This is a genomic window from Hyalangium gracile, assembly GCF_020103725.1.
Classification (GTDB): Bacteria; Myxococcota; Myxococcia; order Myxococcales; family Myxococcaceae; genus Hyalangium; species Hyalangium gracile.
The window spans coordinates 1-55,859 of the sequence record NZ_JAHXBG010000006.1 but is presented as its reverse complement, the minus strand read 5'-3'; the positions used below and the strand labels follow the sequence as shown (position 1 = coordinate 55,859).

Below are 55,859 nucleotides of genomic sequence, written 5' to 3'. Positions count from 1 at the left end.
CCGGAGTCACGACGGGGGAGATAGACGCGTGGGTGCGAGAGGACACGGCCCGGCGCGGCGGCACGCCCAGCCAGCTGGGCTACAAAGGCTTCCCCGCGTCGGTGTGTACCAGCCGCAACCACGTGGTCTGCCATGGAATACCCCGTGCGGACGAGCGGCTCGCGCCGGGGGACATCATCAACGTGGACGTGACGACGTGCCTGAACGGGTACCACGGAGACACCTCGGCCACGTTCTTCATCGGCGAGGTGTCCGCGGACGCGCGACACGTGGTGGACGTGGCGCGGCGATGCCGGGATGTGGGGGTGTCCGTCGTGCGCCACGGCGCGAAGCTGGGGGACATCGGGGCGGCCATCGATGAGCTGGCGCGGGCGGAGGGCTGCAGCGTGGTGCAGGAGTTCGGAGGGCACGGCATTGGCCGCCAGATGCATGCCCCGCCCCACGTGCCGCACGTGGGCAAGCGCGGCACGGGCATCACGCTGCGCTCGGGGATGGTGCTCACCATCGAGCCCATGGTGAACCTGGGGCGCCCGGGCATCCGGATGCTGCCGGATGGGTGGACGGTGGTGACGGAGGACGGCAGCCTCTCGGCCCAGTTCGAGCACACCGTCCTGGTGACACGCGAGGGCTGCGAGGTGCTCACCCGGCTACCATCGGCTGTTGCTTCCATGCACCTGGCGCCTGAGCAGACGCTCGGAGCCTAGTTGACCTCATGGGTCCTCACTGGGGATGCACGGCCGCAGGAGGAGTCTGAGAGGAGCCCGCAGTCGCCACACGCTGGAGCTCGGCACGCAGCCAGTCCCTGAAGAAGTAGGTGCTCGTGAAGGAGAGTTCCTTTTCTGTGCCGACACCTGCGATTCCCACCAGCCACCTCTGGCCCGCGTCTTCCCGGAAGCAGGGCCCGCCAGCGTATCCGTTGTAGACGAAGGCCCCCTGCTGCTCGTAACGGATCCTTCCGTCCACGCTCCCAGGGACCTTGGTAACCTTGTTGCTCCTGTAATAGCGGAGCTCTGGCTGGTCGCGAAAGCGCGGGTCATCGCCATAGCCTGCCATCACGAGCATTTCATTCTCCCGGACTTCCGTCTCGGGAAACGGGATGCGCTCGACAGGTTCCTCCTCCGGTGAGTCGAGGACGATGATGGCGAGGTCGGCCCGAGTCGACAGGACGGCGCCTTGCTCATTGAGTTCAGTCCGGAATGCGGGATGAACGCGGACCGTGCCCTTGAGGTGTCGTATCGTGGCTGACGCTGGCTGCTCGGTGGATTTCCAACCCTCCCTGGTGCCGTAGCGAACCCTCCTCATGAACGCGCTCTCGGCACAGGCGGACGGGCCAATGAGGCCCTTCTCAGGCCGCCCCTGCGAGGTGACGTACCGCGGAGGGCACACACAACTGGCTGCGGTCAGGGCCACTCGAGGGCTCAGGAGAATCCCGCTGCAGTTCGCCCAGACAATCTCGTCATCCGCCGCGAGCATGATGGTGGACGCATACCGGTTGCTGACGTCCACCTTCCCTGCTGCTGGGCCACCTCTGAATCTTGAGGCAATGGCGGGTTCCCAGCCGTCTGGGAGGAGGATTGAACCCGCATCATCCAAAGAACTCGAGGGCGGTGCCGACTGAGAGAGAGGCACCGCCCCATCGCCTCCTGATCCCCCTCTGGCGGGTGGAGCATCCGTGCTGCGCTGCTTGCATCCCTCCGCGAAGGACACTCCGACGACGCATGCGAGGAACACTCCAATGGGTGGCAACGGAAGGCGCACCTCAGCCTCTCAGGGATGGAACCACTTGGAGCCAGGATACTTCGTTCCCGTGGCTCACCGCAGCATTGCCCACCCGGTACTGTAACTCTCTGCTCTGACTGGGTCCCCGGATGGCCCTGGGATTGATTCGGCATTGGTGACGACAGGTCCGGTTCGGACACACCCTCCTGGTGACACGCGAGGGCTGCGAGGTGCTCACCCTGCTACCCTCCTCTGGTTCTCCCGGACTCCAAGAACTTGAACGGATTCTCGGAGTCCGAAAGACAGCCTCATCTTTTACTTATGAACGTTCATAAGTGAAAGACAGCTTCATCTTTCCGTCACACCCACAGATTCTCCAAGCGGAGTCTCGCAGCGCGGACGGTCAGTCCAGGAGCGTGGACTCATTCCGCAACTGTTTGCCCTTGCTCACTCGGGACGGCCCGCTGGCACATGGGCTGCACAAGCCAATGTCAGCTGTTGGTCGACATGACTGAGAGCAATCCAAGGAGAAGCAAGCATGAACAATATGTTGCACGCTGCATTTACGTTGTCGATGAGCCTTCAGCAGAACCTCGAGGTGCTTCGCAATCTCGCGGCTCAGCAGAACCTCAACCACTTCCGGATCGGCCAGATCTACAACCACATCGTGGACAACAAGCTGGCCGAGAAGGAGGCCAAGAAGAGTTCTCAGCAGTGGTTCAGTGAGAACGTCAAGACGCTGTCGCAGGCGGTTCTCAGCACCTGCGGCGCCGTGGCGCGCGCCTTCACCGAGACGACCTGCGAGCGCTACGGCGTGAACAACCTGTCCTCGCTGCTGGCTTACGCCAAGGCCTGCAACTTCAAGCCCTCGGCGGACGAGCCGGGCCCCACCCCCATCGCCGTGCCGCAGAAGGATGGCTCGGTGGTGGAGAAGCCCTTCTCCGAGTGCACCGTGGAGGAGCTGAAGCTGGCCACGAAGAGCAAGCGCACCCCGCTGCCCGTGCCTCCGTCGGAGCTGGAGCAGATCCGCATCCAGACCCTGCGTGAGAGCGTGGCCAAGTACTTCTCCGAGGCTTCGTCCCGCACGCGCGTCAACTCGCGAGTCTACATGGGCACCGCCTATGTCACCCTGCAGGACGTGCCGGTGCTGGAGCTGGAGAAGCTGGCCGAGGCTCTGATGGACGGCCTGGTCGCCGCCATCACCACCCAGGCACGCCCGCCTGCGGCGACCATCTCGGAGGCACATGCCGCGCAGTGAGTCGTCGAAGAGCGTGACGGCTCACGAACCCCAGGCCTTCTCTTCGGAGCAGCTCACACGGCTTCCGAAGAGAGGGCCATTTCCTCGATTCCCGTTTTTCGCGAGCCTTGCGGTGCTAGACTGGCCATCACTTCGAGGCCATGTCCAGTTCGTTCCTCAGCGCCGATAACGAGATGCCCGTGCGGCTCGCCGCCTTCCAGCGGCTTGAGGCGCTGACACGGCTTCACGGACCCGAGCTGGATTGGGAACTCCTGCGGCCCGGATTCGTCTTTCGCGGGGAGACCTATCTCTTCGCCACTCGCGCCAAAGGCATCTTCCGCCCACGCCAGATGCGCGGCAGCGCCTTGTCCATCAAGACGATTGTGCCCCGGGGCAACCGAGAGGTGCCGTACGACGATGCCGCCGAGGACTCCTACAAGGGGATCTTCACATACCGTCTCGAGGGCCAGGATCCGCGGAACCACGCCAACCAGCTCCTGGAACAGGCGTATCGCCAGCAGACGCCCCTCATCTACTTCCTCGGCACCCGCCCGGGGCGGTACAAGCCCCTCTGGCCCATGTACATCGCCGACTTCAATCCCCAGGACCTCAAGTGCAAGGTCGTCAAGCTGGGGACGGACGACCTCTCATGGATGGCAGCCTCTGGGCCGGCGCTCCATGACGCCGAGGCAGGAGCTGACTTCATTCGCCGTCAGTACGTGACGGTCCAAACCAAGAAGCGGCTCCACCAGGCGCTGTTTCGGGCACGCGTCCTTCACGCCTACGAGAGACGCTGCGCGGTATGCCTCCTGCCTCACGAGCCCCTTCTCCACGCAGCTCATATCCGCCCGGACAGTGACGAGCTTGGGGAGGCCACCGTGCAGAATGGGCTGGCGCTCTGCTTGCTCCACCACGGGGCCTTCGACGCGGACCTGATGGGCATCCAGCCTGATGGGCACATCGAACTATCTCCCACTCTGAGAGAAGCGCGGGGCACGCCCATGAACGAGTGCGCATTCCAAGCCTTTGCCGGGAAGCGCATCTACATCCCCAACCGCCAGGAGCATCAGCCGAGCGCCCAGTTCCTGGAGGAGCGCTATCACCGCTTCCTTCAGCAGGCCGCTTGAGGCTCGCCCAACCTCATCGGAAAGCATCCACGATGGCGATCACCGCGTAGACGTCCTCGATCACCGCGACGCCCGGGCGCGAGCCCTCTTGCTTCGTCAATCCACCCTGCGACTCACGAGCCACCGCGCAGATGGGAACACGCTCCCCACCCTGGTAGCGCGCCTCGTAGTAGCGAATGACGACATCGGGTCCCCCCGTCCAAACATGCCCATACAACAAGGTCCGTTCCGGAAAAGGGCCCAACTGCGAGCTGAGGCGCCCTTCCACGGGCCCATCGGTGAGGGTGATGGACTCGAGCCTTTCCTTGTTGGCATCCAAGACGACGAACGCCGTGTCTCCCGGGTGCAGATTCAACAGCTTCATCACCTCCAGGGCTTTATCGGGGCAAGCCTCTGGCCCAGGACTCCCGTCCGCGCGGACCGAGATACCCGAGCACCCCAGGCTCCAGCACACCACAGACAGGACACCTACCTGCATGGGCTTCCAGAACATCACCACTCTTCCCTTTCCGCCCAGCGGGCGACCACCTGGTCTCACAACATGAGCTTGTCCACGGCAATATGCCTCACGCCATCCTCCCTGAAGATCTCCAAGAGGTACGGCTGAGCGGCATCCTTGGGTGAGGCGTCGGTCACCAGCGCGATGCGCCCGGTATCTCCCGGCGGCAAGGACGCGCGCTGCACCCGGAGAGAGAACCCCTTGGGCTTCTGGGTGACGCTATGCGTGAGCCGGATCTCACTCACGCTCCATGAGAACCGTGGATCGTGATTCGTCACCGTGAGCAGGACCGCGACTTTCCCCATTCCCTGCATGGCCACCACGGTTCCCGTGAGGCCCGTTTCACGGATGGACCACTTGCGGGAGCCCTCCTGAAGCCGTGTCAGCCTCTCGGCCCCCATCACCAGCAAAGTGGCCAAGGCATGCTCGACGGATAGCTCCTCCTTCACGCGACGCTGGAGGTCCGCGTGCTGCCGCTGTCTCTCCTCCTGGATTTCCCGCCAGTGCTGGCGGAGCGCCTCGCAGGAGGCGGGATCCGGGAAGACATCCACCTGCCCATCCACCCGCTCCCGATCGGAGCGCAACGTGAACGGGAGCAGTTCTCCCCCCGCGAGCCCCACGGTCAGCCGGAAACGGTCCTCGGGTGCCAGCTCGTGCAGGGGATACAGGGAGATGGAGCGGTCGCCGATGAGCAGCGGCTCGAAGCGCGCCTCAGCGCCTTCCAGCTTCGTCCGCCGAGCATCCACCGGCGCCTCGAAGCGCAGCGTGGTGACCGTGCGCGCCCAGACGAGGATGTCCGGTACCTCTTCCCCCGGCTCCCCCGACAGGTAGAGGCTGCGCTGGCGCAAGCGCCGTGGAGCAGGAGGTGCGCCCCCCGCTGCCAGCCCCGCGAACAGCGGCAGCAGGAACACCCGCCGTGTCACCACGGGCCCCAGTCTCCCATAGACCTCTCGATGTTCGTCCATCGTGACGGGAGGCTACTCAAAACGTCGCCTGCCCACCACCCTACCTGCGAAGTCCCTCCCGTCCGGTCCAGCCCCAAGGCCGTGCCCGAAGCAGGCTCAGCGCTTCTTCACCGAGTCCAGGAAGCGCACTTCCGTCACGACGGTGCCGTCCTCGGCCAGCAGCTTCACGGGCACCCACGCCTCGGCCTTGTCCCCCTTCTGCTGCAGCGCCTCCTCCATCGAGGCGAACACCTCCGGGGGCGGCTCGCACACCGCGTACACCGTCCCCTTCCCCTGGGCGCGGAAGTCCGCCTCCACCCGCTTCACCAGCGAGCGGTACGCATCGGGCGGAAAGCGCCTCAAGAGCAACAACCCCGCGGTCAGCTCCGCCAGCGTCATCTGCACGCCGAAGTAGAGCCCTCCCACGTGATTGCTCGTGCGCCGCTTGAGCGGCACGGACAGCCGCGCACGTGTCTCCGTCACCTCGTCCACCCGAATGCCCAGCCCGCTGGCCGAGGGGATGATCCGCGGCAGCGCCGCGCTCAGCAGGAGGTTCGCCGCGCCCGGAGACACCTGGCGCAACCGCTCGATGAGGTCCATGGGTCGCACAGCCCTCGTCCTAGGAGGCCCGACCCCGCCCCGTCAACCCGACAACCCGTCTACAGTGCGCGCCCACGGAGGGCACATGGCGCGGCAGGACGCGGACGTCATCATCATCGGCGCGGGCGTGGCGGGGCTCACCGCCGCGCGCGCACTCACCCGGGCCGGAGCCTCCGTCCGGGTGCTCGAAGCCCGGGAGCGCGTGGGGGGACGCACCTTGAGCCAGCCCGTGGGCGGCGACACGGTGGACCTCGGCGGCCAGTGGGTGGGGCCCCACCAGCGCCACGCCCTGCGCCTGGTGGAGGAGCTGGGCCTGAAGCGCTTCGCCCAGTTCCACCATGGCACCAAGGTGCTGCACGTCCGCGGCGAGCGCCGCACGTACCGCGGCAAGGTGCCGGCGCTGCCGCTGCTGAGCCTGCTGGACTTGCAGCGCAACATCTGGCGCCTGGACGGGCTCGCCCGCCGTGTGCCGCTCGAGCACCCCCATGCCGCGCCCAGAGCCGCCGAGTGGGACGCGCTCACCCTGGAGTCCTGGAAGCAGCGGCACGTGCCCAGCTGGGGCGCACGGGCCGCGCTGGACATCGCCACCCGCGCCATCTCCGGCGCCGAGCCGAGCGAGCTGTCCTTCCTCCACTTCCTCTTCTACGTCCACTCCAATGGCGGGCTCATGCCGCTGGCCGAGATTGAGAACGGCGCGCAGGCCGAGCGGATTGAAGGCGGTGCCCAGAGCATCGCGCTGCGGCTGGCCGAGCCGCTCGGAGAGCGCGTGGTGCTCTCAGCGCCCGTGCGCGCGGTGCTCCAGGATGCCCAGGGCGTGGTGGTGCACGGCGAGGGGCGCAGCTGGCGTGGCCGGCACGCGGTGGTGGCGGTGCCCCCGGTGCTCGCCGAGCGGATGGACTTTGGAACGGAGCTGCCAGGCGCGCGCCGCCGCGCCCATGCGGAGCTGCCCATGGGCAGCGTCATCAAGGTGGTGGCCACCTACGCGCGGCCCTTCTGGCGCGAGGCCGGCTTCTCGGGCGAGGCCGTGAGCGACAAGGGGCCCGTGCGGCTGTGCTTCGATGACTCGGGGCCCAACGGACACCACCCGGCCCTGGTGGGCTTCTTCCTGGGAGACACGGCGCGAGCCTGGACGGGGCGGCCCGCCGAGGAGCGCCGACGCGCGGCGCTCGAGTGCCTGGCGCGCTTCTTCGGCCCTCAGGCCCTCGAGCCCACCGCCTACGCGGACCTGGACTGGCTCTCCGAGCCGTGGAGCACCGGCTGCTACGTGGGCCTGCCACGCCCCGGCACCCTGACGGCGATTGGCGACGCGCTGCGCGCCCCGTGCGGACGGGTGCACTGGGCGGGCACGGAGACGGCGGTAGTGGGCTGTGGATACATCGACGGGGCGGTGGAGTCCGGAGAGCGCGCCGCGGCGGAGATTTCCGCTATACAGGGCCACCCCGCAGCGCCTGGAGTCAGATCATGATCGACCTGTACACGTTCACGACGCCCAACGGCCGGAAGATCTCCATTGCCCTGGAGGAGCTGGGCCTGCCGTACACCCCGCACGTGGTGGACATCACCAAGGGCGAGCAGTTCAAGCCCGAGTTCCTGGCCATCAGCCCCAACAACAAGATTCCGGCCATCGTGGACCACGACGTGCCGGGAGGACTGAAGGTGTTCGAGTCCGGCGCCATCCTGGTCTACCTGGCGGAGAAGACGGGCAAGCTGATGCCCACGGACGCGGCCGGACGGGCCGAGGTGATGCAGTGGCTGATGTTCCAGATGAGCGGGTTCGGCCCGATGTTCGGCCAGCTCAACTACTTCTCGCGCACGGCCTCCGAGAAGGTGCCGCTGGCCATCGACCGCTTCCGGAACGAGTGCGCGCGCCTGACGGGCGTGCTGGACCGGCACCTGAGCAGCCGCGACTACGTGGCGCGCGAGTACTCCATCGCGGATATCGCCCTGTATCCCTGGGCCGCCGGGGTTCGGCAGCTGGTCCCGGAGCTCTTCAGCTCCGCCTCGGGCATCCTCCAGTGGCTGGAGCGGGTGGGCCAGCGGCCCGCCGTGCAGCGCGGCATGAAGGTGCCGGAGCTGCAGCGCTAGGGCAGCACTGGCTCCGGCGAAGTGGCCTGTCTGGGCGGGACTCAGCTCTCGCCCAGCACCACGGCCACCCTCAGTCCGAACCTTCCCGTTCCACGTTCGCGATCTGTCGGCGAAGCCACCCCAGGTAGAAATACGTGCTCGTGTACTCCGAGAACCGGACCAACTCCTGCCCCCCATAGTGCGTCTTGGCAATCCCCACCAACTCCAAGGTGCCATTGCGTTCACGCAGGCAGGGGCCCCCACTGTCACCCGCGAGGCTATACGAGGCATCCTCCCTCACCATGAGCACCTCCTTGGGCTTGTAGGGCCTCCGGATCTGGATGGGCTTACCCACCATGAAGGTGGCGCCATCCTCTGCAATGGTCGCCACCTCGTTGGAACCAAAACGGCGTCCCTGTGCCAGTCGCTCCTCGAGTTGGCTCCTGCCGAAGCCCACCAGCGTGACGGGCTGCGCGTACCGGACCTGCTCCGTCGCCAGACGCACGGGTTTGACGCCTCGGGGTGAAGAGCCCAGGACGACCAGCGCGAGATCCGCGCTGCTCGACAGCTCCTTGTTCGCGCTGTTGTAGACAATCCTCAACTGCTCATGAGGAGCGACGACGCCCGTGTAGTCATCGTTTCGAGGCTCCCCTTCAGCCTGATAGGTCAGCACCCTGACAGAGGCGGTCCGCGCACAGGTGCTCTTGTCGATGAGGGTCTGGGTGGAGAGAGTGTCGGGATTCGCCTTGTGTTGCGCGCAGACACAATGGCCGGCCGTCAGGACGACACGTGGGGCAATCAGGACACCGCTGCAAGTTCCCCTGCCGCCATCCACCAGGACCGTCGCCAGGTAGCGATTGCTCACATCGAGCTGGCTCCTCGAGATGATCGACTCGCCCAGGTCAGGCTGTATTTCGGCCGGCACATACTCGGGAGGGCGCTGCCGGGCCACCGACACCGGAGCATTTGCTCCACATGCCGTGGCAAGAAGGACGACCACCCACTCCAGGCATCGCCACACATGCAGCGCTGGCCGCTGGAAGGTGGCAGGCACCGCGGCCCTCCAGGGTGTTGATGCGCCTTCCCCCTTACTTTGGACTGGGGTCCGCTGCTTCAGCATGCCGGAGTTCCTCCCTCAGCCAGCCTTGATAGCCTTGGATGCTCGTGAAGGCCGCGCCGTCACCCAGCCAGCGGCTCGAGATCCCCACCAGCTCGGGCCCCGTGGTTGTCTGGCGAAGACAGGGCCCCCCGCTGTCCTGCCTGTAGCGGTGCCCTCCCGGCTGCTCGATCAGGACTCTCTCGTCCTCTGCCGTAGCGAGCCTCTGGACCTTGTTCCTCGTGAAGCGGCGCTCAGAGCCAGACACCCTTTCGACCTCGTCATAGCCGTATCCCACGATGGTGACGACGTCACCCACCCGCACTTCATGGTCGGCCAGAGGCATGCCCGAGAACTCCAGCGGCTTGCTCAAGCGGATGAGGGCGAAGTCCGCACGGGTCGATAGGACTCGCCCCTGCTCGTCGAGCACGATCTTCAAGGCGGGATGCGGTCGCACCGTTCCATGGCGGAGCGTCGTCCGCGAGCCCGCGCTCTGGATCCCTTGCTCGACCGTCTGAAGATATGCGAGCGCCCCAACCTTCGCGGTCTCGAAACACGCCAGCGTATCGATGAGGCTTCGTCCTCCGCTCTCCGCTTCGCCTGCCAGCCTCCGCGGGCACACGCAATGGCCGGAGGTCAGCACCAGATGGCGGCTGAGGGCGACACCGCTGCACCACGTCTTCTCCTGCTCGCCCGCGATCGCTGAGATCATGACTGCAGACAGGTAGCGGTTTCCTGTGTCGACCTCCCCCGCAAGCTCGATCAGCCGTGGATCCAGCCGCAGGAACTCCGGCTCCGCGGAGGGGTCTATCGCCATCGCTTCCAGCCCTGGCTTGCCCGGCTCGGCCGCTGAGCGCTCCCCGCCGCGAGCCTCGCACCTGCCGCAGCTCAGGACCGCCATCGCTCCCCACGCTACGAGAAAGAGCCATGCCCGCTGGCGGTTCATCCGAATGGCTCCTCCCTGTGCCTCGCCATGGCACCCCAGGCTCCCTTGCCTCGCGGACGCGGCAGGCGTGACGGGCGGCGGACGCAGTATAGCCAGTCCCTCGTGCAGGTGTCCTTGAGCGCCCACCGAGCGGGCAGGCGGAACGCGCCTGCTCCTCCCCGGGAAGTGCATGGCCTCACGTCACGAGAGTGTCCACCTCTGCCTCGGAGGCTCTCGTGAGCGAAATCACCCTTGTCCCCGAGTCCCGCTTCTCGCTGCGCGCCCTTGGCCCCGGCCTCGTCGGCGCGCTCTCCGTCACCCTCATCCACGAGGGCGCACGGCGGGTGCTGGACCATCCTCCCCGGATGGATGTGCTCGGCAAGCGCTCGCTGAAGAAGGGGGCCCGGTGGCTGGGCCTCCGCCCGAGCCATGGAAAGCGGCTCCACCGGCAGGCCCTGGTGGGAGACATCGTCAGCAACTCGCTCTACTACGCGCTCGTGGCGCTGGGCCGCCCGCGCCGCCCGTACCTGCGTGGAGCGCTCCTCGGAGGCCTCGCGGGCCTTGGCGCGGTGCTGCTGCCGCCCGTCCTGGGCCTTGGCCGTCGTCCCAGCCAGGCGCGTACCTCCACCGCGCTGCTCACCGTGGCGTGGTACCTGCTGGGAGGCCTGAGCGCGGCACGCGCCACCCGCTCGCTCACCGCGGCATAGCGCGCCCCCCGAGCTGAATGGCAGGTGACACCTCCGCCCTCCCCAGGCGTCGTCGAGGTGAAACTCGGTACCCCGTGTGCTTGCGGGCCCCGAGAGCCGCGCCAACCTTGTCGGGATATGGCCTCGGACCTCACTCGGCTGCCCCTGCGCAACGCCAAGGGCGCCTTCCACGTCGTCGTCGAGTCCCCTCGCGGCTCCACGGTGAAGCTGAAATACGAGCCGGAGCTGGGCGCCTTCGTCGTCGGCCGGCCCCTGACACGGGGCTTCCGCTACCCCTTCGACTGGGGCTTCATCCCCAGCACCCAGGGGCCCGACGGCGATCCGCTGGATGCCATGGTGTACTGGGACGTCGTGACGTGGCCCGGGGTGGTGCTGCCCTGCCGCGCGCTCGGCGTGCTCGAGGTGGACCAGAAGAAGAAGAAGGGCGGGGGCCGCGAGCGCAATGACCGCATCCTCGTGGTACCCGTGAACGCGGCGCGCTCCGAGCACCTGCGCAACCATGAGGACCTCTCCCGCCGCGAGCGGGAGGAGCTGGAGCACTTCTTCCTCACCGTGGTGGCCTTCGCGAACAAGGACGCCCGCGTCCTGGGCTGGAAGGGCCCCGCCGCCGCGGAGAAGCTCATCCAGGAGCACACGCTGGGCTAGCGCGGGCAGTCAGCGCCACCTCGCCCGGGCCGCGCCGACTGCCGCACGGAGTCCTCACGCGCTCAGTCCGGCTGGAACGCGGGCTCCTGCGCGCCGGGAGCGGACTCGCCGCTCTCGGGTGCCGCGGGGGCGGGGTTCTGCACGGAGCTCGTCACCTCGATGCGCGTCGCGGTCGGCTCGCCGCCCTGATCACGGTACGAGGCGCGCACCTGGCTGCCCTCCTCGATGTCCACGGCCCGCGCCTGGCGCCCGTCCACGGTGATCTGCGTGCCCGGCTGCACCTGGAGCCGGACCTGTGGCTCGCCCCGGATGCTCACCAGCACCTCGCGATCGTTCACCGTCAGCACCTCTCCGATGATGAGCTGCTCACCCTGAGCCTGCGCGCCGACGGCCGGAGCCTGTGCCACCGGCTGCTGCGTCGGCGGAGGAGCCTGCTGCGCCTGCTGCTGCGTGAGGTCCGCCTGCTGCTGGGCCTGCTCCGCCTGCTGCTGGCTCTGCTGGGCCAGCTCGCTCTGCTGCTGGCGCTGGGCCTCCAGGGCGCTGGCCTGGGCCTGGGCCACCGTCTGCTGCGCCTGCTGCGTCTGCTGCTGGGCCTGCTGCTGGGCCTGCTCCGCCTGCTGCGCCTCCGTCCGAGCCCGGGCCTGCGCCTCCGCCAGCTCCTGCTGGGTGTCCTGCAGCTCTCGCTGCGCCTGGGCCGCGTCCTGCTGCTCGTTGGTAGCCTTCTCCTGGGCCTGCTCCGCCTGGTCGAACGCCTTCTCCGACTGCTCCTGGGCCTGCTCGGCCGTCCGGGCCGCCGAGGCCTGCTCGCCCTGCTGCTCCGTGCTCACGGAGCGCCCTTCCTTGCACCCCGTGGTGAGGAGCAACGCGGCCACTCCGGCCGATAACCATCCCGCGCCGAATCTCATGATCTCTCCTGTCATCAGGTGGACAGGTCAAAGATGGCGCGGGTGCTCCAGACGCCTACCCCGAGCCAGACAGGCGCCCAGGGCCCGCTCTCCCGCCCGTTCGGCGAGAAGGCGCTACCGCCGCAGCCGGTTCAGCGGTATGGGCGCTGGAGTCATGCGCGTCTGCGGCCTCGACTTCGGAACCAGCAACACGGCGGCGGCCCTGCCGGACGGCCGGGTATTGCCCATCGCCACGGGGACGCGGGAGCCCCGCCTCTTCCGCTCGGTGCTCTTCTTCCCGGAGGACGAGCGCACCACCTACGCCGGCGAGGAGGCCATCACCCGCTACCTGGAGGACAACGCCGGGCGCTTCATCCAGTCGGTGAAGTCCTTCCTGCACAGCCGCTCCTTCCGCGCCACGCAGGTGCACGGCCGCACGTGGACCATCGAGGAGCTGGTGGCGGTGCTGCTGCGCCGCGTGCGCGAGGCGGCGGGGGCGCAGCTGGGCAGCCCTCCCGAGGCCGTCATGCTGGGCCGCCCCGCCCTCTTCACCCCCGAGCCCGAGGCGGACGCGCTGGCCGAGCAGCGGCTGCGCAAGGCGGCGGAGCTGGCCGGCTTCACGCACATCCAGTTCCTCATCGAGCCCATCGCCGCGGCGCTCGCCTACGAGGCGCAGCTCTCGCGGGACGAGCTGGTGCTGGTGGCGGACTTCGGCGCCGGCACCACGGACCTGACGCTCATGCGGCTGGGGCCCTCGCGCCGGGGAAAGCTGGATCGCAAGCCGGACGTGGTGGGCTCCACGGGCGTGCGCATCGGCGGAGACAGGTTCGACGCGGAGATCATGCGCCACAAGCTGCTGCCCTGCTTCGGCGCGGGCACCACCTATAGAGTCCGAGGCTTCTCGGACAAGCGGCTGCCGGTGCCCCAGCACGTGATGGCCAAGCTGCTCTCCTGGCACGAGATGTCGTTCATCCGCGAGAAGTCCACGCAGGAGCTGCTGGAGCTGATGCTGGAGTCCAGCGACAAGCCGGAGACGGCGCAGGCGCTGTACGACCTGGTGATGGAGAACCTGGGCTACCGGCTCTTCCGGGCCATCGAGCAGGCCAAGGTGCGGCTGTCGGACGCGGACGAGGCGACGGTGGACTTCGAGGAGGCGCGCATCGTGGTGCACGAGCGCATCACCCGCGCCGAGTTCGACGCCTTCTGCCAGCCGCTGCTCACCGAGCTGGACCAGGTGACGCAGGGCCTGCTGGAGCGGTGCTCGGGGGCGGGGGAGATAGACGCGGTGTTCCTCACCGGCGGCTCCTCGCAGATTCCGGCGGTGCGCCAGCTCTACGTGAAGCGCTTCGGCGAGGAGCGGGTGCGCACGGCGGACGCCTTCACCTCGGTGGCCGAGGGCCTCGGGCGGGCCTCCGCCGCGCTCGAGGCGTCCGGCCCACAGCCGGCCTGAGCTACGGCCCCACGTCCACCGTGCGCGACAGCCAGTCCACGCCGCCGCGCCCGTCCCGGGCCACCACGTAGAAGGTGATGCGCTGGGGAGTGCTGGGCGTCTGGTACTTGGTGGTGGGCTCACCCGGCCTGCCGTCCACCGGCTCCAGGGAGCGCAGCGCCTTCACCTCGCCATCCCCCGTGGCGAACCAGCTGTAGAAGACCTGCTCGGTGCGCGGCCCGTCGGGCGTGTCGTACGTCTCCAGGCTGCCCTCGGCGAGCCGGGGCCGCAGCACCAGCTCCGTGTCCAGGGGCAGCGGGCCCGCCAGCGGCGCGTCATCCAGGAGGATGTCCTCCATGCGCGGGTTCTGGTTGGGCGTCTGCGTCAGCCGCAGCGTCAGCCGCCGCACGCCCTCCTCCAGGCCCTCGGGCGTGTCGCTGCCGTCGCGGGCCTCGTAGCCCACGAAGAGCGGCACCCCCTGCTCGAGGACGGCGCGCGTCTGCGGATCATTGAAGTCCAGGGGCTCGCCGCCGCTGCCCGTCTGCGCCGTCTCCTGGAGGATCTGCTGCACGTTCGGATCCGTCAGCGACAGCTGCCCCTGCGGCAGGCTCGCGCCGTCCTGGCCCGGGCAGTCCAGCTCGTCGCCGAAGGCGTTGCCCGGCCGGCACAGCGCCAGCTCCACGCTCACCGGGCGCTCCTCCGGCGCCACGGCCAGCGCGGTGAACAGGATGGGCGGCGGCATCGCCGGAGCGTCCGGGTTGAACGTCAGCTCCGCGGGCTCGGCCTTGAGGGCCAGCACCCGGACGCGGCGAATCTCACTCTGCAGCTCGAACTCCGGGCCGCACGCGGCCACCGCCAACGCCAGACAGAGAAGGACGGGCGCGCGCATGTCAGAAGGTCCCCTTGGCGCCGAAGATCGGCAGGAGAGGCAGGCCCTCCAGGAACGCCGACTCGGAGTAGTTGTAGTTGTAGAGGATGCCTTCCTTCGCCGGGTTGTTGTAGGCGTTGGTCAGGTCCACGTACACGTTCAGGCTCCACGTATCGAAGATGAAGTTCTTGTCCACGCGGATGTCCAGCTGGTGGAAGTTGGGCAGCCGGTCCGAGTTCACCGAGCCGAACACGGGGATGAACACATCCGTGAGGTCATCCCTCCGCGCGCCGACGATGGGCGTGAGCGGGTTGCCGGAGGAGAAGCGGAAGCGCGCGCCCACCTCCCAGCCCGCCGGCAGCTTGTAGCTGCCAATCACCGTCAGCACGTGCGTCTGGTCGTTGTCGAACAGGCGCAGCGCCCCGTCCGGCCTGTCCCGCCGCTGGCTGCGGCTGAAGGTGTACGCCACCCACCCGAAGAAGCGCTCGGTGAGGGCGCGCCGCGCCAACAGCTCGAAGCCGTAGATGCGGCCGGAGCCCTCGTTGCTCAGCCGCTGGGGCACCAGCTGCCCGTCCCGCTCCACCAGCGTGTCCGAGCTGACGATGAGCCGGTGCAGGTCATTGTAGAAGAGCTCGCCGCTGATGAAGTACTCGGGCCGGGGCTGCCACTCGGTGCCCACGCTGTACTGGTAGGAGCGCTTGGCCCGCAGGTCCGGGTTGCCGAAGGAGAGGCTGGGCTCCTCGTTGATGGGCGGACCGTGGTAGAGGCCCGCGCCGCCCTTGAGCGTCACCTGCTCCGTGAGCGCGTAGCGCACCGCCAGCCGCGGATCCAGCGTGCGCTTGTTCACGCGCTGCTGCTTGAAGAGGTAGCTGCTGCTGCGCACGCCCGGCACCACCAGCAGGCCCGGCAGCGGCTTCCAGCGCGCCTCGGCCCACAGGGCGGGGAAGTACTGGTAGTAGGAGTCATCCGCGGTGAGGATCTCCTCGGTCACCTGGGGCCCGAACGGCTCGCCCTCGCGAGGCGGTGCCTGGACGCGGGCCCTCACGTCGGCGCGCGCGTACTGGATGTCCATGCCGCCCGCCAGGGTGAGCGACTCGGCCAGCGTGTACTCGGCGGTGGAGCGCAGGTCCAGGTCCAACGAGGAGATGCGCAGAAACCGGTCCCCCAGGGTGAACTCGATGAGGGTGTTGCCCACCAGGCCCTGGCTCTCCACCGTGAGCGCCGCGCCCTTGTACTGGTGGCCCAGCCGCAGCTGGTTGAAGCCCGTGGTGATGTTGAAGTCGCCGTTGACGCTCGGGTCGTCGTCCGCGGGCCGGTCGAACACCAGCCCCAGCACGTCATTGGAGGTGAGCCCCTGCAGGGTGAAGGTGTGCCGCTTGCTCGGCGTCCAGTGCAGCTTGAGCTGGGCGTCGTAGTAGCGCGGCGCCACCTGGATGGAGGGCCCGTCCTCGTTCTCGGGCACCGCCTTGAGCACCAGGTCGATGTACGAGCGCCGGCCGCCCACGGCGATGCCCAGGTTCTCGGTGATGGGGCCCTCCAGCACGGCGTTGGACTCGATGAGGCTCACCCCCACGGTGCCGTGGAAGCGGTCCATCTTCGGCGCGCGGCTGCGCACGTTGATGACGCCGCCGGTGATGTTGCCGTAGTAGGCGGAGAAGTTGCCGGGCAGGTAGTCCAGCGCCTCCAGCAGCTCCGAGTTGTACACGGAGGTGAGCCCGCCGAAGTGGTACAGCAGCGGAATGCGCTGCCCGTCCAGGAAGACGCCCGAGTCGTTCGGGCTGGTGCCGCGGATGACGAGCTGGCCGCCGTTGAAGGAGGGCCGCGCCACGCCCGGCAGGTTCTGCACCACCTTCAGCGTGTCGCCCTGGGTGCCGGGCACCTTCTGGATCTCCGCCACCTGGAGCGTGGTGCGGGTGACTTCCTTGCGCTCGCGCTCGCTGCGCACCACCGTCTCGTACTGGCTGAAGATGCGCTTCTGCACGTAGTACGTGGCCTGCGTCTCCTCGCCCTCGGTGATGGTCTCCCGGGTGCGGAAGCGGTCATACCCGCTGAGCACCACCAGCACCTCGTGCGAGCCCACCGGCACGCCCCGGAACGAGAAGCGCCCGTCCTCGTCCGTGCTGGTGGTCAGCTGCAGCTCGGGCAGGGCCACCTCGGCGCCGGCCAGGGGACGGCGGGTGCCTCGCTCCACCGCGCGCCCGCTGAAGTTCACCGGGGGCTCGGGGGCCTGGCTCGGGTCGGTTCCCTCGGGGGGCGGCGGCGCGCGCCAGACGAACTGGTAGGCGTACTCGATGCGCACCGGGGCGGGGACGTTGTCCACCTCGGCGGGCTCGAACTCGAACTGGCGCACCGCGGCCACCGCCGCCTCGTCGAAGCCGTGGCCCGCAGGCTGCGTCACCTGGACATCCGAGACAGTCCCCGTCTCGGAGATGTCGATGTTCATCACCACCGTGCCCTCGAGCTGCTGGGCGAGGGCCTCGGGTGGGTACTGCGCCTCCACCTGGCGCTTGAGGACGGGGGCCTTGGTGAGCACCCCGGTGGGAGCCCCCGCGTCGGCGGGAGGCGTGCCGGCGTCCGGGGCCTGGGCCTGGGCCACAGCCCCGGTCGCAACCAGGAGACACAGCAGAAAGGCAGGCGTTTTCATGAGAGGGCGCGATTGGCGCCCTCCCTCTAACGTCCTCCCGACTTGGGCGCGAGCACGATTTCGATGCGCCTGTTCAAGCTGCGATTCTTGTCGCTATCGTTGGGGGCGATGGGCTGATACTGCCCGTAGCCGGCGGCCGAAAGGACAGTAGGGTCCACACCTGCATCCTGGAGCGCTCGCACCACGGCCATGGCGCGCGCCAGGCTGAGCTCCCAGTTGGAGGGGAACGGGCCGTCCTTCGGGGTCGGCACGTCGTCGGTGTGGCCCTCCACGCGGATGATGCGGCCCTGCACCGTCTTCAGCGCGTCGGCGATCTTCACCAGCGCGTCCTGGCCCTCCTTGTTGACGCGGGTGGAGCCGGAGGCGAAGAGAATCTTGTCCTTGAGCTGCACCGTCATGCGGCCCTGGAGCTCGGACAGCTGGATCTTCCCCTCGGAGATCTCCTGCTTGAGGCTCTGGGCGAGGTTCTCGTACTCGGCGCTCTTCTTCTCCAGGGCCTCCTTGGCCTCGGCGAGCTTGCGAGTGGACTTGGCCAGCTCGTCGTTGAGGGCGGTGAGCTCGATGTTCTTCTGCTCGAGGGCGTAGCGCTCGGCGGCGGAGGCGGTGAGGCGGGACTCGGCGGTGGTGAGGCGGGAGGTGAGGGCCTCCTTGTCCCGCTCGAGCGCGGCCAGCTTCTCCTCGAGCTCCTTCACCTTGGCCTCGAGCGCCTGGCGGGCGTCCTTCTCCTCCTTGAGGCGCGAGTCCAGGTTCTCGTTCTCCGAGGCCAGCTCGTTGTACTTGCTCTGCGAGACGCAGCCCGTGGCGAGCGTCGCGAGGGTGGCCAGGGCCAGCATGGAACGCATGGTTGGGAGTCCTCCTGTAAGCCGGTAGGTGTGGGGCCGGGGAGACTACCTCCCAGGAAGGCTCCCGTCAGGAAGGATTTCAGCCCGCCAGCGCCCCCGGGGCACGCCTTGACGGGTGCCCAGCCGCGAGGCCTGGCGAGTCCTCAGCGCTCGAAGACGGGGTTCTTCTGCAGCCACGCGGTGAAGAGCGCGTCGGCGAAGCCCTTGCCGGGGATGAGGATGCCGCCGGAGGCCTCGCCGGACACGTGCAGGCCGGCGTCCGGCAGGTAGGTGAGGACGAGGTTGTCCCCCTTGCCCACGTCCTTGAAGGTCTGCAGCAACTTCTCCATCTCCTGCTGCATGGGCGACGAGCGCAGCGCGGCGTTGCTGGAGAGCCCCTGGCGGAAGGCGCCCACGAGCTGATCGCGGCGGATCTTCCGCAGGAAGCGGAAGTGCAGCCGCTTGACGGAGTTGGCGGCGATGGCGTCGGCCTCCAGGCGGGGGATCTGCTCCATGTAGAGCCCCCAGACATAGATGTCGAAGAAGAGCTTCTCCTTGAGGGCCATGTGCGCCAGCGCCAGCTGCCGACCCTGCAGGTCCAGCCTGTCCGGCATCTTCACGCCGCCGACCTCACGGGCCTCCGCCAGCCCCGCGGCCAGCATGCCCGCCAGCACCAGCCACCGCAGCCCCGCCATCCAGTCGCCGTATCCCATCCGCCTGCCCCTCCCTCCGTCCACGGATGGGGCCCCCCTGCTCTCGCTCCTGGAGAGAGCCAGAGAGAGGGCGCTGGTTCCAAGCTTCGTCGCCACCGTGGTACCGAGTGCCTGCGACGATGGGCATACGCCTACGGGAGAACCAGCGCCCCCACCCGCCAGGTGACAGGAATCGGACACGTTCGGGCTGACGAAACGCTTCCGCATGAACAGGAGCGTACCGCCGACCCCTGACATCGGACCGCCCGACAGCACAGGCCCGGCGCGGCCCCTGCCCGGCTGCCTGCTGGGCGTGCATGGCTGGGCAGTGCCAGCGGATCTGTCCACCTTTCCTACATGCCGCCTTTCTTCGACGACGAGAGTCCGGACATCTCCTCCGCGCTGCTGGACGGGGTGCGCTCGGCGGCCGTGCCGCTGACGGGCTCGCCCACGGATCTGGACGCGCTGCTGGAGAGCATCGGTGACGCGCGCTTCGTCCTGCTGGGCGAGGCGACGCACGGCACCCACGAGTTCTACGCGGTGAGGGCCGCGATCACCCGGCGGCTCATCTCCGAGCACGGCTTCACGGCGGTGGCGGTGGAGGCGGACTGGCCGGACGCGCTCCGGGTGAACGCCTTCGTCCAGGGCGAGGGCGGCGACGCGGACGCGGACGGAGCGCTGGGCAACTTCGAGCGCTTCCCGCGGTGGATGTGGCGCAACCAGGACGCGGCGGAGCTGGTGCGGTGGGTGCGGGCGCACAACGCGGCGCAGCCCGCGGAGGAGCGGGCGGGCTTCTATGGGTTGGACCTCTACAGCCTGCACGCCTCCATGCGCGCGGTGGTGGCCTACCTGGAGCAGGTGGACCCGGAGGCGGCGCGGCGGGCGCGCGAGCGGTATGCGTGCTTCGAGCACTTTGGTGAGGATCCGCAGAGCTACGGGCACGCCGCGGCGTACGGGTACTCGGACACGTGCGAGGGCGCGGTGATCGACCAGCTCCTGGAGCTGCAGCGGCGCCGCTCCCGGGACGCGAAGGACGAGGACGCGCTCTTCTTCGCGAAACAGAACGCGCGGCTGGCCCGGGACGCGGAGGCGTACTACCGGACGATGTACGCGGGCCGGAACGAGAGCTGGAACCTGCGGGACACGCACATGGCGGACGCGGCGGACGCGCTGGCGGAGCACCTGGGGCGCAAGACGGGGCGACCGGCGCGGATGGTGGTGTGGGCGCACAACTCGCACCTGGGCGACGCGCGCGCCACGCAGCTGGGAGACCAGGGCGAGCTGAACCTGGGGCAGCTGTTGCGCGAGCGGCACGGCAAGGCCGTCTACAGCGTGGGCTTCACCACGTACACGGGGACGGTGATCGCCGCGAAGGAGTGGGATGGCGCGGGGCTGCGCCGGCACATCCGCCCGGCGCTCGCGGGCAGCTACGAGCACCTGTTCCACGAGGTGGGGGTGCCGCGCTTCCTGCTGCGGACGGAGGACCTGGGCGAGGCGGCCTCGGGCCTGCGCGAGCGGCGGCTGGAGCGGGCCATCGGCGTGGTGTACGCGCCGCGCATGGAGCGCTGGAGCCACTACTTCCTGGCGGACCTGCCGGCGCAGTTCGACGCGGTGGTGCACATCGACGAGACGTGGGCGCTGCGCCCGCTGGATGCGGACGCCGGGCACGAGGAGGAGGACGCGCCGGACACCTACCCCTTCGGCTTGTAGCCGGGGGCGGGCGGGGCCTGGGTGGGCGGAGGGGTGGGCTGCTTGAGCCAGGCCTCGATGCGGCCCTTGAACTCGGGCATGAGCGCGTTGGGGATGGGGACGGAGAGGTTGTACTGGGCGATCTTCCAGCCACCGGCCTCCTTCACCAGGACGCCCGAGCCCCGGCAGGGCCCCATGTTCGGGGTGTCGAGCGCCTCGTCGAACCAGGCCACGGTGCCGTCCCTGGACAGGGCGATGTTGCGAGACACGGAGCGGAAGCTCCACGCCTTGCCGCGAGCGAAGAAGGGCCTGGCCCAGGCGCGGAACGCGTCGCGCGTCCACCGCTCGGTGGCATCGGTGCCCAGGAAGACGCCGTCGGCGGTGAAGTGGCCGAAGTAGCGGGCCTCATCCGCCTCGGCGGCGGCCTTGTGCCAGTCATCCAGGACGGCGGCGATGGCGGGGCGGGGATCGGCCGCGTTCCCCGCGGCGGGGGAAGCGGCGAGCACGAGACAGAGCAGGGCGGCGGTGGACAAGGAAGGGCTCCGAGGGCAAGGCGTTCGCGGTATGAAGCGCGACGGCCCGTGCTCCGGTCAAGCGCGAGGCCCGGAAAGGAACGCGCGTGGTTCTCGAGAGCTTCCAGGTGGGCGAGGGCGAGGTGCCCACGGTGCTGCTGCACGGCTTCCTCGGCTCGGGGCGCAACCTGCGCTCGCTGGCCGTGGCGTGGAACGAGGCGGAGCCCCGGCGCCGCTTCCTGCTGCCGGACCTGACGGGCCATGGGGCCTCGGCGCCTCCGCCGCCGGGAGCGAACCTGGACACGCTCGCGAGGGATGTGCTGGAGACGGCGCGGGCCCGGGGCTTCACCGGGCCGCTGGAGCTGGTGGGGCACTCCCTGGGAGGCCGGGTGTCCCTGGCGGCGAGCCTGCTCTCGCCCTCGGATGTGGCCAGCGTGAGGCTGCTGGACATCGCGCCCGGTCCGGTGCCGGTGGACCTCTCGGAGAGCGGCATGGTGCTGAACGTGCTGCTCCAGGCGCCGGACACCGCCTCGAGCCGCCGGGAGATGCGGGCGGGGCTGGTGGGCCAGGGCCTCTCGGAGGGGCTGGCGGACTGGCTGGTGATGAACCTCGTCTCCACGCCCGACGGCGGCGTGCGCTGGCGCTTCGACCGGCGGGCGCTCTCGGAGCTGCACCTCCAGGTGAACGGGACGGACCTCTGGGCGGCGGTGGAGCGCCCCGGCGCGAACGTGCGCTGCGTTCGCGGAGGGCGCTCGCGCTATGTGACGGACGCGGATGTGAAGCGCCTGGAGGCCGCTGGCTGTCCCGTGGAGACGCTCCCCGGCGCGGGGCACTTCGTCCACGTGGATGCGGCCCAGGCGCTGCTTCAGTGGCTGCTGGAGCGCTGAGCACGTTTGGTGCGCCAGCGCCCCGACAGCCACAGCATCAGCCCCGCCATCGCCAGGGGAGCCCCAGGCCCCGCGGCACAGCCACCCTCTCGGGAGGACGTTCCCGTCTCGGACTCCGGCTGCCGCTGCGACTGCTTGAAGCGCATCAGCGCCTCGACGAAGTAGTAGTCCCCGTAGATGAGGCTCTTGTCGATGGCATCCCCCTTGGGCTTGATGTGGTTCCGGTTGAAGCCCACGCCGTGCAGCAGGATGCCGGGGCTGTTGGAGCCCTCCGCCAGGTAGGCCGGCGACGTGAGGCTGTCGAGCGTGGCCATGGCCGCGGCCTGATAGCGCTCCGCGAGGGCGGGATCCGTGACGAAGGTGCTCAGTTCCTGGAGCGCCGAGGCGACGGCCGCGGCGGCCGACGAGTCCTTCTCCCGCTGCTCCGGCGGCGCATCGAAGTCCCAGTAGGGAACGAAGTCCGGGGGCAGCCGGTCCAGGTAGTAGTTGGTGACCTTCTGGGCGGCCTCGAGCATGCGCGGATCGCGCGTGTACCGGTACGCCATCGTGAAGCCGTAGATGGCCCAGGCCTGCCCGCGTGACCAGGTGGAGCTGTCGACATAGCCCTGGAACGTCTCCTTCGAGCGGACGTTGCCCGCGGCGTCGTAGTCCACCACGTGGAAGGTGCCTCCATCCGGGCGGACCATGTCCGTCAGGGTCTTCATCGCGTGGCTGAGCGCCATGTCGCGCCAGGCTGGATCTCCGCCGTTCTCCGCGCCCCAGAAGAGCAGCTCCAGGTTCATCATCGTGTCGACGACGAGGGGCACCTCCCAGTCGGGAGCGTTCCAGTCACAGCAGTTGATGATTCCCACGGTGGGATCGAAGCGCCTGGCCAGCGAGCCGGCGGCCGTGAGCAGCACATCGCGGTAGTACGGGTCTCCCGTCAGCTGGTACGCCCTCCCATAGCTGGGGAAGATCTTGAAGCCCACGTCGTGGGAGTCGGAGAACGTCTTCTGGACCTCCAGGCTGCGAGTCCACGCATCCGCCTTTTCCTTCCAGGCCTCATCCCCCTCGAACTCGTACATGAGCCAGAGCAAGCCGGGGAAGAACCCCTGGGTCCAGGCCACCGCATCGTCGTTGCGGACCAGGGTCCAGCCGCCAGCATCGGTGCTGATCTTGGGGGTGCGGTGGGTCGGTATATCCGGCATCTCGGATGTCTTGCGCACCTGCTCCCGAGCGAACTGGAGCGCGCGATCCGCTGCTGCCTCATCGAATGCGTGTGCGCTTCCCCCGAGCGCGCAGAGTCCTCCCACCAGAAGCCTCACCCAGGATGATGCCCTCGGTTTCGTCATGGTGACCCCCTTGTGTGCCTACCTTGGGAATATGCGCTCCACTCAGCGTGCGGCCAGGGGATGGCGACAAGTTGTACGACTGTCCCAGAGCGTCTCCGGCTGCCTGCTACCTCCTCGGGGCACCCGCCGCTTCTCCTCGGGGAGCCGCCTCCTTTGGCCGAACTCGAGCGACAGCTGAAGGAGACGCCCGTCGAGAGCTGGAGGACGTACCTCAAGTGGCATGTCCTCAGCTCGGCGGCTCAGCGCACCGTCCACTGCGAGGGAGGCACGTAGGAGACGAGCTCCGGCTGGGCCTCGGGGAACAGACTGGAGGCGCCACCTTGCAGCGTCCCCGCCAGCGTGGGCACCACGCGGAAGCTGGCCTGGAACGGCTCACCCGCGCCTCGCGGCGGCAGCGAGAGCGTCAGCGCCCCGTCCTCCACCTCATAGGAGGACACCTTCTGCTCCACCACGAGCCGGGTGAGGCTCGGGGTGTCCACCTGGACGCCCGCCGGCAGCGCATAGCGCAGCTTGAGCGGCATGCCCGCCGGAGACGCCGCCTGCACCGTCACGTCCACCGGCATCCCCACCTTCGCCTCGGTGGGAGCCTTCACCGCGAGCTCCAGCCCCGCGCCCTTCTCGGCCTTCCACGGCACGTACGCGCCCAGCGTCAGCGAGTAGCCCAGCCCCGGCACCGCCGGCTCGGCACGCACCGTCCACGTGTGGGCCCCCGCCGAACCGGACGCCGCCGCCTCCATGGCCAGCACGTCCCGCAGGGCCTTGGCGTCGAAGGTGCCCTCCGTCACCGTCCTTCCATCGCGCTCCAGCACCACCCGCACCTGCGAGGGCAGCGGCTGCGAGAAGAGCGCCATCGCCGCCTGGAGGCACAGGAGGTTGGCGCGGCCATCCCCCCAGCCCCACCCGGGGCGGTAGCCCGCGAGCAGCGACGTGCCCAGGTCCGCCATCGGCGCCTTCGCGTCCCCGGCGAGCGCGAGCACCGCCAGCGCCGTGGACTCCTCCTCGCCCGGCCGCGTCCCGTCCGCGCGCACCACTCCCAGCTCCACGGGCAGGTACACCGAGCCATCCTCGCGCGTCTTCAGCGCCTCACGCACCTGGGCGCGCAGCGCCTCCTGCAGCGAGCCCGTCACCCCGCCGCTGGCCAGGATGGCCGCCGCGGTGTACCCGTCCTGCACTCGCGAGAGGTTGCGCTCGAAGGCGCCCATGGCTCGCACGGCGAACACCGAGGCGCGCTGCTTGCTGGCCGTCGACACGGCGGCACCGGCCCGCACCGCCTGGGCGCAGTCCGCCGTGGCTACGAGCAGCCGCTGCAGCGTCCACCCGTCGCCGCCCTGGCAGGTGCCATCCGGGCGCTGGGCATTGGCCACCTGCGCGGACAGGCGCTCTCCCAGCCGCGCCAGCACCGGGTTGTCCGGGTGCGTGAGCGCCGCCTGCGCCAGCAGCACCGCGGTGGGTACATCCGGCGCGCGAGCCGCCCGCATCACCCGCTGGCCGGCCACGGCGGACATGGCCTTGAGGGCCTCGCCATCCGCCGTCTCGCCCAGCGTCTTCAGCAGCGAGGGCGCACGCCCCGCCAGCAGCAGCGTGTACGCATCCTCCGCCAGCCCGCCACGCGCGGAGGCCGCGGACAGCTCCGCGCGCAGCACGCCCAGGGCGCCGGGAAATACGAGCAGCCGCACCCGCTCGCTGCCCGCCTCCACCTCCGCGGGCCCCTCGAGGGAGAGCGTGCGCGGCGCCGCCAGCGAGCCCCCGCGCGTCTGGCTCACCGGCCGTCCGGTGGGCATCACGTCGAAGCCGCGCACCACCGCGTCCGTCGAGCCGAGCGAGGCCCGCACGGAGACGGGGCCCGGTTGGGTGGCCTTCACCGTCACGTACTCCACCACGCTGCCCTGGGCCGGCACCTTCACGGTGCGCGAGCCGCCGCCCTCCACCACCGCGCCCGCGGCCTCCAGCTTCAGCGCCTGCTCCACCGCGGCGCCCGTGGTGTTCACCACCTGCACGGGCAGGCGCACGGTGTCTCCGGAGCGCAGGAAGGCGGGCACCACCGGATCCACGTAGGTGGGCAGCGTGCCCGCGAAGCTCGTCACGGCCCCGGCCTGCGCGCCCGAGCGCGAGTGCGCCAGCGCCAGCACCCGCCACCGCGTCAGCCGGTCCGGCACCTTCACCGGCACCGTGGCCTGTCCGGCTCCGTCCGTCACCACCAGGGGCTCGAAGAGGAACGTCTCGGGGAACCAGGCGCGGCTCGGAGCCGCCTCCGTACCCGAGGTGTCTCCGCCTTTCTTCGCATCATCGGCATCGAGCACCGCCTCCTCTTCCGCCATCTCGGCGACCGCGCTCGGGGCGGCGTCCCTGTAGGCCATCAATGGCTTCGGCTTCTTGGCCACGCCCCCCCGCGTGCGGGCGCCATAGCCACCCCCGCCGGGAGCCGCCTCGATCGGAGCGACCAGGGGCTCGGGCGCGGGAGCCATGGGTGGCGCGGAGGCCACCGCCATCTCCTGCTTCATCATCATTGGAGCCGCGCTCCCGGCGAGGCTCGTCACGAGCACGCCCAGCAGCATGCCGACGAGCAGGACTCCCACAATGAGCAGTGCGCGCTTCATGGCGCCTCCCGGGCGACCCACGCGCCCCAGTTCTCGACGTCCTCGGACAGCCGCGTCCCGCCCACCACCACCATGCGTGGATCCGTGAGGGCGAGCAGCTCCGACGGCAGCCGTGACAGCTTCAGGCGGCGCCCGTACGCATCCGTCACGGGCTCGCCGCGCTTCTCGCAGGCCGCCAGCGCCTGCTCCCACATCCGAGCCATGCCCTCGGGGCTGAGCGTCTCGCCCTCGGGGGCCTTCTCCTCCCAGGCGCGCACCTGCGCGGTGAGCTCGGCGAGCACCCGGTAGAAAGGCTCCGTCAGCTCCACGTCCGGCTCGAAGGTGCCCTGGGCGCTGAGCGCCAGGGACGGCTCGGCGTCCTCCACGGTGGGCACCGAGCTGACGCGCAGCAGGGCGGCCGCCGCGGCGTTGGCGCCACGGATGCGCCCCATGGCGAGCGCCTGTCCATCCAGCACCCCGAAGGCAGGGCTGTCCAGGGTCGGCGCGGGCCGCAGGCTCGCGAGCGCCGCGGGCCCTGGCAGGGGTGCGAGCTGCGCCAGGCCTTCATCCACGCCGAAGAGGCCCACGGCGGCGGGCCCTTCCTTCCCATCCACGCGCGTGCGCAGCAGCAGCCGGGCCACCTCTCCCGGCGCGTAGGCGGGCTTCTCCGGGCTCACCTCCAGGGCGAGCTGCGCGCGGGGCGCCACGTAGACGCGGGCGATGGCCGAGTCCCACCGTACCTGCGCCCATCCCTCGAAGTCGGCGGGCAGGCGGAAGCTGGCCACGCGGGCCTTCACATCCACCTTGGACTCCACCCGCGCCGTGCCGGCCTCCAGCCAGAGCTTCTCTGGCAGCGAGCCGCTGAAGCCGGGGCCACGCAAGAGCTCCACGCGCACCTCCTCTCCGGCGCGAGCCAGCACCGGCGTGGCCCGCAGCCGCTGGGTGGGAAGCTGCGTGGGCGGCAGGAAGAGCTTCGTCGAGCCGCTGTCCTTGCCCTCCACCCGAGCGCTCACCCGCAGCTCATAGCCGAGCCGGGTGGTGTCCTGCGCCAGCGCCGCTCCGTCCTCACCCGCGGCGGGCTCCGCGCTGAAGCGCGCCACGCCCATCGCCTCCTGTGGGCGGAGCGCCTCTCCACCCTCCTCCATCTCCTCGTCCGAGCTCCGCAGCGACAGGCGCGCGAAGCGGGCCTGGATGCAGGGAAGCACCGACGAGGGGAGCATGGCCTCGCCCTGCTCCTCTTTGCGTGCGGGCACCCAGCCCACCTCCACGTCCTTCCGTCCCGCGCGGATCCGCCAGCGCAGGGTGGCCGGCAGCGCCGACGACTCCGAGAGCTTCGCGGGCAGACACGAGCGCGCATCGAGCGCCGCCTCCTGAAGCGCCTCCTGCAGCCCCACCGGCTCACCGGAGGCGGCTTCCGCGGAGACCTCCAGCATGGGGAGCTGAGGATCGACGAGCTCGAAGTTCAGGCGCAGCATGCGCTCGCGACCGGGCAAGAGCGCGCGGCTCCGTGCCACCTCGGCCAGACAGGCCGAGAGCCGCCGCGAATCGGCCACCACATCCGCCACCGCGCCGTTGGAGCCCACCCGCACCGCGAGCTGGACCTCGGAGCCGCTGGTCTCGGGCGTGACGAAGCGAGCACACGGGACGAAGGCGGGCAGCCACCGCTCCAGGGCCACCTGATCCTCCAGCGCGGTCTCCTGTTCGCCGGAGAGCAGGTCGACCGAGCTGGTGAGCTGCACCGGGGCTGGGAGCGGCTTGCGGCGCACCGGCATCGCCGGGACGACCACGTTGACGGCCACACCGGGGTCGAGCTGCAGGGCGGCCACGCCATCCTCGTCGGCGATGGCCTTCACGCCTGGATCCTTCGGATCCCACGCGCGCTTCACGGTGAGCTCTGCGCCGGGGAGCACCTCGCCCGCCGCGGTGGTGACGCGCAGGTACACGCGGTTGCTGTAGTTCTCCACCAGGCCACCAGCCACCTCCGTCACGGCGGAGACGTCGAGCGCGTCCTCGGAGAGCAGCAGGGACACATCGCCGCGCACCGCATCGCCCGCCGGATCCGTGGCGGTCACCACGGCGGAGAGCGTCACCTTGCCCCGCAGGTCCTCGGGCACGCGCGGCAGGCTGACGCGGAAGCGCCCCGCCGCATCCGTCTTCACCTTGGAGGGCAGGCCACCGCCGTCGAACCACTCCGAGGGAGGCGGCCACTCACCGGAGTGGTCCCACGTGAACGCCACCTCCGCGCTCGCGACGGGAGCCCCGGAGCTGTAGAGCACCTGCCCCTCCACCGCCGGCTGCTCTCCGGCGCGCCAGAAGGGGCGCGGACTGGAGGCCTCCACGCGGAAGCGCGGCAGGGTGAAGGGCTCCACCTGGAAGGAGGCCTCGCCGCTGTCGGAGCCGCTCACCCAGCGCACCCGCCAGGCACCGGTCGGAGCACCGCGATCCAGGGGAACGGCGCCGGACACCACGCCCCAGGGGCCGGCGGGGACGCGCTCCTCCAGCACCACCTCTCCCTGGGGATCCACCACCATCCACGTACCCGGACGCCCGTCCAGGGGACTCAGGTCCTGGGTGCGCAGGGCCACGGCGCGGAACCGCACGCGGTGGCCGGGCTCATAGAGGGGCCGGTCCGTCAGGACGTGGATCCGCGCGGGGGCGTACAGCGGCAGCGCGGCCTCCACCGAGTCGGTGCCCAGCGGTGTCGTCACGCGAGCGCGCAGCCGGTAGTCGCCGTCCGGCAGCGCGGGCAGCTTCACCGGGGCGAAGAGCTGGCCGTCATCGTCGAACGGCTCCCAGGCCTTCTCGGGCTTCAGCGGCGTCTCCTTGCCCGCGGCGTCCAGCAGGAGCAGCTGGACCTCGACACGGTGGACGCGCGCCATGAGCGGCTCGTTGCGAGCCTTGCCCACGCCATGGGCCATGGCCCAGACGCGCACGGTGCCGGAGCGCTCACGCGCCAGCCCATCCGCCTGCAGGCCCGCGGTCTGCCGGAGGCGCCCGTCCGGGCACTGCGGAACGTTCACCCCCTGGAAGAGCCACGCGCTCAGGCACAGCCGCGAGCTGATGATGGCCAGCGTTGCGCCGACGAGTGCCAAGCCAATGCCGCCAGCAATGAGCCAGCGGCGGGACCGGACGGTCATGTCTGCCTCCCCGAGCCCACTCTATGCCGGGTCGGGGTCGGCGCGCCTGCCCGCCTGCCTCGCTACTCCATGTCGTTGCTCAGGTGCTGCGGCTCACCGTCCTGATCGATGACCCAGACATCCCACGTGTCATCCGAGTCCAGGTTGGCGTAGGCGCAGATGGAGAAGCCATCTCGAGGCCCCTGGCCCACGGAGGTGAGCCCCTGGCATGGCGAGGGCGGCGGAGACACCTTGCAGCCCGGCGCGTCACACGGCAGGCACTGCTTTCCCATGCAGTAGGTGTAGCGCCGACCCGGCTCCGGCGCGAAGCCGAGCTCCTCGAAGGTGCGGCCCCACCTGTCCTTCTCCTGGAAGTAGGCGCGCTGGTAGGTGAAGGCGGACTTGAGGTTCGTCGTCACCTCGGTCTGCCTGGCGCGGCTCTGGAAGCGCATGAAGTTGGGGATGGCCACCGCGCCCAGGATGCCCATCACGGCCACGGGCGCGCCGCCGGCGGCGATGGCCTCCGAGAGCTCCTTCACCGCGCCGGAGGGCACGGTGAGGGACACGGAGAAGCGGTCCTGCGCGGAGCTCAGCTGGAGCGACTGGCGCGTCTGGGCCCAGTAGCCCTGCTCGTCCACCACCCGCTGCGCGGTGAGGGCGCTGGCGGCCTGCTTCAGCGAGGCGGGGGCATTGGCATCCTGGGCGATGGAGCGCTGCACCTCGGCCAGCCCGGCGGCGATGCGCTGGAGCACCTCCGACTGGTGCGTGTCGTAGTCCGAGAGGGCCTTCTTCGTCACGGCCTCGAGCGTGCCCACGTCCCGGGGCGCCACGCCTTCCAGGTTCAGCGCCAGCTGCACCGCGTCCCGGCCCGTGAGGGCCAGCCGACCGCGCCCCTTGGCGCCGAGCTCCAGCCGGAAGCCCATCAGCAGCGGCGCCTGGCCGGGAGCGGCGGCGGGGGCGGCGACGGGAGGCAGCGCCTCGAAGGCGGTGAGCGCGGTAGGAGAGCCGAACAGCAGCAGCCCACGCCGAGGCCGGATGCACAGGGGCATGTCCAGCTCTGCGCCCTCCACGCACAGGTCCTGCCCGCGAAGGGAGACGCTCACCTCGGCGCCCTCGCGCGAGAGCTCCTCGGCCACGGAGCGCACGAGCGCCACCAGGCCGGCGAGCAGCTGCGCGTTGTCCGGCGAGCCCTCATCCACGGCGAGCGCGCCCACGGCCGTCTGGGCGAGCGCCGGCGGCCCCTCCTCGAGGAAGCGATCCGAGGGCACGACGAAGCCCACGCGGCGCAGGCTGGGCAGCTTCGCCCACTCGCGCAGCAGGGCGCTCACGACGGCGCCCCGGGCGAACAGCCGCGCGTCCGAGTCCTCACCGGTGGAGAGCTGGGCCATGGCGAAGGTGGCCACGTTCGCGAGCTGGCGCAGCGTGGGGCCCTTGGCCACCAGGCCCAGCTCCTCCAGCGCGTCCAGGTTCACCACCAGCGCGGCGCCAGGGCCCGGCGCTTCGGCGCGAGCGAACACGGCGGCGGCCTCGGGAGACAGCGGGGGCGGTGGAGGCGGCGCCGGAGGCGTCGGAGGCGTGGTGGAGCAACCCACCCAGAGGGCGGCGAGGACGGCGGTCAGACACAGGCGCATGCAGGCTCCCGAGGAGGACGGCGACCCGTGTCTAGCCCCGCTGTCGCGCATGGATCGAGGGGATTTCACGGATCTGCGCTAGCGTCTCTCCAGACACGCATTTCATACAAGGTCCCAGAGACCCCATGCCCGCAGTGAAGACCCGAACTCCTCAGGAAGCCCTGCCCGAGCGCCTCCAGGCGCTGCTCGAATCGCTGACGGACCGCCACCTGGCCGAGCGGCTGGAGCGTGTCTACCGGGCGGCGGCGGTAGCCATCGATCAGCTGAGCCACCTGAACATCGTCAAGTACGAGCCCACCACGGCCGAGCAGGCGGACGGAGCGGACCTCTCGCTGTGGGAGACGATGGCGCCGGCCCTGCGGGACACGCTGGTGGACGTCAACCACCTCATCGCGGTGATCCGCGAGCAGTTCCCGGTGCCCGAGCGCTCGGCGGGAGCCGACAGCGGGTGGAGGCCACCGCCGGCGAGCGCGGACGAGCGGCTCTCGCAGGAGGTGGAGATCGTCTTCCAGAAGAGCGCCGAGCAGCTGGCGCGGCGCGTGGCGGAGCTGGGCGAGCGGGTGCGGCGCCCGGAGGTGGTGACGGACCGCTGGGAGCTGATGACGGAGCTGCAGTCCTCGCGTCTGGACTTCCGCTCGAGGATTGGAGACCTGGTGTACCTGACGGCGGCGGCCTTCGAGGACGTGAGCCGCGAGGCAGTGGTGCCAGGCTACGGGCTGCAGACGGCGGCGGCGGCGGCGCTGCGGGGCGCGCTGGTGGATCTGCGCCGCTCGCTGCAGGGCAAGCTCGAGCGCGTGGCCCGCACGCCCCCCGAGGGCCTGCCCGCGCTGGCGCGCCAGGTGGCGGAGAGCCTGGGGTCCTTCGTGACGATGCCGGCCTCGCTGACGCTGCGCACGCGGGACAAGCGCCAGCTCCTGGAGCTGCGCGAGCAGCTGCAGCAGGTGTCGGGCTCGGCGCGGCTGGAGCCGGAGGAGCTGCCGCGGCGGGTGCAGCCCTTCCTCTCGGAGCTGGAGCGCATCACCGAGGAGCTCACCACGCAGGTGCTCACGGCGCACGATCGCGCGGTGTGGGGCTCGTGCGGGGCGCAGCTCGAGCAGATCTCCATGCACCTGCAGCTGGGCTCGACGGGAGCCGAGCGGGTGCTACAGGAGGCACTGGAGCGAGCAGGCGCCCTCTACGGGCGCTCCGCCACCTTCGATGCCTTCGTGCGCAAGAGCCGCCGGGCCTCCAGCGAAGGGCTGGAGGAGAAGGCGCTGCGCGAGACGGTGGATCAGTTCCGGGAGCAGCTCGCGGCGCTGCCGTTCCACTGAGGAGCGCCGCGCCGGGGGCCTACGGCTTCTTGTCGCCCTCGGGGAGCGCGGGAGTGGCGCGGGTGGCGGGCAGCACGCGCAGGCTCTGGTAGCGCGTGGCCAGCGTCTCCGGCGTCATCTCCTCCTGCCACTGCTTGGGGTTGGTGCGCCAGGTGAAGTCCGCGGGCACCTTGCCGCCCCCCTGGCTCTTGTAGCCGATCATGTCCGGGAATTTGTCGGACCAGCGGCCGGCCGGATCGGGCTCCGAGGTGATCTGCTCACGGTGGGGAGGAAGGAGGAAGGGCTTGGAAGGATCGCTCATGGTCATCTCCGAACATGCGCAGCCTCTCCGAAACCCGCCCGCATGGGTAGAGGAAAGCCGCCGACGGGCGGCCCTCCTGTCAACCGGGCCCGGCCGCTCCCACCGGGAGTGCGGCCGCCAGGTGGCGCTTCCGCCTGCGAGCGCTCGGGCGCGCCGTGGGAGGCAGCACCCGCGGCCCCAGCTCGAACACGGCGGCGAAGAAGCGCGCCTGGGCCTCGCTGCCATAGCGGTAGCGCCGTGAGCCTCCCTGTCGCAAGACCACCTTCACGCTCCACCCGCGTCGATCGTGAAGGAGCACCACGTGCTCGATGTCCGCCATCACCCTGCCCCCTGTGGAGAAAGGTCCTTGAAAGACGCGTGCCAGGCCGCGCCTGACATTTCGGGGGGTTGCAGTGTACGGAGGCCACCATTAGGAGCAGGACGGTAAGGAATTCAGGCTGGCTCGCCTGGCTGGCTGCTCGCATGCGGCCTTGGACGAAACGCCAGCTTGTGATGCGCGAATTCTGCGTTACGTCAAAGACATGATGATTCCAGAGATCAACGGCGACCGGTTCGCTGAGTTCACCCTCCCCGAGGGGTGTCTGCTGTGCGGAGGTGAGGTGACCATCCGTGCGACCTCCGCGGGGGCACACAGCTACTGCCCGAAGTGCCACTGGCTGTCGAAGCCGCGAATGAAGGTGAAGGGCAACGGCCTGGAGCTGTCGTACTCGGCCACGGCCAACGCGTAGTGCCCCACCTCCGCTCTCCGCGTGAGAGGGCGGAGAAGGGGCAGGGGCATCGAGTCCCCTGCTCCCCGCTGAACCCGCTGCTCCATCCGGCTGCCTGTGCGAGAGTCATGGAGTGCTCCTGCTTCCCCCGGACTCCGGCCTGACGGCGCGTCGCATCGACGAGAACGACACAGCGGCATTGCAGGCGCTGTGCGAGGCGTGCACCGACTACCACGAGCTCATCTACGGCCAGCCCGCCGCTCCGGACGAGGCGAGTCAGCTGCTGCGGATGCTGCCCCCGGGCAAGACACTGGCGGACAAGCTCATCTTCGGCCTCTTCACGCCGCGCCCTCGGCTGTGCGGGGTGCTGGATGTGGCGCGGGACTACCGTGAGCCGGGCGAGTGGTACCTGGGGCTGCTGCTCCTGGAGCCGGCGGTGCGAGGCCACGGCCAGGGCGAGCGCGTGCTCCGAGCCTTGGAGGACTGGGCGCGCTCACAGGGAGCGCGTCGGATGCGGCTGGCCTGCGCGGAGCAGAACGAGGCGGGGCGGCGCTTCTGGGAGCGCCAGGGCTACCGCGTCGATCGTCGCTTCCCGCCCAGGCGTATGGGCGTACGCGACACGGTGCTGCTGGAGTTCCTGCGCGAGCTGACTCAGGGCCACGCCGAGAGCCGGTCGAAGTCCTCGGCGGAGTAGCGGGCGGTGTCGAGCCCGTTGGTGACCCAGGCCCCCTGCAGCCCGAAGGCCTCGCGCATGCTGCGGTAGGCCTGCACATCGGTGAGGCTGGGAGCGAGCGCTCCGGCCACATCCTCGCGCGTCTCCTCGGTGGCCCAGGTGCGATCTCCGGGCTTGCGATCGAACATGAACGGATGGTTGTGGAGGTGGGCCACGGGGGCGAAGCCCTTGGCGACCTCCTCGGCGACGCGGCTGCTCACCTCGCGGCGCAGCTTGCCACCGACGCGGTCGGCTCCCGAGAGGTACACGCGGATGCGCCCATGGCCTCGCAGGACATAGGCGCCCATCTCTGTGGGCCGCTCGAGCATGGGGAAGCGCCGGGCCTGACGCTGGAAGAGGCGCCACTCCAGGCATGAGGCGGGAGCGATGGTACCGGCCCGGCCTTCGAGGACGGCACCGGTGTTCTCGGCCTCGCGGCCCCCATCGCCCGAGAGCCTCACATGGATGGCGTGCTGCCGCTCGATGATGGCGCGAGGCAGCACGGCCTGCTCGCTGCCGAGCCGAGCCACGAGGGCGGCGCGGTACCGGGTGCGCTCCTCGTCCATGGGGGCGGGGGCCCACCACTCGGGCGAGTCCGGCAGCTCGAAGGCCTCGTTCAGCTCGCCCTCGATGGGCTCCGGCACCGGGATGAGCTCAGGTTCGGCATCGAGCACACACACCTGCGGCTTCTCCGCGGGCGCGCCCTTCACACCCGGCGCGGCGCACGCCACAACCAGGGGCACGATCAGAAGACAGGAGCTGGCTCTCACAGGCCGGAAGCATACTGCTCCCACTCTCGGGAGTCCCCGGCCCTGCTTCGCTCCCGGACATGGAAGCATCGGCCTCTCCGCTGCCATCAGGCCCTGGTTCCAACGGTAAAGAAGGAGGCAGCGCGGCGTGAAGGGCTGCCGGGGAGTCCGGCTGGCCGGGAGGAGGCGCGCTCACATCGCCAGAAGAGACCGAGGTGGAATCGCATCCAGGGTTGCTGGATGAACCGTGACCCTTGCACGGAGAGAGCGGGTCGGTCGCGTCCACAGGACAGAGCGGCCCTGAACCCATGTCCGCGTGAGCTGGCGCCCCATCGGCGTGGAGCTCCCCTGGGGCGAGCGCCTGGACCGAACCTGTCTGACAAGTAGACAGGTTCGGACAGTCCGCGCCCGACCCGGGCTCCTCAACGGACGAGGCAGGGGTTGAAGGCTCGGGTGGGGTGGGCTCCTCGCGAATCGGCACAAGGCTGTCGAGCAGCCCTTCATCCGCAGCTCGGAGCAGTGCCGGCAGCTGGTGTCGCAGCGACTGGGCATCCCTCTCACCCAACGCGTACATGGCGCACCTGGCCCACGCGTCGATGGCCCCGGGCTGCAGATGGGGCAGGACCCACTCCGCGATGCCCCAGAACGAGCGCTCCAGCGACTGGATGAGCAGCATGTGCCCAGGACGGTCGGCGGCGCGGGCGGCCCGCCTCAGCAGCTCGAACTCCCGCTGCACCCAGGCTCGGCGCTCCTCGTTCCAGCGTGTCTCGTCCGCCAGCGCGAAGCAGCCATCCTCCAGCGCTGTCAGCTCTCGTGCACGTCCGTGCTCGCAGCAGGCGGCCAGCAGCTCCACCGTGACTTCGCGCTTGAGGGCGAAGAACCCTTCCAGCAGCCGCCTTCTGCCCTCGGCCTCGGGGCCCTCCGCCGGCAGCACCAGCCTCAGACTCTCCAACGTCAGTGCCTCGTCCAGCGTCGCCGCGCGACTTCTACGGCCAGGGTGCCGCACCACCAGGCCTCGGGCTGCCAGGTCCTGGAGCGCTCCGCGAATGGTGGCTCGCGAGACGCCGTAGCGCTTCGCCAGCGTCTGCTCCGAGGGGAGCTGGCCTCCCTTCGGGAGCTGGCCCCGCGCAATGATTCGCTCCAACTGCTCGGACACTCTCGAGACGAGTCCCTTGTGTTCCATCTCCGCCAACCTCCTCCTTCCAAGCTTGCCCAACCTATCAGGTGGGTCTGACATGGAGGGGAGATGGCGGACTCATGCCGCGAGATGTGACACTCCGTGATGCGCCCGTTGCCGAGTCACGCCATGTGGGGTGCCAGCCACAGCCACAGCGGCACGGTGAGGAAGCTCAGGGGAATGCCAAAGCCCACCATGAGCGCGGCCAGGTCCGGATCCAGCTCATGCTCCGCGGCGAGGATGGCGCCGCTCACCATGGGCGCCATGGCGTTCTGGAGCAGCATGGCCTCACGGACGATGGGAGCCACCGGCACCGCCCACAGCCCGAGCAGCACCAGGGCAGGCGCGAGCACCAGCTTGTAGCCGAGCCCGAGCGTCAGCGCCCCGGCCCGTGAGCGGAGCCCGGCGAGCTGGAGCTGGAAGCCCACCGAGAAGAGCGTGAGGGGCGTCAGCGTCGAGCCCAGCCGCTCCAGCAGCGTCTCCAACCATCCTGGGAAGCTCCACGGGTGCAGCGCCAGCGCGGTGACGAGCGCCATGAAGGGCGGGAACAACACCACCTTTCGAAGGAGCGTCGCCCGGCTGAGCGCCTCGTCCCCCGCGGCGGCCCGCGCGGCGAAGATGGTGGCCAGCGTCGCGAACACCAGGAACGTCCCGAGCTGATCCACCACCACCGCCACGGAGAGCCCTTCGCGCCCCAGCAGCGCCTCCGCCATGGGCAGGCCGACGAACGCCGTGTTGCTCAGCCCACCGGTGAGCACGAGCGCGGCCACGGAGGCCCGTCCCAGCCCCAGGCGGGGCCCCAGCCATCGGAAGAGCCCCACCGCTCCCAGGAAGATGACCCACGGCGACGCGGCGGCCACCACCAGCTCGGGGCGGAACTCCAGCCGGTGCACCACGCGCAGCACGAGCGCTGGCAGGGCCACATTGATGACGAAGGTGTTGAGCACCTGGGCCGTCTGAGGCGGAAAGCGGCCACTGCGCCGGGCGAGCCCTCCCAGCACCAGACACACTCCCAGCAGGCCGATGACGGAGCTCATCCGGACCGGGCCCTCGACCTGCAAGACGTTCCCGGAGTCCGAGCCGGGGCAGCGGGCTCGGGAGGGGGCGCGGACAGCCCTTCCCCGGAGATGAGCGGGCGCTCGCGTTGGAGTTGGATGAGCTCGGCCAGGAAGTGGAGCACGGCACGCACACGCGCGTTGTGCTGCAAGTCACGGTGAACCACCAGCCAGATGTCGCGGCGCAGTGAGGAAACCGGCGGCATCAGCCGACGCAGGGCCGGCTCCCTGTCGCCCATGAAACAGGGCATCAGCCCAATACCCCCCCCGCCGCGGCCGCCGCGACCACCGACAGCAGCGAGTTGCAGCGCACCACCACTCGAGCCGAGGTGGCCACCTCTCCCATCCACCGAGCCTCGGACCACTTCGACGCCGCATCCGCGTGCTCCGGCCCACGGGTGGTGCCGCGCTGTAGGGGCAGGTCAGGCCTCTTGGAGGCTGTCGTCCGCTGACGCATGCTCCATGCCAGAATGGTCTCCCACCCCCTCGCGACGCTCCGCAGCCGGTTCGTGGAGCAGGTGCGCGCCGCTGTTGGGGGGCTGCCCTCCACCTACTGGATTCTGTGGACAGGCACCCTGGTGAACCGGCTGGGCCACTTCGTGGTGCCCTTCCTGGCGCTCTACCTGACCCGCGAGCGTGGCTTCTCCGAGGTCCAGGCAGGCCTCGTCGTCTCGCTGTACGGAGCGGGAACGATGTTCTCCGGGCCGCTGGGCGGCACGCTGGCGGACCGCCTGGGACGCCGCCTCGCGCTGGGCCTGGGGCTGTGGCTGGCCGCGGCGGCCATGCTCTTCCTGGGCTTCTGCCGAGACCCCCTGTGGATCCGCATCGGCGCCTTCATGCTCGGCCTTCTGGGAGACCTGTACCGGCCCGCCGTCTCCGCCGCCGTCTCGGACGTGGTGCCGCCCCAGGACCGGGTCCGGGCCTTCGGCCTGCTCTACTGGGTGGTGAACGTGGGCTTCGCCATCGCCCTGCCACTGGGAGGCTTCGTTGCCCAGGGCGGCTTCCTCACCCTCTTCGTGGTGGATGCGCTCACCACCTTCGTCTACGGCTGCGTCATCTGGCTCAAGGTCCCGGAGACGCTCCCGCAGCGCACACCCTCACGCTCGCTGCTGCCCTCGCCGGCTCCCTTCCGGGACAGGACCTTCATGGCGTTCTGGGTGCCCAGCTTCCTGGTGGCGTTCATCTTCTTCCAGGGTCAGGCGGCGCTCGCGCTGGACCTGGCCTCCCATGGGCTGGGCACGGTGGAGTTCGGCCAGGTGGTGGCCGTCAACGGGGTGCTCATCGTCCTGGTGCAGCCCATCGTCGTGCGCCTCGTCCCGCGGTGGCGACGCTCCGCCGTGCTCGCCGCCTGCGCCCTCTTCACGGGCGTGGGCTTCGGGCTGCACGCGCTGCCCACCACCGTGCTGCTGGCCATGCTCGCCGTGGCGGTGTGGACCATCGGAGAGATTCTCGGCGCCGCGGTCTCTCCGTCGCTGGTGGCGGACCTGGCTCCGCCCCACCTGCGCGGCAGCTACCAGGGCGCCTACGTCATGTCCTGGGGCATGGCCTCCTGCCTGGCGCCCGTGGTGGGAGGGTGGATGCTCGGCCGCTTCGGCGGGCCTGCCCTCTGGCTCGGGTGTCTGGCGGTGGGCCTGCTCGCGGGCGCCTGGCACCTGGCGGTGGCCGACGGCCGGCGACGCCACCTGGAGCAGCTCCGGGCCCAGCAGGCCGTCGTCAGCGCAAGCGTGGATTGACGGGGAGCCATCCCCCGGACGCGGGGGCATGGCGCGCGGGAGAGGCACCTTCGGCTAACGTCTTCAGCCCATGAGCCTGAAGCGCGCCTCCACCGCCCTGCTGTCCATGTGGCTGCTCCTCGCGGGCTGCACCCGTGGCACCTCCCCCGACACCACGCCGCCCACGCCTCCAGTCGCCCCCCCAGCCTCCGCTACCCAGGCGGAGGTGGAGCGCTTCCAGAAGGCCGGACTGAGAGCGCCCATGGCGGCGCTGAGCCAGGTGGACACCGGCCCCGTGGACCTCGCGGAGCTGCGCGACTCGGTGGCGGATCCACAGGTGATCACCGAGGCGCAGGTCGCCGAACTCGAGCACAGGAGCCGAGGCGATGAGCCCTCGGCGGATGGCGCCCAGCAAGAGAGAGAGGAGGGTGGCGTCGTCGGAGGAGTCTCCGGGGGCGTCCTCGGCGGCAGCCTGGGTGGCCAGAGCACAGGGGCTCCACCACCGCCGCCCAGGCCCGCCCGCCGTGCCAGCGCCGCCCCCGCCCCCACCTCTGCCCCAATGATGGAAGCGCGGGCCCCGGAACCGGGCAGCCCCGAGCCCGCGAAGGAGGCGCCGAGCGACGCCTACGACTCGCTCCCCAGGGCTGACATGAAGCCGAAGGCCAAGGGCGGCGGCGGCGATGACAAGGCGCCCACGCCCGTGCTGCCCAAGGTGGAGGCCGCGCCCCGAGCCGCCAAGGTGCTGGTAACGGACGAGTCCGGCCGCTACCAGCCCCTCAAGATGAGGGCGGTGCGCGTGGTGACGTACATCCAGGGCGCTCGGGTGCGCACGGTGGTGGACCACCTGTTCGAGAACGACACCCAGCGCACCCTGGAAGGGACCTTCTTCTACCCGCTGCCCGGTGGAGCGACAGTGGCCGGCTTCGCGCTCTACTCGGGCTCGGTGGCGGTGGACTCTCCCTCGCTCTTCCAGTCCTCGGAGCTGCTGCCTCCGCTGGGAAGCGCCTCGGAGAAGGTGGAGGAGCTGGGAGCCGCCGCGCCACCGAGCCCGCCCGGCGCGAAGCGCTCCTGGGGCGAGCGCCAGGAGGCCCGTGTCGTCGAGCAGAAGCGCGCCCGCGAAGTCTACGAGGACGTCGTCCGGCGCAACGTGGATCCGGCGCTGCTGGAGTGGGCGGGCGCCTCGAACTTCAGCGCGAGGGTGTTCCCCCTGCCGCCGAAGTCCCTCAAGCGCGTGGTCATCGCCTACGAGCAGACGCTGCTCTTCGACGGCAAGCACCTGCGCTACACGTGGCCGCTGCCTCCAGGCGCGGGCAAGGGGCTGCAGGTCTCCGCCCGCGTGCACGTGGACCCGCGCCACGCGGGAGACGTGACGGTGCAGCCGTCCTCGGCGGACAAGCCGCGCACGCTGGGCCCATGGCAGGCGTATGACTTCTCCCAGCTCCAGGGAGACGGCGCCCTGGAGGTGGCGCTGGCCCCCAGAAGCCCGGACGCGGACGTGCTGGTGGGCAAGGACGCGGCGGGCTTGCCGGGCCAGGCCTTCTACGCGCGCGTGCGGCTGCCGGCGCGGTTGACGTCGGGCGCGGACGGTCCTCCCACCGGCCGCGCGGTGCTGGTGGTGGACACCTCGCTCTCGGTGGAGGACGGCAACGCCTGGGCGCTCCAGGCCGCCACCCTGCGCGCCCTGCTGGAGAAGGACGAGACGCTCAGGGAGTACGCGGTGATGCTCTTCGACGTGCGCCCGCGCTGGCTGCACGCTCCGGGCTGGCGGCCCAATGACGCCACGCACCGCCAGCAGACGTTCGCCGAGCTGGAGAACATCTTCCTCGAGGGTGCCTCGCACGTGGACGGCGTCCTGGAGGAGCTGGACACCGCCGGGCGTGACTGGCTCAAGCCGGCCCAGGCGGGCGAGCGGGTGACGGCGTTCCTGCTCTCGGACGGCAATGCCACCTGGGGCCAGGGCCGGGTGGAGGCGCTGGTGGCCAACCACCCGAGCGTCGAGGCGCTGCGATGGATCAGCTACCGCTTCGGCGAGGCGGCGGTGAACCAGGACCTGTTCGACGCCCTGGCGCGCGCCAGCGACGGCCGCGTGGTGAACGTGCTCTCGGGCTCGGAGGTGGACGCCGCGGCCCGGGCGCACCGGGCGGCCTCCGTGCAGCTCTCCCGCGTGGAGGTGAAGGGCTCCGCGGCGAAGGATGTGGTGGTGGCCGGGCGGCCCCGCCTCGTCTTCCCGGGCCAGGAGCTGCAGGTGGCCGGCCGGCTGCCGGGCGACGGCGCGGCGGAGCTCGAGGTGGTGACGCGCGCGGGCCAGGAGGAGCGCGTGCTGCGCGTGCCCCTGCCGCGAGACATGGACAGCCCCTTCGCGCCGCGAGCCTGGGCCGAGCTCTTCGTGTCCCGGCTGGTGTCGCTGGACGACGAGCGGCTGGACCGGATGGTGGTGGCCCTCAGCCAGCACTACCGCCTGGCGAACGCGCGGGCCTCCATGCTCGTGCTCGAGTCCGAGGGCGACTACACGCGCTACTCCGTGAAGAACGAGCAGGTGGACCTGCAGGACCTCGAGGGGCTGCGGCGCAAGGAGGAGGACCAGCGCCGGGACAGGCTGCTGGGCATCGCCCTGGACGAGGTGCCGGACTCGGGCCGCCAGGTGGTGCGCAAGCTGGGTGAGCTGGGCAGCCAGCTCGGCGCCCTGCTGCGCCGCCAGCCCCTGAAGGATGAGCCCTACGCGGGCGGAGACGAGCGCCTCCAGGCCGAGCTGCAGTACCGCAAGGCCCGGCGCGACAACCGCGACGACGTCCTCGTTTACGAGGCCATCTCACGCAAGCGGGCCCTGGCCGGGGACACGTGGGGCGCGGTTCGAGCGCTCTCCTCGCCGGTGGAGCTGCGGCCCAAGGACGCGGAGGCGCTGCGGCTGGTGGGCTACGGCATGCTGGCGCTCGGCCAGTACCCGGCGGCCGCCGAGCTCTTCGAGCACGTGCGGCTCAGCCGCCCCTTCGAGGCCCAGGCCTTCCTCGAGGAGGCGCTGGCGCTCGACGCGGCCGGCCGCTACTCGGAGGCGGCGCGCAACTACGAGCTCGTCCTGGCGCGCTCCTGGCCGCGACACCCGGCGGAGCTGAAGACGGCGGCGGCCTACCACTACTCGCGCATGCTCAACGCGCTGGCACGCCACCCCCGAGCCGAGGCCGCGGCCCCCCTGCTGCGCGCCCGAAAGAGCGAGCTGGCGAAGCTGGCCTACGAGGGAACGGCCATGGACTTCCAGCCGATCGACTACCAGCTCACCACCCACTGGAACTCGGACAACACGGACATCGACCTGTGGGTCATCGAGCCCAATGGCGAGCGCTGCTTCTACTCGCACAGGCAGACGCAGCTGGGCGGCAAGCTCTTCTGGGACATCACCGACGGGCTGGGGCCCGAGCTGTACCACGCTCGAAAGGCGGCGCCCGGGCCCTACCACGTGGTGGTGCACTACTACGGCAACCGCTCACAGCGGTACGTCGTCCCCACGGCCCTGCTGCTGGTGAGTGATCGCGGCGTCTTCACGCCCGAGGACGAGTACCGTCGGCGCTTCCAGGTCCGCATCCTGCCGAAGAACGACGCCCTGCTGCTGCTGCGGCGCGAGGAGATGATCCCCGTCGCCAGGGCTCCGTGAGCCCCGCAGCCGCGCCTCAGGAGGGGATGATGAATGCAGCCATCAGCGCCAGGTAGGCGGCGATGACGAAGAACATCGCGGGGTAGTTCAAGTCACTGTCGTGGATCAGGTAGTTGAAGTTCATGGTGGCCTCCTTCGAGCCCCTCCATCTGGCTCTACGGAACGCCGCTTTTGCGATTGCACCTGACCTCTCGGGTCATGAACCCCTGGCTGGCTGCCTGCCCCCGAGCCTCCGGGCGCCGCCCGAGCCCTCGCTCAGTGCAGGCCGTCCGACGTGCCGATGAGGGTGCGCCGCTCGGACTTCCCCTCCTGGGTGTGGTGGATGTACTCCTCCAGCTGGGCCTCCCCTTCGACGACAGCGCGGATGGCCGCTGCGAACCAGCGCACGCTCTGCCTCCAGCCATCGATGTCGGGCGAGCCGTCCTGGAACAGATCATGGGCCTGCGCCAGGCCCTCCTCGAAGTCGCCGTCCAGCGTGAACGGCAGCTCGAGGTACACGGACTCGGCGATGCGCTCGTCGATGGGCGCGTGCACCCAGACGGACCACTGGTGCTTGGGCGGCGAGGCCTCGACGACGTAGATCTCGGTGACCCGCCGGCTCGGGGAGCCCTTCAGCGTGAGCGAGAGATCCGCCTCGGGAGGCACGAGCATCAGCAGCGAGGGCACCGGCAGCCGAGGCATCTTCCAGGGGTTCTCGGGAGGCGCCTGCCGCAGCAGCGCGGCCACCTCGGGCGTGGGCTCGTAGACGTGGCGTCCGCCCAGGTCATGCGCCACCAGGTGCCACAGGCGCAGCGAGCTCCAGGCAAAGCCCTCGACGGCGCGTGCGTAGCGCTCCTGCGCGAAGGGACCATGGCGCTGGAGCACGCCACACAGGCTGTCCGTCTGCAGGGTGATGTACTCCGGATCCCTGCAGACGGCGCGGAAGCGCGTGTAGCCGACGCGCCGGGTGATGTGCTCGATGACCAGGTAGTGCATGTGCGTGAGCACCCCCTGCGCCTTCTCCCAGGGCAGGCGCCCCTCGTTCATGTCCTCCACCAGGGCGCCCACTCCTCGGTTGATCCCGAAGGCTTGGAGGTAGCGGCGTCCGATCTCCAGGTGTTCCTCATGAGTGACGACACAGCGCTCGAACATCGTCGGTGCGTGGGAAGTATTTCGTGTCACGTAGGGCCTCCTGCGCCCTACCTAGCACGTCGGGTTCCCGAGGGGGAGAAGATTCGACATGCTCCGTCCGTCGCCCGGCTGCCGAGCAACCTGCGAGGTAGGGTGCGGCAACCTCACGGAAACCGGATGCCCCACACCGTGAAGATGCGGCCGCTGCCCGACTCATGCAGCTCGAGCGAGTACTGCTCTCGCAGCTCCCTCTGCCCCGCCTCCAGCTCGAGGATGATCGTGTTCCTGCCCGAAGAAAGAGGCCCCTGCGGCCAGACTCTCAAGGAGCGCAACACCTTCTCGGCCTCGTTCACCAGCAGGACACGTCCCAGGTTCCAGGACGAAGCCTCTGGGATCTGAACTTCCATCCACACGGCGAGCCGCTGGGCAGAGCGGAAGCTGACGGCCCGTGTCACCTTCATGGAAGCGTCAGAACACCGCGGAGACGGAATCACCGCTCCGCGGATCCCGCCCCCATCCATGACCCCAGAGACGAGCAGCCCCGTGAGCCCTTCGTCTCCACCAGGCGTGGAGGAACGCGGCGCAACGGCCCCTTGCGAAGAGGAGCCCTCGGGTGGAGATGGGCGCTCCTGCGCGTGAGCAGGCAGTGAAAGCAGCGGGAGCGTCACGAGGGCCAGGGCCCCGAGGCACGCCCTCAGGACCCACTCCCGCACAAGCCCTTCGCCACTCCAGTTCCCAGGTCTCACGATGGTTTCACCGCTTCAGCGAAGGACCTCTGCACTCCTCACGAGTCCGCCATCAGTCCGCCATCGGCCATTCCCCATTGAGCTCACCCCACACACGCGTGGGGATGAATCGGAGGTCTCCGATACGGACCTTCCCGACTCCCTGCTGCGTGAGAGGCTCCGCGAGGTTGGCGCCCGGGGAAAAAGGGCCCACAGTCGTGAGGTTTGTTTCAGGGTCGTAGGTGAGGGGCGGCTGGCGAGCCATCTCCAGGCACACGGCGTACTTGTCCCCAGACGGTGTCACGATTTGATGGATGCGCCCATACACGCCCGTCTCGCGGACCCAGAGCCGCCCGATGAAGCTGCTTCCTCGCGGCACGCGAGTGGCATGCGGTGGCGCGGTCCACACAATCTGCTCGGACTCACGCACGGTGATGATCGTGTCCACGTCCTCCTTGGCGTACTCGAGGGGCCTGGCGAGGAAGGGACCCGTCCGGAGCTTGATCATGTCCTTCCAGGCCTGATCCGAGCACCGGCCCCCCGAAGGAGGCAGGGGTGGAAGGCTCGCGCAGCCACTCAGGAGCGTGCAGGTAGCAGCGGCGCCGGCCAGGGCTTTGCGCGCGCCCTCCAGTCCTTTCCTGGCGGGCCTCTCGACGGCTGACTCGGGCACCTGCGGAGCCGCTGTCGGCTCCACTTTCTTCTGGGTCTTCACGGGGAACGTTTCCTCTAGCTTCGTCGTGGAAACGACGACCGCGGGGGTTGGCTCCCGAAGCGGGACCGCGGCCCAGAAAGGTTCAGCCCACTCGGCCCCCGGATCCACTTTCTGACCTGCAAGGTTGGATGATTTTTGTCCCACCCCTGAGGTTGTGTGGGTTTGCGTTTGTACAGGCGGTGGCTCGACGCTGCTTTTCCCCAGCCACTCGCGAGGAGAGAGCCCCGTCAGCGCGACCACCCCCCAGACCGCCAGGGCTCCAGCAAGCGCGGCCAGGAGGTGACGTCGCCAGGAGCGCTTCTCCTTCCGAGGAGCGCTCGGCGCGGGCACGAGCGCCTTCGCGGGCGCAGGCGCCTCCTGTCCCTTCTCCGCCTCCTGAGCGGGAGCATCCGGCTGCTTCAGCTTAGGAGCCGTCGCGGTCTTCGGGTCCGTCGGCCACTCGGGCAGGCAGACCCGGCGTGGCTCGGCCGCGTCGCCCTGCTTCCACTTGAAGAGCTCCGTCTCCACGGCCGGAGAGCCGGCGAAGGTGAGCGAGCCGATCAGCGCCACATGGGCCGCCCCACAGGACGGGAAGCGGTCCTGGGGCCTCTTGGCCATCATCCGCAGGATGACCTCGTCCACCGAGCGGGGCACACGCGGGTTCACCGCCGAAGGAGCCGGAGGCATCAGCGACTCGATGGCTCCGAACAAGACCTTGCGCTCCAGGTGCGGGGGAAAGGGCCAGTGCCCCGTGAGCACCCGGTAGGACGTGACGCCCAGCGCATACTGGTCATCCGCGGGCGAGTACGCGTAGCGCTGCCCGGCCCTCCCGCCGTGCTTGCGCCAAAAGGCCACGGCCTCCGGCGAGCGCAGGTGCGGGGTGCCGGGGGCCAGCCCCTGGGTGGTGAGGTTGTCGGCGCCCTCGTACCAGCCCACCCCGAAGTCGATGAGCACCGGCTTGCCGTCGGTGTCTCGGACGAGCAGGTGCTCGGGCTTGAGGTCCCGGTGCAGCACCCCATCGGCGTGCAGGTTCTCCAGCGTGAGGGCCACCGCGGCCAGCTTCTCGACGACGGACCGGACCGTCGGGTTGTGCGTCTCGGCCCAGGTGTCCAGCGCCAGCCCCTGCACCCAGTCCATGATGAAGTAGAGGTAGCCCGTCACCGGGTGGGGCCAGCGCCCGAAGGCGTGCAGCCGCACCACGTGGGGGTGGACCGCCCGCGTCAGCAGCAGGGCAACCTCCCGCCCGGTCCGCTCGTCCACCAGGCTCCGAGCCATCTTGAGAGCATAGAACTCACCGGGTCGGAGCACGGACTCCACCTGGTAGGCGGCGCCGAAGCCTCCCGCTCCCAGCCGCTCCCGGACGCGCCAGCCGTTCACCTCGGTCCCGGGCAGCAGCGCCTCGGGGGCGACCTGGAAGTTCTCCGCGTGTACGACCATTCAGGCGTCCCTCCTGCGTGGGACGCCCAACCTAGCAGGTCTGTGACTCTACAAGTAGGGCCTGACGCATCCAACGTGCTCCGTCACCCGCCCCCTGGAGCCGACAGCCCGGATTTACTTGCCGAAGATGGCCTCCGGGCGTTGCAGGCCACGCGCCTGCGCCACCGGCTGGAGGATGTCCGCGGGGGGCTTGTCCGCGGTCAGCAGCAGCACGCGCACCGCCGTCTCCACCACGTCCTCGGCGCCGGGCCGCACCATGCCGCGCCGCGCGTCCTCCAGCCGCTTCTGGCGGTACACGTCGAAGCGCTCCATCACGCGCCGGGCCAGGTCTCCCATCGCCTTGTCGCCCACGTCCACGCGCAGCTCCAGCTCGGTGCGCAGCTGCACCGGGTCCGCCAGCACGCCGTACCGGTCATAGCCCTTGTGGCTGAAGTCCTCGTGCGCCACGTCATAGTCCTGCGTCACCGGGGCCGGCGCCGCCTGCGCCGCCAGCAGGTCCCTCAGCACCGAGGTGACGGTGGCCTTCACGGTCAGCCGGTGCAGCTCCACGTCGTAGACGAAGTCCGAGTACATCGGCTCGTCCACCGTCATCGGCTCGCGGAACACGAGGTCCCTGGAGCGGGTGACCTCGCGCCGCTGCGACTCCGCCTGCTCGAGCATCCCATCCAGCTGCTTCTCCAGCTGCAGCACCACCGCGGCGTTCGAGGCCAGCAGCTGCTCCTCCTGGCCGCACTGCCGCGTCGCGCAGCCCGCCGGGTTGCACTCCTCGGGCACCTGGCCGGGCTTCTCCAGGTCGCTGGCCGCCTCGCCGCACCGCTGGATGAGCTCCAGGCACACCTTGCGCTCGCGCTCCCGGCAGCGCTCGGCCGTCTGGCGCACCGTGTTCAGCTCCGCCTGCCGGCGCAGATACTCGCGCAGCGCCCCGGCCTGCTTGCGCTCCACCTCCTCCATCGTGCGCTCGGCCTGCAGCAGCCGATCCTCGTACTGACGGCGGCGCGGGTTGGGCACGGAGCGGTTGCCGGCCAGGTACCGGTGGCTGCGCTGGGACTGCTCCACCGCCTTGAGGGGCAGCACGCGCTCCAGCGTCAGGTCCAGCTTCACGCCCACCTTGGACTCGGGGGCATCCGTCACCACGCGGATGGGCAGCTCCTTGGGCAGCATGGACGCCAGACGCCCGGCGCCCAGCCGCTGCACCACGTCCGGCGACTGCGCCTTGTCCTCCACCGGCGTCGTCACCACCAGGAAGGCCACGTCGTCGCGCAGCTTCTGGCGCACCGCCTCGGCCCGCTCCCGGGCCGCCGTGGCGCCCACCCGCTCCTGATCGGCGCGCAGGTACGCCAGCAGCGCGTTGCCCAGCTTGCCGCCCTCCTCGAGCTGCTGCCCCGTCTTGAACCAGCGCCTGGCCCACGCCACCTGCACCTGGTCCACGCCCTTGCGCGCCGCCGGGTGGTCCGGCGACACGGCGAGCACCGCGTCGAACTCGGCCCGCGCATCCTGCAGGCGCTCCTCCTTCAAGGCCTTCTGCGCCGCCTCCACGCGCGCATCCAATGTCCGTGTCAGCAGCGCTCGCGCGGGCTCGTTCTCCCCGTCCAGCTCCAGGGCCCGGACGAGCAGCTTCTGGGCGGCGGGCAGGTCTCCGGTGCCGTGGATGCGCTCGGCCTCCGCGTACACCTCCTGGCTCCAGTCCTTGCGCATGGCGCGCAGCTTCACGGTGACTTCGGAGGCCTCGGGGTCCACGGCGAGCGCGCGCAGGTAGGCGGCCTCGGCCTCGGCCCACTTGCGCTCGGAGGTGAGCTGGTCACCCTCCTTCACGGCGCGGCTGAAGGCGGTACAACCGCTCAGGGCGAACAGGACGCACAGGGCCAGCAGCGCCAGGGGGCTGCGAGCGGGAGTCGGACGCGATCGGGCAGGCGTGAACACGGGCGCATCTTCCGCAAAAGCGCGCTCCGGGTGAAGGAATGTGCGCATTGCCCGGCTGCTCGACGAGCAGGGTTGGCAACGCCCGCGTAACGAGGATAAGAGGGAGCCGCCAAGGAGGGCCCCCATGCCCGTACCCATCCGGCTGTACTCGGACTTCGTCTGACCCTTCTGCTTCATCGCGGAGCAGAGCAGCCTGGTCAGGCTGCAAGCAGAGTATGACGTGGAGCTGGACTGGCGGGGCTTCGAGCTTCGCCCGGAGACGCCCAAGGGCGGCATCCTCGCGGAGAAGCTCTTCCCGGGCCGCTACGACGCCATGGTGGCCCGCGTGGAGCAGGTGGCCCGCATGTTCGGCATCACCACCATGCGGCGGCGCGAGCTGATGAACAACACGCGGCGCGCCATCGCGCTGGCCGAGTGGGCGCGCGACCAGGGCAAGCTGCACGCCTTCCGCGAGGCGGCCATGGAGGCCTACTGGCACCGGGGCGAGAACCTCGAGGATGAAGAGGTGATCGGCCGGGTCGCGGAGCAGGCAGGGCTGCCGGCCAGGCAGGCGCTCGCCGCCATGGACGCTCCGGAGTACCAGGCGCGGGTGGATGCGCTGCGGGCCGAGGGCAACTCGCTGGGTGTCAGCGGCATCCCCACCGTCTTCGTGGGCAACCTCCGGGTGGTCGGCGCCCAGCCGTACGAGGTGTACGCGGACGCCGCGCGGCGAGCGGGCGCGAAGCCCCGTTCCTAGGGCCTCCCCTCCGGAAGGTTGGGCGGAACTGGCCGGTTGAGAGAGACGTACCTCCTCGGGAATGACGCGACGCACCAGTCGTTGGTCCGTGTGCAACCGAGGGGATCCAACCGAAACGCGAGTTACCGAACATGCCCTGCGCTCAGCCGCGTCCCACTTCCTTCCGCCTTCCTCGGCGGGCGGAGCAGTTCCGCATCGAGGAGCACCGCAACGTCCACTGCCGGCACTACAGCGCCTGCGTGGATGTCGCCGTGCACGAGGACTGGGAGAGCTTCACCTGCGCCAAGTGCCCCCTGTTCCAGCAGGACAAGGCCCCTGGAGCGGACTCCTACGCCTTCAACCAGCCGGCCGATCCCGGCCGACCCTGAACGCCTGCCTGCCCCCAGCGGGCAGGCGAGCAACAGCCGCCCCCGAAGTGAGGGAACGCGGCCAGGAGACACGGAGGTTGTAGTGCGTCGGCAGGCACGAGCATCGGACCTCGGCCCTGCGTGAGCCCTCCGTGTCCGTGAATGAGGTGAGCCCCCGCATGTCGCGCCCCGTGGTCGTCCTGGCTGAAGATGATGGCGACGTGCGCGAGACGGTGACGGAGCTCCTGGAGCAGGCGGGCTACCGCGTGGTGCCCTGCCCCACCGCCTTCGAGGCACTGCGCGCCTTCTTCACCGAGCCCCGGGTGGATGTGCTGCTGCTGGACTGGGTGCTGCCCGACATCCAGGGCAGGGATTTGATCCGGCTGCTCCACAATCAGCGCGAGCTGGCGGACCTGCCCGTGGTGCTCACCACGGGCGTGGACCTGGAGCTGCCCAGCTTCGAGGGAGCGGTGTGCCTGCTGCGCAAGCCGTTCTCTCCGTCGGAGCTGCTGCGCATCCTCCGTGCCCTCACCCACCCGCGGGGAACCTCGCCCTCCAAGGCGAGCACCTGCCAGGTGGCCTGAGCCCTGGGGCCTGTGCGCTGCCACACGCTCGGCGCTCGCCGCCTGTGGAGTGGTGTACGCCCGGGTGCCGCCACTGTGGGCTGGCCCACGCATCCCGCGCATCCAACGCTGTGGTAGCCGCGTGTGGGTGAATACTGGTGGCACAGCCACGGACCCGCGGTGGGCCGTGCTGGAACCGGTGTGAACGAACAACGCGTCGAGAGCTGGATCGAGCTGCAGGAGGCGCTCTTCTCGGGCTCGTGGAACGAGCAGATCAGCCGCTTCCGCCCGAGCATCGCCTTCCGCGGCGTGCCCGCGTCCGCGCATGACCTCTCCACCTCGCTCAACCGCCACGAGGGGGCCTTCGCCGCTCACGAGAGGGATCTGCTGCGCGCCTTCCGCAAGTACGCGCGCGGAGGCAGCCGGCCCTGCGAGACGGTCTGGGACTGGCTGGCGCTGGCGCAACACCACGGGCTGCCCACGCGGCTGCTGGACTGGACGTTCAGCCCCTACGTCGCGCTCCACTTCCTGACGGAGCACCCGGAGCAGTACGACGTGGATGGGGCGGTGTGGTGCGTGGACTACCACGAGACGAACCGGCTGCTGCCGAAGCCCCTCCAGGCCCAGCTGCGCGAGGAGGGCGCGGACGTCTTCACCGCGGAGATGCTCGCGGCGGTGGCCACGGATCTGCCGGCCTTCGACCGGCTGACGAAGCACCCCTTCGTGCTCTTCTTCGAGCCGCCGTCCCTGGACGAGCGCATCGTGAACCAGTTCGCGCTCTTCTCGGTGATGAACGGCCCGCTGCACCGGCTGGACACCTTCCTGGAGAGCCAGAAGAAGGGCGTGCGCCGGCTCATCGTCCCGGCCTCGCTCAAGTGGGAGGTCCGGGACAAGCTGGACCAGGCGAACGTGACGGAGCGCGTGCTCTTCCCGGGCCTGGATGGCCTGAGCCGCTGGCTCAGGCGCTACTACAGCCCGCCGAAGCGCTGAGCGGCCCCGAGCCCTCAGGCCTCGAGGTAGCGGTCGTGGATGGGATGAGGCGTGTCGGTGGTGACGTCTCCCCCCAGTCCCGCGCGCCGCTCCAGCTCGGCACGCATGAGCAACTCCTTCTCCCGCTCGCGCCCACCCGCCCCCAGCAGGAGGGTGACCACCACCAGGCCGAGGAAGAGAAGGATACCCAGCACCATGGACCAGACGACGAGCATGATTGGACCTCGCTTCGAGAAACCATGGGCCGTCATGGCCCCGACACGCGAAGGATGGGGATGATCCGCGGGCGTGTCCGGTCTCCTGCCCGCGTCCCGCCTGCCCGCCTGCCGGGTATACGGGCTCCTGCCGCGCGCCGCCTCGTGGACTACCGGGCGCAGCTGGGCGTGAAGTGGAGCAAGGAGCACCTGGCCGAGGCGCTGCCTCAGGCGGTCGTCGCGTAGCGCGGCAGGCTCATCGAGAAGCGCGTGCCGTCCGCCTCGGTGGACGTCACGCGCAGCGTGCCCCCGTGGGCGCGGACGATCTCGTGGGTGATGTAGAGCCCCAGTCCCAGGCCCGTGCGGGCCGCGCCGCGCTTGCTGTCCACGCCGCGCACGAACGGATCGAAGATCTGGGGCAGCCGCTCCGCGGGGATGGGCAGTCCCTGGTTGTGCACCTGCACGCAGATGCCCTCGCCCTCGTCCCGGGCGGACACGCCCACCGGGCTGTCCTCGGGCGAGTACTGCACCGCGTTGCCCACCAGATTGGAGGCGGCCTGGGCGATGCGGTCCGCGTCCCAGTCGCCCCACCCGTTGCCCGACACGTCCAGCTCCAGGCGCCGCTGCGGGTGCGCCACCTCCAGCTCCTCCACCACCTGGCGCAGCACGTCGTGCACGTTCATCCGCGCCCGGTTCACCGGGTAGCCGCCGCCCAGCCGCGCCCGCGTGAAGTCCAGCAGATCGTTGATCATCCGGGCCATGCGGTCCGAGGAGATGGAGATGCGGTTGATGGCCTTGCGCTGGGGCTCGGTCAGCCCGCCGTAGCGCAGCAGCAGCCCCGCGTTGCCGGAGATGGCATTGAGCGGGTTGCGCAGGTCATGCCCCAGCACGGCCAGGAACTGCTCGCGGAAGAGCGCCGTCTGGCGCTGGGCCTCCTCGCGCTTGAGCCCCTCCTCCACCCGCTTGCGCTCGATGGCATAGCGCAGCGCGCGCACCAGCAGCTGGCCCGTCACCTGGCCCTTCACCAGGTAGTCCTGGGCGCCCTGGTGCACCGCCTGCACCGCGAGCTGCTCGTCATCCGTGCCCGTGAGCACCACCAGCGGCACCGCCGGCGCGGCCTGCAGCAGCCGAGAGATGTTTGCCAGCCCGTGCCCGTCCGGCAGGGAGAGGTCCAACAGCACCGCATCCAGCTTCGACTCGAGGGCCACCCGCTCCGCCTCCGCCAGGCGCATCACGTGCAGCATCTCGATGCGCACGGAGGGCACCTCCCTCAACTCTTCCTGGATGAGCCGGGCGTCGGCGGGGTTGTCCTCCACCACCAGCAGACGCAGGGGCTGTTCTTGCGGAGCCATGGCGCTCAAGCTTTCGGGGGGAGCCGCACCACCGCGAGCCAGAAGTCATCGATGGAGCGCACCACGGAGATGAACTGCTCCAGGTCCACCGGCTTGGTGATGTAGCAGTTGGCGTGCAAATCATAGGTGCGGAGGATGTCCTCCTCGGCCTTCGAGGTGGTGAGCACCACCACGGGGATGCGCCGCAGCATCGGATCCTCCTTGATCTCGGCCAGCACCTCGCGCCCGTCCTTGCGCGGCAGGTTCAAGTCCAACAGGACCAGGTCCGGCCGCGTGGCGTTGGAGAAGTTCCCCTGGCGCCGCAGGAAGGCCAGCGCCTCCACCCCATCCTTCGCGACGGAGAGGTTGTTGCGGACCTTGCCCTCCTTGAGGGCCTCGATGGTCAACCTCACGTCGCCCGGGTTGTCCTCCACCAGGAGGATCTCGATGGGCCTGCCATGCTCTTCGAACGTCATTCCTGGGAGTCCTTGGGGTTGGCGCCGGCCATGGGGGCCGCCGGCAGGGTAAACCAGAACGTGGAGCCCGCGCCGGGCCGGGACTCCACGCCGATGCGCCCTCCGTGGCGCTCGACGATCTTCTTGCAGATGGCCAGCCCGATGCCGGTGCCAGGGTACTCCTCGCGGCCATGCAGGCGCTGGAAGATGATGAAGATGCGGTCGAAGTACTGCGAATCGATGCCGAGCCCCTCGTCCTTCACCGTGAAGCGCCACCAGTCCGGGCCCTGGGGCTGGGCTGACACCTCCACCTTGGGTGGGGCCTGGCCGTGGAACTTGAGCGCGTTGCTGAGCAGGTTCTGGAAGAGCTGGGCCAGCTGCGTCTCATCCGCCAGCACCCGGGGCAGCGGGGCCACCGTCAGCTCGCCGCGCGTCTCCTCGAGCGTGGCGCGCACGTTGTCCACCGCGCGCTGGAGCGCCTGGCCGGCATCGCAGGGGCTGAGCTCGCGGCCTCGGGTGCCCACGCGCGAGTAGGCCAGCAGATCCTGGATGAGCCGCTGCATCCGGTTCACCCCCTCCACCGCGTAGCCGATGAACTCGTCCGCGTCCGAGTCCAGCTTGCCCCGGTAGCGCCGCGCCAGCAGCTGGGTGTAGCTGGCCACCATGCGCAGCGGCTCCTGCAAATCATGCGAGGCCACGTAGGCGAACTGCTGGAGCTCCTCGTTGGAGCGGGCCAGCTCCTGGGCGTGCATCCGCAGGGACTCCTCGGCGCGGCGGCGCTCCACGCCCTGGGTGATGATCTCGGCCACCGCCGCGAGCACGTCGAGCGTCTCGTGAACCAGGGGCTCCGTGCCATAGACGGCGAACACACCCACCAGCTGCTCGCCCAGCACCAGCGGGTAGCCGGCGAACGACACCAGCCCCTCCCGGAGCACCCACTCGGGAGCGCTCGCCGCGGGCTCCTTGCGCAGCGCGTTGGTCGCGTACGGGCGGCGCTCCCGCGCGATGCGCCCGACCTTCGACTGGCCCAGGGGGATGCGGGCGTGCTCTCCCGGCGGCTGGGTGCCGCGCCCGGCGCTGGCCCACAGGCGCAGCTCGGCGCTGTCCCGGTCGAGCAGCCACACCCGCGAGAAGGCCATGTCCAGGTGTCGCACCACGGCCTCGCACGCCGTCTGGAGCATCTGGGCCTGGGGGCCCGGCCTGGCGAGCGCGGCGCTCACGTCCGCGCGCAGGGCCTCGTGGCGCCGGGCGCGCTGCTCGAGCTGGAGGCTCCGGGCGGCGGACTCGGCCTCGCGCTGCGCGGTGAGATCGATGTTGATGCCCACCCACTCGCGCACGGTGCCGTCGGCGTTGCGCACGGGCACCGCTCGCGCCAGCGTGATGCTGTAGCCACCGTCTGCCCGGCGCAGGCGGTACTCGGTCTCGTAGGAGCGCCCCCGCGCCACGGCGTCCGTCCACGCGCGCCGGGCGGACTCGCGATCCTCGGGGTGGATGGCGCTGAGCCAGCCGGTGCCCTTCCACTCCTCGTGGGTCTGTCCGGTGAAGGCGCGCCAGGAGGGCGATTCCTCCACGATGGAGCCATCCGGCCGCGTCACCCACACCGCCTGGGCGGTGGCGGTGACGAGCGAGCGGAAGCGCTCCCCGGCGTGCACGGACTCGCGGTAGAGCCGGGCATTGTCCACCGCCATGGCGGCGCGGTGGGCGAGCTGCTCGGCGAGGGCGAAGTCCTCGGAGGTGAAGCGCCGCCGGGACTCGGCGGTGACGAGCGTGAGCGCCCCCAGGGTGCGCCCCCGGGCGGTGAGCGGCAGCACCATGGCCGAGCGCAGCCCCAGCTCGCGAGCGATGCGCAGGTGCTCGGCGTCCCGCGAGCCCGCGACCAGGAGCTCGTCGGGGATGTCCGGGAGGAACTCCGGCCGGCCGGTGCGGATGACCTCGAGCACTCCGCGGGGATCCTCCGGGCGCGGTGGGTAGCGCTGGCGCAGCTCCTCGGCGTAGCGCACCTTGGCTGGGTCGACATGGGCCACGCCGAGCTGGCGCGTGGTGCCATCGTCGTTGACGATCTCGATGGCGCACCAGTCTGCGAGGCGAGGCACTACCAGCCGCGTGAGGGCGGAGAGCGTGGCCTCATAGTCCAGCGACGAGGAGGCCAGCAGGGAGCCCGCCGCGGCCAGGAAGCTCATGGACTCGGCGGCCCGCTTCTGGTCATCGATGTCCGTGCAGGTGCCGAACCACTTGACGATGCGGCCGGTGTCGTCGCGCACCGGGTGGGCCCGGCCGAGGAACCAGCGGTAGACGCCATCATGGCGGCGGCAGCGGTACTCCGTCTCGTAGAGCTCGCCGGTGCGCAGCGAGTGGTGCCAGCGCCGCAGCGTCTCCGGCATGTCCTCCGGGTGGAAGGGGCCCTGCCAGCCCTCGCCGTGGGACTGGCCCGGGGAGAGGCCGGTGTACTCGTACCAACGCCGGTTGTAGTAGTCGTGGAAGCCGTCCGGGCGCGTGGTCCACACGAGCTGGGGAATGCTCTCGGCGAGCTGGCGGAAGGCTTCACTCACGGAGCCACCTGACGCGCCCTCTGGCGGAGGATCTGGGAGCATCTTCGTGACCGGGCCGGACGAGTGGGTATCCATCGGTGACTCGACGGTAACAGCGTGGCTGCCCTGGTCCCTTTCAGCCGAGAGCGCCCTTTTCGGCAGGAGACAATTGCTCTGAAGGACAGGTGCCTCCTGGGGGAGCGAGACACCAGGCCTCTGTCGGAGTCCGGCTTGCCGTCCTGGGGAGCAGGCCTACGCCAGTCGACAGAGCAGGCAGCCAGGGCTGGCGCTGTACGTGGCCCCCGAGCAGAACGAGCCTCAGGAGAGGAGTCCCATGGCCAAAGCAACGTGGAACGGCATCGTGCTGGCGGAGAGCCAGCGCTATGAGCTGGTCGAGGGCAATGTCTACTTTCCCCCAGAGTCCGTGCAGCGCGAGCGCCTGCGTGCGAGTCCCACGCACACCACCTGCGCCTGGAAGGGCGTGGCCAGCTACTACGACGTGGTGGTGGACGGGCAGGTGAACAAGGACGCGGCCTGGTGCTACCCGGAGCCCAAGGAGGCGGCCCGTCACATCCGCGATCACGTGGCCTTCTGGAAGGGCGTGCGGGTGGAGAGGTAGTGCCGGAGGGCTCGTTCAGCCCCGGAGCCGCTCGGCGACCCGGTAGAGCTGGGTGAGGGAGTAGTCCACCAGGGCCTGCGCCGAGCGCATGGACCGGTGGGCGCGCGCGAATGGCAGCCACACGCGCGGGCCCACGCGCACCTGTGCCTCTTCCAGCTTCTTGCGTGGAATCCACTGTCCCCCGAGGTGACGCACCAGCAC

At 70.1% G+C, this 55,859-nt stretch carries 51 protein-coding genes and 1 pseudogene (1 of these 52 running past the window's edge); 21 read left to right on the top strand and 31 right to left on the bottom strand.

Annotated elements, in window-relative coordinates:
* A protein-coding gene (map, locus tag KY572_RS13265) for a type I methionyl aminopeptidase (RefSeq protein WP_224242959.1) crosses the window boundary here: on the top strand, window positions 1-704 show its 3' portion. Its footprint begins 100 nt before the window's first position; only the last 704 of its 804 coding nucleotides appear in the window; its start codon lies off the left edge, out of view; it ends in the stop codon at window positions 702-704.
* A 16-nt stretch (window positions 705-720) separates the two neighbouring features.
* Here map and KY572_RS13260 read toward each other — a convergent pair whose 3' ends face one another.
* On the bottom strand, window positions 721-1,506 hold the full coding sequence (locus KY572_RS13260) for a trypsin-like peptidase domain-containing protein (protein ID WP_224242958.1): 786 nt from the start codon (window positions 1,504-1,506) through the stop codon (window positions 721-723).
* A gap of 751 nt (window positions 1,507-2,257) precedes the next feature.
* Here KY572_RS13260 and KY572_RS13255 point away from each other — a divergent pair.
* Window positions 2,258-2,977, top strand: a complete 720-nt coding sequence (locus KY572_RS13255; RefSeq protein ID WP_224242957.1) for a hypothetical protein — start codon at window positions 2,258-2,260, stop codon at window positions 2,975-2,977.
* A 179-nt stretch (window positions 2,978-3,156) separates the two neighbouring features.
* Window positions 3,157-4,083, top strand: coding sequence for an HNH endonuclease (locus tag KY572_RS13250; protein ID WP_407659956.1), 927 nt, complete (start codon window positions 3,157-3,159; stop codon window positions 4,081-4,083).
* A 13-nt stretch (window positions 4,084-4,096) separates the two neighbouring features.
* On the opposite strand, the gene KY572_RS13245 is transcribed toward KY572_RS13250, so the two are convergent.
* From KY572_RS13245 to KY572_RS13235, 3 genes are all read right to left on the bottom strand, one after another.
* On the bottom strand, window positions 4,097-4,447 hold the full coding sequence (locus KY572_RS13245) for a hypothetical protein (RefSeq protein ID WP_224242956.1): 351 nt from the start codon (window positions 4,445-4,447) through the stop codon (window positions 4,097-4,099).
* Window positions 4,448-4,617: 170 nt separating this feature from the next.
* A complete protein-coding gene (locus KY572_RS13240; RefSeq protein ID WP_224242955.1) occupies window positions 4,618-5,547 on the bottom strand; it encodes a DUF2381 family protein in 930 nt (309 codons plus the stop codon).
* 96 nt (window positions 5,548-5,643) lie between these two features.
* The gene (locus tag KY572_RS13235; RefSeq protein ID WP_224242954.1) at window positions 5,644-6,126 is read right to left on the bottom strand and encodes a DUF4442 domain-containing protein; all 483 of its coding nucleotides are present in this window, start codon (window positions 6,124-6,126) and stop codon (window positions 5,644-5,646) included.
* On the opposite strand from KY572_RS13235, the gene KY572_RS13230 reads away from it, so the two are divergent.
* Together KY572_RS13230 and KY572_RS13225 are read left to right on the top strand one after the other, a co-directional pair.
* Entirely contained in the window at window positions 6,023-7,591 is a 1,569-nt protein-coding gene (locus tag KY572_RS13230; RefSeq protein WP_317987844.1) for a flavin monoamine oxidase family protein, read from the top strand. The two genes, KY572_RS13235 and KY572_RS13230, sit on opposite strands and share 104 nt — an antisense overlap.
* Window positions 7,588-8,211: a glutathione S-transferase family protein gene (locus KY572_RS13225; protein ID WP_224242952.1), complete on the top strand. Its 624-nt coding sequence runs from the start codon at window positions 7,588-7,590 to the stop codon at window positions 8,209-8,211. Before KY572_RS13230 ends, KY572_RS13225 begins: the two co-directional genes overlap by 4 nt.
* 70 nt (window positions 8,212-8,281) lie before the next feature.
* On the opposite strand, the gene KY572_RS13220 is transcribed toward KY572_RS13225, so the two are convergent.
* Together KY572_RS13220 and KY572_RS13215 are read right to left on the bottom strand one after the other, a co-directional pair.
* Window positions 8,282-9,244 carry a trypsin-like serine protease gene (locus KY572_RS13220; protein ID WP_224242951.1) on the bottom strand — a complete coding sequence of 321 codons (963 nt, stop codon included), beginning with the start codon at window positions 9,242-9,244 and terminating at the stop codon, window positions 8,282-8,284.
* 34 nt (window positions 9,245-9,278) lie between these two features.
* Entirely contained in the window at window positions 9,279-10,232 is a 954-nt protein-coding gene (locus KY572_RS13215) for a trypsin-like peptidase domain-containing protein (protein ID WP_224242950.1), read from the bottom strand.
* A 215-nt stretch (window positions 10,233-10,447) separates the two neighbouring features.
* Here KY572_RS13215 and KY572_RS13210 point away from each other — a divergent pair, with 215 nt between their 5' ends.
* Both KY572_RS13210 and KY572_RS13205 read left to right on the top strand, forming a co-directional pair.
* Window positions 10,448-10,918 carry a hypothetical protein gene (locus KY572_RS13210; protein WP_224242949.1) on the top strand — a complete coding sequence of 157 codons (471 nt, stop codon included), beginning with the start codon at window positions 10,448-10,450 and terminating at the stop codon, window positions 10,916-10,918.
* A 117-nt stretch (window positions 10,919-11,035) separates the two neighbouring features.
* A complete protein-coding gene (locus tag KY572_RS13205) occupies window positions 11,036-11,563 on the top strand; it encodes an inorganic diphosphatase (RefSeq protein WP_224242948.1) in 528 nt (175 codons plus the stop codon).
* Between the two features lie 62 nt (window positions 11,564-11,625).
* On the opposite strand, the gene KY572_RS13200 is transcribed toward KY572_RS13205, so the two are convergent.
* A complete protein-coding gene (locus KY572_RS13200) occupies window positions 11,626-12,468 on the bottom strand; it encodes a hypothetical protein (protein ID WP_224242947.1) in 843 nt (280 codons plus the stop codon).
* Window positions 12,469-12,622: 154 nt separating this feature from the next.
* On the opposite strand from KY572_RS13200, the gene KY572_RS13195 reads away from it, so the two are divergent.
* Entirely contained in the window at window positions 12,623-13,897 is a 1,275-nt protein-coding gene (locus KY572_RS13195; RefSeq protein ID WP_224242946.1) for an Hsp70 family protein, read from the top strand.
* Window position 13,898: 1 nt separating this feature from the next.
* Here KY572_RS13195 and KY572_RS13190 read toward each other — a convergent pair whose 3' ends face one another.
* From KY572_RS13190 to KY572_RS13175, 4 genes are all read right to left on the bottom strand, one after another.
* Window positions 13,899-14,765: a hypothetical protein gene (locus KY572_RS13190; RefSeq protein ID WP_224242945.1), complete on the bottom strand. Its 867-nt coding sequence runs from the start codon at window positions 14,763-14,765 to the stop codon at window positions 13,899-13,901.
* 1 nt (window position 14,766) lies between these two features.
* A complete protein-coding gene (locus KY572_RS13185) occupies window positions 14,767-17,388 on the bottom strand; it encodes a TonB-dependent receptor domain-containing protein (RefSeq protein WP_224242944.1) in 2,622 nt (873 codons plus the stop codon).
* 26 nt (window positions 17,389-17,414) lie between these two features.
* Entirely contained in the window at window positions 17,415-18,230 is an 816-nt protein-coding gene (locus tag KY572_RS13180) for an OmpA/MotB family protein (RefSeq protein ID WP_224242943.1), read from the bottom strand.
* A 143-nt stretch (window positions 18,231-18,373) separates the two neighbouring features.
* Window positions 18,374-18,922, bottom strand: a complete 549-nt coding sequence (locus tag KY572_RS13175) for a chalcone isomerase family protein (RefSeq protein WP_224242942.1) — start codon at window positions 18,920-18,922, stop codon at window positions 18,374-18,376.
* Window positions 18,923-19,258: 336 nt separating this feature from the next.
* On the opposite strand from KY572_RS13175, the gene KY572_RS13170 reads away from it, so the two are divergent.
* Window positions 19,259-20,611, top strand: a complete 1,353-nt coding sequence (locus KY572_RS13170) for an erythromycin esterase family protein (RefSeq protein ID WP_224242941.1) — start codon at window positions 19,259-19,261, stop codon at window positions 20,609-20,611.
* Here the strand turns inward: KY572_RS13170 and KY572_RS13165 are convergent.
* On the bottom strand, window positions 20,593-21,123 hold the full coding sequence (locus KY572_RS13165; RefSeq protein ID WP_224242940.1) for a nuclear transport factor 2 family protein: 531 nt from the start codon (window positions 21,121-21,123) through the stop codon (window positions 20,593-20,595). The two genes, KY572_RS13170 and KY572_RS13165, sit on opposite strands and share 19 nt — an antisense overlap.
* Before the next feature lie 86 nt (window positions 21,124-21,209).
* On the opposite strand from KY572_RS13165, the gene KY572_RS13160 reads away from it, so the two are divergent.
* Window positions 21,210-21,989, top strand: a complete 780-nt coding sequence (locus KY572_RS13160; RefSeq protein WP_224242939.1) for an alpha/beta fold hydrolase — start codon at window positions 21,210-21,212, stop codon at window positions 21,987-21,989.
* Here KY572_RS13160 and KY572_RS13155 read toward each other — a convergent pair.
* From KY572_RS13155 to KY572_RS13140, 4 genes are all read right to left on the bottom strand, one after another.
* Window positions 21,968-23,194 carry a glycoside hydrolase family 88 protein gene (locus tag KY572_RS13155; protein ID WP_224242938.1) on the bottom strand — a complete coding sequence of 409 codons (1,227 nt, stop codon included), beginning with the start codon at window positions 23,192-23,194 and terminating at the stop codon, window positions 21,968-21,970. The genes KY572_RS13160 and KY572_RS13155 overlap by 22 nt on opposite strands.
* Window positions 23,195-23,559: 365 nt before the next feature.
* Window positions 23,560-25,917, bottom strand: coding sequence for an alpha-2-macroglobulin family protein (locus tag KY572_RS13150; RefSeq protein ID WP_224242937.1), 2,358 nt, complete (start codon window positions 25,915-25,917; stop codon window positions 23,560-23,562).
* A complete protein-coding gene (locus KY572_RS13145; protein ID WP_224242936.1) occupies window positions 25,914-29,033 on the bottom strand; it encodes an MG2 domain-containing protein in 3,120 nt (1,039 codons plus the stop codon). Before KY572_RS13145 ends, KY572_RS13150 begins: the two co-directional genes overlap by 4 nt.
* Window positions 29,034-29,095: 62 nt before the next feature.
* Entirely contained in the window at window positions 29,096-30,643 is a 1,548-nt protein-coding gene (locus KY572_RS13140; RefSeq protein WP_224242935.1) for a type IV pilin protein, read from the bottom strand.
* Window positions 30,644-30,768: 125 nt separating this feature from the next.
* Here KY572_RS13140 and KY572_RS13135 point away from each other — a divergent pair, with 125 nt between their 5' ends.
* Window positions 30,769-31,953 (top strand): hypothetical protein, encoded by a 1,185-nt coding sequence (locus KY572_RS13135; RefSeq protein WP_224242934.1) that lies wholly within the window; start codon window positions 30,769-30,771, stop codon window positions 31,951-31,953.
* Between the two features lie 19 nt (window positions 31,954-31,972).
* Here KY572_RS13135 and KY572_RS13130 read toward each other — a convergent pair whose 3' ends face one another.
* Both KY572_RS13130 and KY572_RS13125 read right to left on the bottom strand, forming a co-directional pair.
* Window positions 31,973-32,254: a hypothetical protein gene (locus KY572_RS13130; protein ID WP_224242933.1), complete on the bottom strand. Its 282-nt coding sequence runs from the start codon at window positions 32,252-32,254 to the stop codon at window positions 31,973-31,975.
* Window positions 32,255-32,333: 79 nt separating this feature from the next.
* Entirely contained in the window at window positions 32,334-32,573 is a 240-nt protein-coding gene (locus KY572_RS13125) for a hypothetical protein (RefSeq protein ID WP_224242932.1), read from the bottom strand.
* A 202-nt stretch (window positions 32,574-32,775) separates the two neighbouring features.
* Here KY572_RS13125 and KY572_RS13120 point away from each other — a divergent pair, with 202 nt between their 5' ends.
* Together KY572_RS13120 and KY572_RS13115 are read left to right on the top strand one after the other, a co-directional pair.
* Window positions 32,776-32,982 (top strand): hypothetical protein, encoded by a 207-nt coding sequence (locus KY572_RS13120; protein WP_224242931.1) that lies wholly within the window; start codon window positions 32,776-32,778, stop codon window positions 32,980-32,982.
* Window positions 32,983-33,094: 112 nt separating this feature from the next.
* Entirely contained in the window at window positions 33,095-33,655 is a 561-nt protein-coding gene (locus KY572_RS13115; RefSeq protein ID WP_224242930.1) for a GNAT family N-acetyltransferase, read from the top strand.
* On the opposite strand, the gene KY572_RS13110 is transcribed toward KY572_RS13115, so the two are convergent.
* The 4 genes from KY572_RS13110 to KY572_RS13095 form a co-directional block, all read right to left on the bottom strand.
* Complete coding sequence (locus tag KY572_RS13110; protein ID WP_224243342.1) at window positions 33,613-34,416, bottom strand: hypothetical protein; 804 nt, start codon at window positions 34,414-34,416, stop codon at window positions 33,613-33,615. The genes KY572_RS13115 and KY572_RS13110 overlap by 43 nt on opposite strands.
* Window positions 34,328-35,605 (bottom strand): FadR/GntR family transcriptional regulator, encoded by a 1,278-nt coding sequence (locus KY572_RS13105; RefSeq protein WP_224242929.1) that lies wholly within the window; start codon window positions 35,603-35,605, stop codon window positions 34,328-34,330. Before KY572_RS13105 ends, KY572_RS13110 begins: the two co-directional genes overlap by 89 nt.
* A gap of 116 nt (window positions 35,606-35,721) precedes the next feature.
* A complete protein-coding gene (locus tag KY572_RS13100) occupies window positions 35,722-36,636 on the bottom strand; it encodes an AEC family transporter (protein WP_224242928.1) in 915 nt (304 codons plus the stop codon).
* A gap of 268 nt (window positions 36,637-36,904) precedes the next feature.
* Entirely contained in the window at window positions 36,905-37,111 is a 207-nt protein-coding gene (locus KY572_RS13095; RefSeq protein WP_224242927.1) for a hypothetical protein, read from the bottom strand.
* A 13-nt stretch (window positions 37,112-37,124) separates the two neighbouring features.
* Between KY572_RS13095 and KY572_RS13090 the strand changes: the two genes are divergently transcribed.
* Window positions 37,125-38,387: an MDR family MFS transporter gene (locus tag KY572_RS13090; protein ID WP_224242926.1), complete on the top strand. Its 1,263-nt coding sequence runs from the start codon at window positions 37,125-37,127 to the stop codon at window positions 38,385-38,387.
* Between the two features lie 70 nt (window positions 38,388-38,457).
* Window positions 38,458-42,012 (top strand): VIT domain-containing protein, encoded by a 3,555-nt coding sequence (locus KY572_RS13085; RefSeq protein ID WP_224242925.1) that lies wholly within the window; start codon window positions 38,458-38,460, stop codon window positions 42,010-42,012.
* 255 nt (window positions 42,013-42,267) lie between these two features.
* Here the strand turns inward: KY572_RS13085 and KY572_RS13080 are convergent, their stop codons facing one another.
* From KY572_RS13080 to traC, 4 genes are all read right to left on the bottom strand, one after another.
* Window positions 42,268-43,173, bottom strand: a complete 906-nt coding sequence (locus tag KY572_RS13080; protein ID WP_224242924.1) for a hypothetical protein — start codon at window positions 43,171-43,173, stop codon at window positions 42,268-42,270.
* Between the two features lie 113 nt (window positions 43,174-43,286).
* Window positions 43,287-43,790, bottom strand: a complete 504-nt coding sequence (locus KY572_RS13075; protein WP_224243329.1) for a DUF2381 family protein — start codon at window positions 43,788-43,790, stop codon at window positions 43,287-43,289.
* A 130-nt stretch (window positions 43,791-43,920) separates the two neighbouring features.
* Window positions 43,921-45,975 (bottom strand): serine/threonine protein kinase, encoded by a 2,055-nt coding sequence (locus KY572_RS13070; protein WP_224242923.1) that lies wholly within the window; start codon window positions 45,973-45,975, stop codon window positions 43,921-43,923.
* A gap of 114 nt (window positions 45,976-46,089) precedes the next feature.
* Window positions 46,090-47,943: an outer membrane exchange accessory lipoprotein TraC gene (gene traC, locus KY572_RS13065; protein ID WP_224242922.1), complete on the bottom strand. Its 1,854-nt coding sequence runs from the start codon at window positions 47,941-47,943 to the stop codon at window positions 46,090-46,092.
* Window positions 47,944-48,070: 127 nt separating this feature from the next.
* Here traC and KY572_RS13060 point away from each other — a divergent pair, with 127 nt between their 5' ends.
* The 4 genes from KY572_RS13060 to KY572_RS13045 all read left to right on the top strand — a co-directional run bounded on the left by KY572_RS13060 (window position 48,071) and on the right by KY572_RS13045 (window position 50,531).
* The gene (locus KY572_RS13060; RefSeq protein WP_224243328.1) at window positions 48,071-48,631 is read left to right on the top strand and encodes a DsbA family oxidoreductase; all 561 of its coding nucleotides are present in this window, start codon (window positions 48,071-48,073) and stop codon (window positions 48,629-48,631) included.
* A 131-nt stretch (window positions 48,632-48,762) separates the two neighbouring features.
* Window positions 48,763-48,999: a hypothetical protein gene (locus tag KY572_RS13055; RefSeq protein ID WP_224242921.1), complete on the top strand. Its 237-nt coding sequence runs from the start codon at window positions 48,763-48,765 to the stop codon at window positions 48,997-48,999.
* 158 nt (window positions 49,000-49,157) lie between these two features.
* Window positions 49,158-49,562, top strand: a complete 405-nt coding sequence (locus KY572_RS13050; RefSeq protein ID WP_224242920.1) for a response regulator — start codon at window positions 49,158-49,160, stop codon at window positions 49,560-49,562.
* Between the two features lie 180 nt (window positions 49,563-49,742).
* On the top strand, window positions 49,743-50,531 hold the full coding sequence (locus KY572_RS13045; RefSeq protein WP_224242919.1) for an FRG domain-containing protein: 789 nt from the start codon (window positions 49,743-49,745) through the stop codon (window positions 50,529-50,531).
* Window positions 50,532-50,545: 14 nt separating this feature from the next.
* On the opposite strand, the gene KY572_RS13040 is transcribed toward KY572_RS13045, so the two are convergent.
* Window positions 50,546-50,746, bottom strand: a complete 201-nt coding sequence (locus KY572_RS13040; protein ID WP_224242918.1) for a hypothetical protein — start codon at window positions 50,744-50,746, stop codon at window positions 50,546-50,548.
* A 24-nt stretch (window positions 50,747-50,770) separates the two neighbouring features.
* Between KY572_RS13040 and KY572_RS13035 the strand changes: the two genes are divergently transcribed.
* Window positions 50,771-50,971, top strand: a complete 201-nt coding sequence (locus KY572_RS13035; protein ID WP_224242917.1) for a hypothetical protein — start codon at window positions 50,771-50,773, stop codon at window positions 50,969-50,971.
* Here KY572_RS13035 and KY572_RS13030 read toward each other — a convergent pair.
* From KY572_RS13030 to KY572_RS13020, 3 genes are read right to left on the bottom strand one after another with little or no spacing between them, the layout of a single operon-like run.
* Window positions 50,953-52,077 (bottom strand): ATP-binding response regulator, encoded by a 1,125-nt coding sequence (locus KY572_RS13030; RefSeq protein WP_224242916.1) that lies wholly within the window; start codon window positions 52,075-52,077, stop codon window positions 50,953-50,955. The genes KY572_RS13035 and KY572_RS13030 overlap by 19 nt on opposite strands.
* A 5-nt stretch (window positions 52,078-52,082) precedes the next feature.
* Window positions 52,083-52,532: a response regulator gene (locus KY572_RS13025; RefSeq protein ID WP_224242915.1), complete on the bottom strand. Its 450-nt coding sequence runs from the start codon at window positions 52,530-52,532 to the stop codon at window positions 52,083-52,085.
* On the bottom strand, window positions 52,529-55,102 hold the full coding sequence (locus tag KY572_RS13020) for a PAS domain-containing protein (RefSeq protein WP_456077668.1): 2,574 nt from the start codon (window positions 55,100-55,102) through the stop codon (window positions 52,529-52,531). Before KY572_RS13020 ends, KY572_RS13025 begins: the two co-directional genes overlap by 4 nt.
* A gap of 271 nt (window positions 55,103-55,373) precedes the next feature.
* Here KY572_RS13020 and KY572_RS13015 point away from each other — a divergent pair, with 271 nt between their 5' ends.
* The gene (locus KY572_RS13015; RefSeq protein WP_224242913.1) at window positions 55,374-55,658 is read left to right on the top strand and encodes a DUF427 domain-containing protein; all 285 of its coding nucleotides are present in this window, start codon (window positions 55,374-55,376) and stop codon (window positions 55,656-55,658) included.
* A 15-nt stretch (window positions 55,659-55,673) separates the two neighbouring features.
* On the opposite strand, the pseudogene KY572_RS13010 reads toward KY572_RS13015, so the two are convergent.
* Window positions 55,674-55,859: pseudogene (locus KY572_RS13010) on the bottom strand (hypothetical protein); the annotation flags it as partial.

Bases quoted from the DNA above. Each gene is read 5' to 3' on its own strand.
- KY572_RS13025 (WP_224242915.1), bottom strand. From the start codon at position 52,532: ATGACGTTCGAAGAGCATGGCAGGCCCATCGAGATCCTCCTGGTGGAG.
- KY572_RS13225 (WP_224242952.1), top strand. From the start codon at position 7,588: ATGATCGACCTGTACACGTTCACGACGCCCAACGGCCGGAAGATCTCC.
- KY572_RS13125 (WP_224242932.1), bottom strand. From the start codon at position 32,573: ATGGCGGACATCGAGCACGTGGTGCTCCTTCACGATCGACGCGGGTGG.
- KY572_RS13240 (WP_224242955.1), bottom strand. From the start codon at position 5,547: ATGGACGAACATCGAGAGGTCTATGGGAGACTGGGGCCCGTGGTGACA.
- KY572_RS13095 (WP_224242927.1), bottom strand. From the start codon at position 37,111: ATGCGTCAGCGGACGACAGCCTCCAAGAGGCCTGACCTGCCCCTACAG.
- KY572_RS13230 (WP_317987844.1), top strand. From the start codon at position 6,023: ATGCCCAGCCCGCTGGCCGAGGGGATGATCCGCGGCAGCGCCGCGCTC.
- KY572_RS13070 (WP_224242923.1), bottom strand. From the start codon at position 45,975: ATGGTCGTACACGCGGAGAACTTCCAGGTCGCCCCCGAGGCGCTGCTG.
- KY572_RS13200 (WP_224242947.1), bottom strand. From the start codon at position 12,468: ATGAGATTCGGCGCGGGATGGTTATCGGCCGGAGTGGCCGCGTTGCTC.
- KY572_RS13235 (WP_224242954.1), bottom strand. From the start codon at position 6,126: ATGGACCTCATCGAGCGGTTGCGCCAGGTGTCTCCGGGCGCGGCGAAC.
- KY572_RS13150 (WP_224242937.1), bottom strand. From the start codon at position 25,917: ATGAAGCGCGCACTGCTCATTGTGGGAGTCCTGCTCGTCGGCATGCTG.
- KY572_RS13135 (WP_224242934.1), top strand. From the start codon at position 30,769: ATGCCCGCAGTGAAGACCCGAACTCCTCAGGAAGCCCTGCCCGAGCGC.
- KY572_RS13030 (WP_224242916.1), bottom strand. From the start codon at position 52,077: ATGGCTCCGCAAGAACAGCCCCTGCGTCTGCTGGTGGTGGAGGACAAC.
- KY572_RS13035 (WP_224242917.1), top strand. From the start codon at position 50,771: ATGGGCCGTCATGGCCCCGACACGCGAAGGATGGGGATGATCCGCGGG.
- KY572_RS13130 (WP_224242933.1), bottom strand. From the start codon at position 32,254: ATGAGCGATCCTTCCAAGCCCTTCCTCCTTCCTCCCCACCGTGAGCAG.
- KY572_RS13120 (WP_224242931.1), top strand. From the start codon at position 32,776: ATGATGATTCCAGAGATCAACGGCGACCGGTTCGCTGAGTTCACCCTC.
- KY572_RS13055 (WP_224242921.1), top strand. From the start codon at position 48,763: ATGCCCTGCGCTCAGCCGCGTCCCACTTCCTTCCGCCTTCCTCGGCGG.
- KY572_RS13215 (WP_224242950.1), bottom strand. From the start codon at position 10,232: ATGAACCGCCAGCGGGCATGGCTCTTTCTCGTAGCGTGGGGAGCGATG.
- KY572_RS13105 (WP_224242929.1), bottom strand. From the start codon at position 35,605: ATGGAACACAAGGGACTCGTCTCGAGAGTGTCCGAGCAGTTGGAGCGA.
- KY572_RS13195 (WP_224242946.1), top strand. From the start codon at position 12,623: ATGCGCGTCTGCGGCCTCGACTTCGGAACCAGCAACACGGCGGCGGCC.
- KY572_RS13180 (WP_224242943.1), bottom strand. From the start codon at position 18,230: ATGCGTTCCATGCTGGCCCTGGCCACCCTCGCGACGCTCGCCACGGGC.
- traC (WP_224242922.1), bottom strand. From the start codon at position 47,943: ATGCGCACATTCCTTCACCCGGAGCGCGCTTTTGCGGAAGATGCGCCC.
- KY572_RS13020 (WP_456077668.1), bottom strand. From the start codon at position 55,102: ATGCTCCCAGATCCTCCGCCAGAGGGCGCGTCAGGTGGCTCCGTGAGT.
- KY572_RS13040 (WP_224242918.1), bottom strand. From the start codon at position 50,746: ATGCTCGTCGTCTGGTCCATGGTGCTGGGTATCCTTCTCTTCCTCGGC.
- KY572_RS13190 (WP_224242945.1), bottom strand. From the start codon at position 14,765: ATGCGCGCGCCCGTCCTTCTCTGTCTGGCGTTGGCGGTGGCCGCGTGC.
- KY572_RS13015 (WP_224242913.1), top strand. From the start codon at position 55,374: ATGGCCAAAGCAACGTGGAACGGCATCGTGCTGGCGGAGAGCCAGCGC.
- KY572_RS13140 (WP_224242935.1), bottom strand. From the start codon at position 30,643: ATGCGCCTGTGTCTGACCGCCGTCCTCGCCGCCCTCTGGGTGGGTTGC.
- KY572_RS13085 (WP_224242925.1), top strand. From the start codon at position 38,458: ATGAGCCTGAAGCGCGCCTCCACCGCCCTGCTGTCCATGTGGCTGCTC.
- KY572_RS13100 (WP_224242928.1), bottom strand. From the start codon at position 36,636: ATGAGCTCCGTCATCGGCCTGCTGGGAGTGTGTCTGGTGCTGGGAGGG.
- KY572_RS13145 (WP_224242936.1), bottom strand. From the start codon at position 29,033: ATGACCGTCCGGTCCCGCCGCTGGCTCATTGCTGGCGGCATTGGCTTG.
- KY572_RS13175 (WP_224242942.1), bottom strand. From the start codon at position 18,922: ATGGGATACGGCGACTGGATGGCGGGGCTGCGGTGGCTGGTGCTGGCG.
- KY572_RS13245 (WP_224242956.1), bottom strand. From the start codon at position 4,447: ATGAAGCTGTTGAATCTGCACCCGGGAGACACGGCGTTCGTCGTCTTG.
- KY572_RS13255 (WP_224242957.1), top strand. From the start codon at position 2,258: ATGAACAATATGTTGCACGCTGCATTTACGTTGTCGATGAGCCTTCAG.
- KY572_RS13205 (WP_224242948.1), top strand. From the start codon at position 11,036: ATGGCCTCGGACCTCACTCGGCTGCCCCTGCGCAACGCCAAGGGCGCC.
- KY572_RS13185 (WP_224242944.1), bottom strand. From the start codon at position 17,388: ATGAAAACGCCTGCCTTTCTGCTGTGTCTCCTGGTTGCGACCGGGGCT.
- KY572_RS13090 (WP_224242926.1), top strand. From the start codon at position 37,125: ATGGTCTCCCACCCCCTCGCGACGCTCCGCAGCCGGTTCGTGGAGCAG.
- KY572_RS13050 (WP_224242920.1), top strand. From the start codon at position 49,158: ATGTCGCGCCCCGTGGTCGTCCTGGCTGAAGATGATGGCGACGTGCGC.
- KY572_RS13170 (WP_224242941.1), top strand. From the start codon at position 19,259: ATGCCGCCTTTCTTCGACGACGAGAGTCCGGACATCTCCTCCGCGCTG.